The organism is Actinoplanes sp. KI2 (genome assembly GCF_025630775.1).
Taxonomy (GTDB): Bacteria; Actinomycetota; Actinomycetes; order Mycobacteriales; family Micromonosporaceae; genus Actinoplanes.
The window spans coordinates 56803-114473 of the sequence record NZ_JAOSZE010000018.1 but is presented as its reverse complement, the minus strand read 5'-3'; the positions used below and the strand labels follow the sequence as shown (position 1 = coordinate 114473).

General features: G+C 71.2%; 50 protein-coding genes (2 of these 50 only partly in view). 23 read left to right on the top strand and 27 right to left on the bottom strand.

Features of this window, described 5'->3' with window-relative positions:
• Positions 1 to 147: the 3' end of an MFS transporter gene (locus ODJ79_RS20410; protein ID WP_263025096.1), read on the top strand. Its footprint begins 1083 nt before the window's first position; 147 of the gene's 1230 nt are visible here — the last part of the coding sequence; its start codon lies beyond the left edge, outside the window; it ends in the stop codon at positions 145 to 147.
• On the opposite strand, the gene ODJ79_RS20405 is transcribed toward ODJ79_RS20410, so the two are convergent.
• From ODJ79_RS20405 to ODJ79_RS20330, 16 genes are all read right to left on the bottom strand, one after another.
• Positions 128 to 1009, bottom strand: a complete 882-nt coding sequence (locus ODJ79_RS20405; protein WP_263025095.1) for an MBL fold metallo-hydrolase — start codon at positions 1007 to 1009, stop codon at positions 128 to 130. The genes ODJ79_RS20410 and ODJ79_RS20405 overlap by 20 nt on opposite strands.
• 62 nt (positions 1010 to 1071) lie before the next feature.
• A complete protein-coding gene (locus ODJ79_RS20400; protein ID WP_263025094.1) occupies positions 1072 to 1671 on the bottom strand; it encodes an SMI1/KNR4 family protein in 600 nt (199 codons plus the stop codon).
• Between the two features lie 48 nt (positions 1672 to 1719).
• Entirely contained in the window at positions 1720 to 2349 is a 630-nt protein-coding gene (locus ODJ79_RS20395; protein WP_263025093.1) for a response regulator transcription factor, read from the bottom strand.
• Positions 2346 to 3518: a sensor histidine kinase gene (locus ODJ79_RS20390; RefSeq protein ID WP_263025092.1), complete on the bottom strand. Its 1173-nt coding sequence runs from the start codon at positions 3516 to 3518 to the stop codon at positions 2346 to 2348. Before ODJ79_RS20390 ends, ODJ79_RS20395 begins: the two co-directional genes overlap by 4 nt.
• Positions 3519 to 3523: 5 nt before the next feature.
• Positions 3524 to 3937: an ABA4-like family protein gene (locus ODJ79_RS20385; RefSeq protein ID WP_263025091.1), complete on the bottom strand. Its 414-nt coding sequence runs from the start codon at positions 3935 to 3937 to the stop codon at positions 3524 to 3526.
• Positions 3934 to 4833 carry a hypothetical protein gene (locus tag ODJ79_RS20380; RefSeq protein ID WP_263025090.1) on the bottom strand — a complete coding sequence of 300 codons (900 nt, stop codon included), beginning with the start codon at positions 4831 to 4833 and terminating at the stop codon, positions 3934 to 3936. The genes ODJ79_RS20385 and ODJ79_RS20380 overlap by 4 nt, the downstream gene beginning before the upstream one ends.
• Positions 4834 to 4988: 155 nt before the next feature.
• Positions 4989 to 7151, bottom strand: coding sequence for a glycoside hydrolase family 3 N-terminal domain-containing protein (locus ODJ79_RS20375; protein WP_263025089.1), 2163 nt, complete (start codon positions 7149 to 7151; stop codon positions 4989 to 4991).
• A 117-nt stretch (positions 7152 to 7268) separates the two neighbouring features.
• Positions 7269 to 8651 (bottom strand): aspartate aminotransferase family protein, encoded by a 1383-nt coding sequence (locus ODJ79_RS20370; protein WP_263025088.1) that lies wholly within the window; start codon positions 8649 to 8651, stop codon positions 7269 to 7271.
• On the bottom strand, positions 8644 to 9948 hold the full coding sequence (gene gabT / locus ODJ79_RS20365; protein WP_263025087.1) for a 4-aminobutyrate--2-oxoglutarate transaminase: 1305 nt from the start codon (positions 9946 to 9948) through the stop codon (positions 8644 to 8646). The genes ODJ79_RS20370 and gabT overlap by 8 nt, the downstream gene beginning before the upstream one ends.
• Positions 9949 to 10271: 323 nt before the next feature.
• Complete coding sequence (locus ODJ79_RS20360) at positions 10272 to 11126, bottom strand: ABC transporter permease (RefSeq protein ID WP_263025086.1); 855 nt, start codon at positions 11124 to 11126, stop codon at positions 10272 to 10274.
• Positions 11123 to 11986, bottom strand: a complete 864-nt coding sequence (locus ODJ79_RS20355) for an ABC transporter permease (protein ID WP_263025085.1) — start codon at positions 11984 to 11986, stop codon at positions 11123 to 11125. The genes ODJ79_RS20360 and ODJ79_RS20355 overlap by 4 nt, the downstream gene beginning before the upstream one ends.
• A 1-nt stretch (position 11987) precedes the next feature.
• A complete protein-coding gene (locus ODJ79_RS20350; protein ID WP_263025084.1) occupies positions 11988 to 13196 on the bottom strand; it encodes a spermidine/putrescine ABC transporter substrate-binding protein in 1209 nt (402 codons plus the stop codon).
• A 41-nt stretch (positions 13197 to 13237) separates the two neighbouring features.
• Entirely contained in the window at positions 13238 to 14392 is a 1155-nt protein-coding gene (locus ODJ79_RS20345; protein ID WP_263025083.1) for an ABC transporter ATP-binding protein, read from the bottom strand.
• Between the two features lie 49 nt (positions 14393 to 14441).
• Complete coding sequence (locus ODJ79_RS20340; protein WP_263025082.1) at positions 14442 to 15878, bottom strand: gamma-aminobutyraldehyde dehydrogenase; 1437 nt, start codon at positions 15876 to 15878, stop codon at positions 14442 to 14444.
• A gap of 156 nt (positions 15879 to 16034) precedes the next feature.
• Positions 16035 to 17372 (bottom strand): aspartate aminotransferase family protein, encoded by a 1338-nt coding sequence (locus ODJ79_RS20335; protein WP_263025081.1) that lies wholly within the window; start codon positions 17370 to 17372, stop codon positions 16035 to 16037.
• A gap of 7 nt (positions 17373 to 17379) precedes the next feature.
• Positions 17380 to 18867 carry a CoA-acylating methylmalonate-semialdehyde dehydrogenase gene (locus tag ODJ79_RS20330; RefSeq protein ID WP_263025080.1) on the bottom strand — a complete coding sequence of 496 codons (1488 nt, stop codon included), beginning with the start codon at positions 18865 to 18867 and terminating at the stop codon, positions 17380 to 17382.
• A 102-nt stretch (positions 18868 to 18969) separates the two neighbouring features.
• On the opposite strand from ODJ79_RS20330, the gene ODJ79_RS20325 reads away from it, so the two are divergent.
• Positions 18970 to 20298: an aminotransferase class I/II-fold pyridoxal phosphate-dependent enzyme gene (locus ODJ79_RS20325; protein WP_263025079.1), complete on the top strand. Its 1329-nt coding sequence runs from the start codon at positions 18970 to 18972 to the stop codon at positions 20296 to 20298.
• Positions 20299 to 20389: 91 nt separating this feature from the next.
• Positions 20390 to 20959 (top strand): Uma2 family endonuclease, encoded by a 570-nt coding sequence (locus tag ODJ79_RS20320; RefSeq protein WP_263025078.1) that lies wholly within the window; start codon positions 20390 to 20392, stop codon positions 20957 to 20959.
• A 31-nt stretch (positions 20960 to 20990) separates the two neighbouring features.
• Here the strand turns inward: ODJ79_RS20320 and ODJ79_RS20315 are convergent, their stop codons facing one another.
• Positions 20991 to 21314: a nuclear transport factor 2 family protein gene (locus tag ODJ79_RS20315; RefSeq protein WP_263025077.1), complete on the bottom strand. Its 324-nt coding sequence runs from the start codon at positions 21312 to 21314 to the stop codon at positions 20991 to 20993.
• Positions 21315 to 21477: 163 nt separating this feature from the next.
• Here ODJ79_RS20315 and ODJ79_RS20310 point away from each other — a divergent pair, with 163 nt between their 5' ends.
• Positions 21478 to 22515, top strand: a complete 1038-nt coding sequence (locus tag ODJ79_RS20310; protein ID WP_263025076.1) for a LacI family DNA-binding transcriptional regulator — start codon at positions 21478 to 21480, stop codon at positions 22513 to 22515.
• Here the strand turns inward: ODJ79_RS20310 and ODJ79_RS20305 are convergent.
• The 3 genes from ODJ79_RS20305 to ODJ79_RS20295 all read right to left on the bottom strand — a co-directional run bounded on the left by ODJ79_RS20305 (position 22480) and on the right by ODJ79_RS20295 (position 25644).
• Entirely contained in the window at positions 22480 to 23382 is a 903-nt protein-coding gene (locus ODJ79_RS20305; protein ID WP_263025075.1) for a carbohydrate ABC transporter permease, read from the bottom strand. The two genes, ODJ79_RS20310 and ODJ79_RS20305, sit on opposite strands and share 36 nt — an antisense overlap.
• A gap of 1 nt (position 23383) precedes the next feature.
• The gene (locus tag ODJ79_RS20300; protein WP_263025074.1) at positions 23384 to 24226 is read right to left on the bottom strand and encodes a carbohydrate ABC transporter permease; all 843 of its coding nucleotides are present in this window, start codon (positions 24224 to 24226) and stop codon (positions 23384 to 23386) included.
• 77 nt (positions 24227 to 24303) lie between these two features.
• Complete coding sequence (locus ODJ79_RS20295; protein ID WP_263025073.1) at positions 24304 to 25644, bottom strand: extracellular solute-binding protein; 1341 nt, start codon at positions 25642 to 25644, stop codon at positions 24304 to 24306.
• A 285-nt stretch (positions 25645 to 25929) separates the two neighbouring features.
• Here ODJ79_RS20295 and ODJ79_RS20290 point away from each other — a divergent pair, with 285 nt between their 5' ends.
• Positions 25930 to 28290 (top strand): glycoside hydrolase family 3 N-terminal domain-containing protein, encoded by a 2361-nt coding sequence (locus tag ODJ79_RS20290; protein WP_263025072.1) that lies wholly within the window; start codon positions 25930 to 25932, stop codon positions 28288 to 28290.
• Between the two features lie 192 nt (positions 28291 to 28482).
• On the opposite strand, the gene ODJ79_RS20285 is transcribed toward ODJ79_RS20290, so the two are convergent.
• Entirely contained in the window at positions 28483 to 28866 is a 384-nt protein-coding gene (locus tag ODJ79_RS20285) for a hypothetical protein (protein ID WP_263025071.1), read from the bottom strand.
• Positions 28867 to 28875: 9 nt separating this feature from the next.
• Positions 28876 to 29457: a GNAT family N-acetyltransferase gene (locus tag ODJ79_RS20280; RefSeq protein WP_263025070.1), complete on the bottom strand. Its 582-nt coding sequence runs from the start codon at positions 29455 to 29457 to the stop codon at positions 28876 to 28878.
• A 45-nt stretch (positions 29458 to 29502) separates the two neighbouring features.
• On the opposite strand from ODJ79_RS20280, the gene ODJ79_RS20275 reads away from it, so the two are divergent.
• The 16 genes from ODJ79_RS20275 (at position 29503) to ODJ79_RS20200 (ending at position 50104) form a co-directional block, all read left to right on the top strand.
• Positions 29503 to 30513: an asparaginase gene (locus ODJ79_RS20275; protein ID WP_263025069.1), complete on the top strand. Its 1011-nt coding sequence runs from the start codon at positions 29503 to 29505 to the stop codon at positions 30511 to 30513.
• 280 nt (positions 30514 to 30793) lie between these two features.
• The gene (locus tag ODJ79_RS20270; protein ID WP_263025068.1) at positions 30794 to 31381 is read left to right on the top strand and encodes a TetR/AcrR family transcriptional regulator; all 588 of its coding nucleotides are present in this window, start codon (positions 30794 to 30796) and stop codon (positions 31379 to 31381) included.
• A 643-nt stretch (positions 31382 to 32024) separates the two neighbouring features.
• Positions 32025 to 34418: a helix-turn-helix domain-containing protein gene (locus tag ODJ79_RS20265; RefSeq protein WP_263025067.1), complete on the top strand. Its 2394-nt coding sequence runs from the start codon at positions 32025 to 32027 to the stop codon at positions 34416 to 34418.
• A 512-nt stretch (positions 34419 to 34930) separates the two neighbouring features.
• On the top strand, positions 34931 to 36097 hold the full coding sequence (locus tag ODJ79_RS20260; protein WP_263025066.1) for a substrate-binding domain-containing protein: 1167 nt from the start codon (positions 34931 to 34933) through the stop codon (positions 36095 to 36097).
• On the top strand, positions 36097 to 37632 hold the full coding sequence (locus ODJ79_RS20255) for a sugar ABC transporter ATP-binding protein (protein WP_263025065.1): 1536 nt from the start codon (positions 36097 to 36099) through the stop codon (positions 37630 to 37632). The genes ODJ79_RS20260 and ODJ79_RS20255 overlap by 1 nt, the downstream gene beginning before the upstream one ends.
• Positions 37629 to 38597: an ABC transporter permease gene (locus ODJ79_RS20250; RefSeq protein ID WP_263025064.1), complete on the top strand. Its 969-nt coding sequence runs from the start codon at positions 37629 to 37631 to the stop codon at positions 38595 to 38597. Before ODJ79_RS20255 ends, ODJ79_RS20250 begins: the two co-directional genes overlap by 4 nt.
• Complete coding sequence (locus tag ODJ79_RS20245; RefSeq protein ID WP_263025063.1) at positions 38594 to 39634, top strand: ABC transporter permease; 1041 nt, start codon at positions 38594 to 38596, stop codon at positions 39632 to 39634. Before ODJ79_RS20250 ends, ODJ79_RS20245 begins: the two co-directional genes overlap by 4 nt.
• A 32-nt stretch (positions 39635 to 39666) precedes the next feature.
• Positions 39667 to 40671, top strand: coding sequence for a LacI family DNA-binding transcriptional regulator (locus ODJ79_RS20240; protein WP_411267356.1), 1005 nt, complete (start codon positions 39667 to 39669; stop codon positions 40669 to 40671).
• A complete protein-coding gene (gene araB / locus ODJ79_RS20235) occupies positions 40668 to 42320 on the top strand; it encodes a ribulokinase (protein ID WP_263025061.1) in 1653 nt (550 codons plus the stop codon). The genes ODJ79_RS20240 and araB overlap by 4 nt, the downstream gene beginning before the upstream one ends.
• Positions 42317 to 43012, top strand: coding sequence for an L-ribulose-5-phosphate 4-epimerase AraD (gene araD, locus ODJ79_RS20230; protein ID WP_263025060.1), 696 nt, complete (start codon positions 42317 to 42319; stop codon positions 43010 to 43012). Before araB ends, araD begins: the two co-directional genes overlap by 4 nt.
• A 3-nt stretch (positions 43013 to 43015) precedes the next feature.
• Positions 43016 to 44524: an L-arabinose isomerase gene (gene araA, locus ODJ79_RS20225; protein ID WP_263025059.1), complete on the top strand. Its 1509-nt coding sequence runs from the start codon at positions 43016 to 43018 to the stop codon at positions 44522 to 44524.
• 69 nt (positions 44525 to 44593) lie between these two features.
• Positions 44594 to 45580, top strand: coding sequence for a LacI family DNA-binding transcriptional regulator (locus ODJ79_RS20220; RefSeq protein WP_263025164.1), 987 nt, complete (start codon positions 44594 to 44596; stop codon positions 45578 to 45580).
• A gap of 234 nt (positions 45581 to 45814) precedes the next feature.
• Complete coding sequence (locus tag ODJ79_RS20215; protein WP_263025058.1) at positions 45815 to 46825, top strand: 5'-3' exonuclease H3TH domain-containing protein; 1011 nt, start codon at positions 45815 to 45817, stop codon at positions 46823 to 46825.
• A 22-nt stretch (positions 46826 to 46847) separates the two neighbouring features.
• Positions 46848 to 47915 (top strand): DUF2855 family protein, encoded by a 1068-nt coding sequence (locus ODJ79_RS20210; protein WP_263025057.1) that lies wholly within the window; start codon positions 46848 to 46850, stop codon positions 47913 to 47915.
• Positions 47916 to 47959: 44 nt separating this feature from the next.
• A complete protein-coding gene (locus ODJ79_RS20205) occupies positions 47960 to 49525 on the top strand; it encodes a beta-N-acetylhexosaminidase (RefSeq protein WP_263025056.1) in 1566 nt (521 codons plus the stop codon).
• 129 nt (positions 49526 to 49654) lie between these two features.
• Entirely contained in the window at positions 49655 to 50104 is a 450-nt protein-coding gene (locus ODJ79_RS20200; RefSeq protein WP_263025055.1) for a nuclear transport factor 2 family protein, read from the top strand.
• A gap of 140 nt (positions 50105 to 50244) precedes the next feature.
• Here the strand turns inward: ODJ79_RS20200 and ODJ79_RS20195 are convergent, their stop codons facing one another.
• The 3 genes from ODJ79_RS20195 to ODJ79_RS20185 form a co-directional block, all read right to left on the bottom strand.
• A complete protein-coding gene (locus tag ODJ79_RS20195; protein WP_263025054.1) occupies positions 50245 to 50460 on the bottom strand; it encodes a hypothetical protein in 216 nt (71 codons plus the stop codon).
• 110 nt (positions 50461 to 50570) lie between these two features.
• Positions 50571 to 52256: a dynamin family protein gene (locus tag ODJ79_RS20190; RefSeq protein ID WP_263025053.1), complete on the bottom strand. Its 1686-nt coding sequence runs from the start codon at positions 52254 to 52256 to the stop codon at positions 50571 to 50573.
• 390 nt (positions 52257 to 52646) lie between these two features.
• Positions 52647 to 55193 carry a glycoside hydrolase family 2 TIM barrel-domain containing protein gene (locus ODJ79_RS20185; protein WP_263025052.1) on the bottom strand — a complete coding sequence of 849 codons (2547 nt, stop codon included), beginning with the start codon at positions 55191 to 55193 and terminating at the stop codon, positions 52647 to 52649.
• A gap of 87 nt (positions 55194 to 55280) precedes the next feature.
• Here ODJ79_RS20185 and ODJ79_RS20180 point away from each other — a divergent pair, with 87 nt between their 5' ends.
• Together ODJ79_RS20180 and ODJ79_RS20175 are read left to right on the top strand one after the other, a co-directional pair.
• Positions 55281 to 55706, top strand: coding sequence for a PPOX class F420-dependent oxidoreductase (locus ODJ79_RS20180; protein WP_263025051.1), 426 nt, complete (start codon positions 55281 to 55283; stop codon positions 55704 to 55706).
• A 70-nt stretch (positions 55707 to 55776) separates the two neighbouring features.
• Positions 55777 to 56487, top strand: a complete 711-nt coding sequence (locus ODJ79_RS20175; RefSeq protein ID WP_263025050.1) for a VOC family protein — start codon at positions 55777 to 55779, stop codon at positions 56485 to 56487.
• Here ODJ79_RS20175 and ODJ79_RS20170 read toward each other — a convergent pair.
• Complete coding sequence (locus ODJ79_RS20170; protein WP_263025049.1) at positions 56484 to 57260, bottom strand: inositol monophosphatase family protein; 777 nt, start codon at positions 57258 to 57260, stop codon at positions 56484 to 56486. The genes ODJ79_RS20175 and ODJ79_RS20170 overlap by 4 nt on opposite strands.
• Before the next feature lie 10 nt (positions 57261 to 57270).
• On the bottom strand, positions 57271 to 57671 hold the 3' portion of the coding sequence (locus ODJ79_RS20165) for an alkaline phosphatase family protein (RefSeq protein WP_263025048.1). The gene runs 175 nt beyond the window's last position; the window shows 401 of its 576 coding nt (coding positions 176-576); its start codon lies off the right edge, out of view; its stop codon occupies positions 57271 to 57273.

The following is a 57671-nucleotide window of genomic DNA, read 5'->3' as shown; positions in this document are numbered from 1 at the left end:
GCCGGCCTCATGGGTTTCACCGCCCACCTACCGGTCAGCGTGCAGTTGCTGCTCGTGGCCGTCAGTCCCATCGCCGCCGGCGTGGCGGGCGGTGTGCTGCTCACCCGACCGCACTCACGAGGATCCCTCAGAGGCGCCAGAGGATGAAGTCGTCGTGCGGGTAGGTTTCGATTTCTCCGAAGGGTGGAGCGCCGGCATTGTCACCGGCCTTGGTGAGCATGTCCCGCAGCGCACGCAGGTGGCCGACGGTCAGCTGCAGCGGTGGTTCTTCCGGCTGGTAGGTCGACCCGATGAGGTAGTCCTTGCCCGGTGTCGTGGTCATTTCGATGTGGCAACCGAGGACATGGCTGACCGGCCGGGTCGCGCAGAAGTTCAGCAACCGGTCGATGGTGGCGGTGAACGCAGGCCAGTCTTCGACGTAGAGCCGCCCGGGGTACACCGAGTCTCCGGTCAACAGCAACCGGGTGTACCGGTCGTAGAACACGGTGGCCGATCTGTGGTGCCCGGGCCCGGGCAGTACGTCCAGGACCCGTCCGCCGAGATCGACGGTCGCCGCACCGGCGGGCCACGAGTCCAGGCCAAAGAACTCGATCACGTCGTCCACCGACCTGCCGACCACCACGGTGTCCGGTCGATCGGCGAACTGCCCGTCGCCCGCGACATGGTCGTCGTGGCCGTGGGTATGGGCGACGGTCAGGCCGTAGCCGTCGCGGGGATGGTCGGCCAGCCAGGCGGCGATCAGCTCGTCGACCGTCCGGCGCAGCGGGAAGTATGCCGGGTCGGCCGTGGCGCCGGTATCCAGCAGCAGCGCCCGCGCGTTGCCGAACAGCAGGAACATGAACGGGGCCTCGTGGCTGACCGACTTGTTCTGCCGCAGAATCATGGTGTGCGGGTCGTAGGCGTGCACCTGGATTTCGGGTGCGGGATCGTGCTTGGCCGACGGCCAGCCCGCGTGCCAACTCACCGCAAGACTCCCGGCCCCGGCCACGCCATCACTGAAATCGAGCATGCGAGCATGCTAGTGACCAGGTTCGGACAGCGTGGACCAGAAGTTCACCATCAGGGCATCGATCACCGGAAGTGAGTTGCACCGGCCAAAACGGCATCGAGCCAGCGCTCATACCAGCTCAGGAAGCCCGCGTCCCTGGTGAAGACCGGCCCGGCCGGGGTGTCGCCGGTGCCGGCGACGCGGCCACGGGCCGGCCCGCTGACGACCAGGATGGACAGGTAGCCACAACCCTGATCGCTGAGCGCGAGGGTTCCGCAATATGGCTCGTCGTCCTCGTCCGGCGCCACCTCGGACGGCCAATCCGAGAAGACGCGTCCCGGCTCGGCCGGGAAAGGCGTCGCCAGCGTGCTCTGCCCGGGCATACCCCACAGGCTGGTGGCCCAGTCCTGAAGGGAGTGCAGGCCGTAGTACGGACCGGCGCCTCCCCAACGGCCCGGGCCGCCGTTCCCGATCGTGGTGATGAACGCCCGGTAGTCCTCCGGCAGCGAGACGCCGTGCTCACGCTCGAATGCGGTCACCTCGTCGTCGGTCAACGGCGGGCCCAGCTCGAAACGGTGCGCTGAGGCCCCGAACATGACCGGCTCGCCCGGCCGCCTGGCGGCAACCGCGAGTTTCACCGCTACCCGGTCCAGGCGCGCCGACAGGTGGGGATCAACCGTCACACGATCATTGTGACGGGAAACCGGGACCGGGGAGAACGGCCGGCGCGGTCACCCCGGCTGATGGGCGTACAGCGCCAGGCGTACGCGATTGGGGCAGTTGGTCTTGGTCATCAGCGCCGTGATGTGGGTCTTCACGGTGGTGATGCCGATGTGGAGCCGCTCGGCGATCTCCGCGTTGGAGAGGCCCTCGCCGACCAGGTCGAGCACCGCCTGCTCGCGGCCGGTCAGGCCCTCCCGCGGCCGGACCGGATCGGTGCGGCTGGTCACCGCCCGCTCGACCAGCCGGCGCAGCACGTCCCGGCTGAAGGCGCTGTCCCCCGCCGCGGCCCGCCGGATGCCGTCCAGCAGCTCGGCCGGCGGCGCGTCCTTGAGCAGGAAGCCGCACGCCCCGGCCGTCAACGCCGGATAGAGGTGGTCGTCGTCGCCGAACGTGGTGAGCACCAGGATCCGGGCCGTCGGCCGGCTCGCGAGGATGCGGCCGGTCGCGCTGATCCCGTCGACCCCCGGCATCCGCAGGTCCATCACCACCACGTCCGGGGCGACGCGCTCGGCCAGGCGCACCGCTTCCCGGCCGTCGGCGGCCTCCCCCACCACCTCGATGTCGTCCTCGGCGGCGCAGAGCATGCGCAGGCCCGCACGGATCAGCGGCTGGTCGTCGACGAGCAGGACCCGGATCATGCGGCCGCCCGCGGCAGTACCGTCCGCACCAGCCACCCGGTCCCGGCCGGGCCGGCGGTCAACCGGCCGCCGAGCACCTCGACCCGCTCCCGCATCCCGATCAGGCCGTGCCCGGTGCGGCTGCCACCGGCGTCCGGTCCCACCGACGGCAGCTCCGTGGCGGCGCGGCCGTCGTCGGCCACCTCCCAGCTCACGGCGCCGTCGTCGACCGAGATCCGCAGGTACGCCCGCGCGGTGGGCCCGGCGTGCTTGGCCACGTTGGTCAGCGCCTCCTGGGTCAGCCGGAGCACGGCCAGGCCGCGGACCGCATCGATCTCACCCACCGCCTCGTCGATGTCGGCGTCCACGGTGAGCCCGGTCCGGCGGGCCACCTCGACAGCCGCACCCAGCGCGGCCGGCAGCGAGCCCGGCTCGATCGCGGTGATCGCCGCCTCGCCCCGCACCCCGCCCGGGTCGCGCAGCACCTCGACGAGCCGGCGCAGGTCGGCGAGCGCGGTCGTGCCGGTGCCGTGCACGTCGTCGAGCACTTCGGACACCCTCGGGTCGAGCTCCGGGATCACGTGCCGGGCCACGCCGACCCGCAGCACCATCGACGCCACGTGGTGGGCCACCACGTCGTGCAGCTCCCGGGCGATCGCGCCGCGCTCGTCGGCCCGCGCCGCCCGGCTCTCCGAAGCGGCCCGCAGCTCGGCCTGCACGCCCAGCTCGCGGGTGGTGCGGATGACCAGTCCGAGCAGTAGCGGCAGCCCGACCGGCAGCACGATCACCCCGAACAGCTCGCTGCGCAGCGAGCCCGGCGAGTCCGGGATGGACAGCACGCAGTAGAGCGCAAACAGCAGGCCCGCGCACAGCCAGATCGTGCGCGGGCGGCGCGCCCAGACCGCCACCTCGGCGAGCGCCCAGCTCGAGCCGACCTGATTGATCGTCGTGTCGTGCAGCACCCACATCGCGACCCCGAGCAGGGCGGCCTGCGCCAGGAAGCAGATCACCGGCCAGCGGCAGAGCGCCACCGCGGCGACGAACGCGACCACGGCCAGCCACAACTGGGCGGCCGTGGGCTGCCGGCCGTTGTCCAGCCCGAAGACCAGGTAGCTGACGCCGCTCAGGTCGAGCAGCACCATGCGCAACCAGGTGTCCCGCCGGTCGAAGAGGCGCACCACCCAGCCCATGGCGGTCAGCCTAGGCGCTCGCGGGCGATCAGATGGACCCCGAGTCCGAGCGGCCCGAACAGAGTCGTCAGCACCAGCATCGGCGCGACGACGACCGGCCGCATCTTCCGCTCGCCGGCGTCCAGCCAGATCCATCGCCCGACGAAGAGATCGAAGGCGATCAGGTGCGCCCACGCCGCCGCCGCGCCGTTCGTCGTACCCAGGGCCGCCCGCAGACCGCCCAGCGTCGGCCGGATCACCACCGGGAGCAGCTCCGGCAGCGCCGGGATCACCAGGATGGCGTAGATGACCAGCACCGGCAGCACGATCAGCGGGCTGCCGGCGATCCGCTCCGTCCACCGCCACCTGGGGAACAGGATCATCAGCGCCCAGAACGGCGCGGCCACCAGGAACGTCACGCCGAAGAGCGCGCCGGTCATGCCTTCGTCCTCAGGACCGCCGCGGTGGCGGCCGCGGTCGTCGCCGCGAGCGCACCCCACGCGATCAGGGTCGCACCGTCCGGCTGGAGCAGCGGTTGCCCGCGGAGTGCCTGCCAGGTCAGCAGCAGGACGAGTACGCCGTAAGCTCCGCCGGCGACCAGCAGGAGCCGAACCCGCGTCCGCTCGCCGACGCCCCGCCTCGCCAGGAACAGTGCCAGCAACGGAAGCGCCTGCAGGGCGTGCAGCCCCACGAAGTGCCCGATCCGCAGGTCGCCGCCCGTCGTGCTCCACCCGGTGACCGGCAGCCCCGGCCCGCCGTCCGGCACCCCCACGCTGTGCGCGCCGGTGATCCCCTCGATCCCCGGGTGCTGCATCGGCGTCACCATCGGCACCGCCGCGAGCATGCCCACCAGCGAAAGACCAAGACCCAACCTGATCCCGTACGCGTTGCCGCGGTCCGGAATCCGCTGCACCAGCGCCACCACCCCGAGCAGCAGATGCGCGACGAACAGCACCAGGATGGACGCGCCCATCGCCCGCCAGAGCGCCGCGTTGAAGCCGGACGTCTCGTTGTAGTGGCTGGTCGTTCCCCGCCCCGCCTGGACCATGATGATCGCCTGCTCGATCACGCTCACCCCGATGACGGCCGCCGCCGCCCACTCCACGAGGCGACTCCGGCGCGGCAGGACCGACAGCATCCACGCGAGCGTGAGCGCGTAGACGCTGAAGGAGACCGCGAACTTGAACGGCTTGAGCCAGACCGGCGCCCCCGTGACGACGCGCGGATCCACCACTATTCCGACGGCCGTGACGAGGGCGAGCCCCGCCATCACGGCCGTCAGCCCGACCAGCGGCCGGTGCCACCGAACCCGATTCTGTGCGATCGCGATAGTCATGGATGCAGACTGCGCATCCGAACCGGCGGTTTCGTCCGTCCTCGAGCCGCAGCCGCGGCCTCAGGTCGGACCTCGCCTCCTACCCGCGGAGGAGGTCGCTCCCCTAGGGGCCGGCGCCGCCGCTGCGCCCTACCGCAGCGGCGGCGACGACCCGGTCAGGCGGTGACGACGGACGCGTACAGGGTGAACGCCCGCTGGAGGTCGCCCGCGGTCTGCGCCTGGTCGGCGGCGGCGAGCCTGGCCTGCCAGTCCGGCCCGCCGTGCCCGGCAAACACCCGGGCCTGGGCAGCGTCCCGCACCGCGGCGAGGACCGCGCCACGGCCGGCTTCGCTGCCGCCGCGAAGGGCGGCGGCGGCCAGACGCAGCCCGGCCGCGCCGCTGCCCAGCCGGTAGGAGCATCCGCCGGTGCTCAGCCCCCACCCGAACGGGTAGAGCGGGTGATAGTTCCGGTCCCCCACGTTGATCGGCACCTGGTCGACGGACGCCGGCCACGACACCGGCAGCCGCCCGGTGAACGGTCTCTTGCCGAACAGCACGTCCGCCACGCCCGCCCCCTCGCTGCCGGGCAGCCAGGACGCCACCAGCGCGTCGATCGACGACAGCTGGTCGGTGACCACCTGGGGCCGGCCGGAGACCAGCAGCACCACGCACTTGGGCACGGCCGCGCACACCCGGGACACCACGGCCCGGTCGGACGGTTGCAGGGTCAGCGACTTGGGCTCGTTCTGGGCGGGCGTGCACCACGTGCAGATCGGGCCGCCGACGTCGCCGAAGCCCTCCGCGTACGGCGTCTCGCCCACGACGACCACCGCCACGCTCGCGCCGTTCGCCGGCGCGGTGCCGTCGGCGCTGTACGTGACGTGCGGCGCGACTTGCCGGATGCCCTGCAGGATCGTGGTGCCGGGGATCGCGTCGCCGGAGCGGCCCTGCCAGTCGATCGTCCAGCCGCCGGCCTGGTTGCCGATGTTGTCGGCGTTGCGCCCGGCCACGTAGATCGACGCGTCCCGGCGCAGCGGCAGCACGTTGCCCGCGTTCTTGAGCAGCACCTGCGACTCGGCGACGGCCTGCCGGGCCACGGCCCGGTGCGCGGCGCTGCCCACATCGGCGACGTGCGCGTCGGAAGCGTACGGATGCTCGAAGAGCCCGAGCTGGAACTTGGTGGTGAGGATCCGGCGCACGGCGTCGTCGATCCGGGCCGTGCTCACCCGGCCGGCCGTGACCTCGGCCTTGAGCACCTGCTCGAACCGCGGCGAGGTGTTCGGCTCCATGAACATGTCGATGCCCGCGTTCACGCCGGTCCGCACCTGCAGCGGACTGGGCGCCGGGTCGCCGGACGGGTCCGGGATCTGGTGGATGCCCTCCCAGTCACTGATCACGAACCCTTCGAATCCCAGCTTCTTCTTGAGTACGCCGGAGATCAGCTCCTGGTTGGCATGCATCTTGATCGGGTTCCCGACGCCGTCCTCGGTCCAGTCCACGCTGGAGAACGACGGCATGACGCTCTGCAGGTCGTGCGAGCGGATCGCGGCCACATACGGCGCGAGGTCGATCCGCGCGAAGTCGGCCCGGTTGGTGATCGTGATGCCCTGGTCGATCTTGTAGTCGCCGACGCTGGTGCCGTAGGTGGTATCGCCGTCGCCGGCGTAGTGCTTGGCGGTGGCGAGCACGCCGCCCTTGCGCAGCCCGTCGATCGCGGTCTCCATCCGGACCACGAGCTGCGGGTCTTCCGAGAAGCTCTCGTACGCCCGGCCCCAGCGCTCGTCCCGGGAGACGCAGACGCAGGGCGCGAAGTCCCACGGGATGCCGGTGGCCCGCACCTCGGACGCGGTGGCCCGGTAGGCCGCCTCGACCAGCGCGGGGTCACGGGTCGCGCCCATCCCGACGTTGTGCGGGAAGACCGTGGCCCCGTAGACGTTGCCGTGCCCGTGCACCGCGTCGATGCCGTAGATCATCGGGATGTGCAGGGGCGTGCTCAACGCGTACGACTGGAAGGTGTTGACCATGTCGACCCACGCCGAGGGCTCGTTCGGGGTGGGTACCGAACCGCCGCCGGACAGCACGGAGCCCAGCCGCAGCGATGTGATCTGGCTGGGATCGCCGGTCACCGCGCCGCGCTCGGCCTGCGTCATCTGGCCGATCTTGTCGTCCAGGGTCATCCGGCGGATGAGGTCGTCGACGCGCTTCGCGATCGGCAGATGGGAATCCAGATAGGGGGCCTTGGTGACGGCCGGGGCGCCGGAGAAGGCGGTCAGTGGGAGCAATGCGACGGCCAACGCGCCCGCCGCGTACGGTCGGAGGAGTTTTTTCAAAGGTCGCATGAAGTTGATACTCACCCTGATCGATGCGGTTGAGTAACCGTCCCGTTTCAGAGCGTAGGCACCAAACGACATAACGGCGCCGGGCGATGCTCGCCCGGCGCCGTTTCGCGCAGAAAACTACAGCTGGTTCCATGCCTCGGTGAGGACCGAGCGCAGGATCTGCTCCATCTCGGCGAACTGCTCCTCGCCCGCGATCAGCGGCGGCGCCAGCTGGATCACCGGGTCGCCGCGGTCGTCGGCGCGGCAGTAGAGCCCGGCCTCGAACAGCGCGTGCGACAGGAAGCCGCGCAGCAGCCGCTCGGACTCCGCCTCGTTGAACGTCTCCTTGGTGGCCTTGTCCTTCACCAGCTCGATGCCGAAGAAGTAGCCGTCGCCGCGGACGTCGCCGACGATCGGCAGGTCGTAGAGGCGTTCGAGGTACGAGCGGAACAGGTCGCTGTTCTGCCGGACGTGGCCGTTGAGGTCCTCCCGCTCCATGATGTCCATGTTGGCGAGCGCCACCGCCGAGCCGACCGGGTGGCCGCCGTAGGTGATGCCGTGCGCGAACCAGTTGGTGCCGTGCAGGAACGGCTCGGCCAGCCGGTCCGACGCGATCATCGCGCCCAGCGGCACGTAGCCGGAGGTCAGGCCCTTGGCCACGGTGATGATGTCGGGCGTGTAGTTGTACCGCAGGCCGCCGAACCACTCGCCGAGCCGGCCGAAGCCGGAGATCACGTCGTCCGAGACCATCAGCACGTCGTACCGGTCGCAGATCTCGCGGACCCGCTGGAAGTACCCGGGCGGCGGCGGGAAGCAGCCGCCGGCGTTCTGCACCGGCTCGAGGAAGACCGCGGCGACCGTGTCCGGCCCCTCGAACTCGATCGCCTCGGCGATCCGGTCGGCGGCCCAGACGCCGAACTCCTCGAGGCTCATCGACTGGTCGGGGCGGCGGTAGTAGTTGGTGTTCGGCACCCGGAAGGTGGCCGGGACCAGCGGCTCGAAGTCCTGCTTGAGCGCCGGGATGCCGGTGATCGACAGGGCGCCCATCGAGGTGCCGTGGTAGGCGATCTGCCGGGACAACACCTTGGTCTTGAGCGGCTTGCCGACCCGCTTGAAGTACGAGCGGGCGAGCTTCCACGCCGACTCGACCGCCTCGGACCCGCCGGTGGTGAAGAAGACCCGGTTGAGGTCGCCGGGGGTCAGGTCGGCGAGCCGGTCGGCCAGCTCGACGGCCTTCGGGTGCGCGTACGACCAGATCGGGAAGTAGGCGAGCTCGCCGGCCTGCTTGGCGGCCGCCTCGGCGAGCTCCTGCCGCCCGTGCCCGGTCTGCACCACGAACAGCGCGGACAGGCCGTCGAGGTAGCGCCGGCCGGCGGAGTCCCACACGTAGCAACCGTCGCCGCGGACGATCAGCGGGATATCGGTGTGCTGGTACGACGAGAGGCGGGTGAAGTGCAGCCACAGATGGTCTCGCGCGGCGCCCGACAGCTTCTCGAAGTCGGGTGACTGAAGATCAGACAAGGGAGGCTCCAAGGTTGTCAAAGGCCTGTTCCAGCAGGGTGAGTCCACGGTCGAGCTCGTCGTCGGTGATCACCAGCGGCGGCAGCAGCCGGATCACGTTGCCGTAGGTGCCGCAGGTGAGAAGCAGCAGACCCGACTCGTGGGCGGCCTTGGCGACCGCGGCGGTGCCTTGCGGGTCGGGGGCCGGCCCGTTCGGTCCGGACTCCCCCGGCACGATCAGTTCCAGGGCGAGCATCGCCCCGCGGCCACGGACCTCGCCGATCTGCGGGTGCTTGGCGGCCAGGGCCTCGAGCCGGGGCCGGGCCACCGCCTCGATGTGCCGGGCCGCGGCGGCCAGGTCGAGCTCGCGCATGGTCTCGATGCTCGCCAGCGCGGCGGCGCAGGCGATCGGGTTGCCGCCGTACGTGCCGCCCAGGCCGCCCGGGTGCACCGCGTCCATGATCTCCGCGCGGCCGGTGACCGCGGCGAGCGGCAGGCCGCCGGCGATGCCCTTGGCCGTGGTGATCAGGTCGGGCTCGATGCCCTCGTGCTCGCTGGCGAACCAGGCGCCGGTGCGGCAGAACCCGGTCTGGATCTCGTCGGCGATGAACACCGCGCCGGCCTGCCTGGTCCAGGCTGCGAGGGCCGGCAGGAAGCCGGGCGCCGGCACCACGAAACCGCCCTCGCCCTGAACGGGCTCGATCAGCACGGCCGCGACGTTCGCCGCGCCCACGTGCTTCTCGATCTGGCCGATGGCGTACGCCGCGGCGTCCGCGCCGCTGCGCCCGTCCCGCAGCGGGTACGACATCGGGACCCGGTAGATCTCCCCGGCGAACGGCCCGAAGCCCTGTTTGTAGGGCATGACCTTGGCGGTGAGCGCCAGCGTCAGGTTCGTCCGGCCGTGGTAGGCGTGGTCGAACACCACGATCGCCTGGCGGCCGGTGGCGTGCCGGGCGATCTTCACGGCGTTCTCCACCGCCTCGGCGCCCGAGTTGAACAGCGCCGAGCGCTTCGCGAAATCGCCCGGGGTGAGCGCGGCCAGCTCCTCGCAGACCGCGACGTACTGCTCGTACGGCGCGATCATGAAGCAGGTGTGTGCGAAACGCTCGACCTGGTCGCGGACCGCGGCGACGACCCTGGGGGCGGCGTTGCCGACGTTGGTCACCGCGATGCCGGCCGCGAAGTCGATCCACTCGCGCCCGTCCACATCGGTCATGGTGCCGCCGCCCGCGCTGCTGACGTAGGACGGGATCATGCTGCTGACCCCGCGGGCGACGGCCTCGCTCCGGCGCCGATGCAGTTCGGCGGACGATGGCATAGCTCCACTCCTTCGGGCTTCAGACCCCGATCATTCCACTGATTCCGTCGTTCGCAAGAGCCACGACAACTATTTCCGCGTCAGCAACGATTCGGGCGGGCCCACCCGGGTGCGCTGGGCCTGGGCACACAGGTACGCAAACATCATGATATTTCGCCCTCGGAGCCTTGGGTGGGGGTCTTGGGCCGGGGTCTTGGGCCGGGCCCACCCGGCGGCCGGGCGCGGAGCTGCTGGTGCAGCGGGCGGCCCTGGCACGCCGGGGACCAGGCCGACGCTCGTACGGGAAAGGCAGCGGAACGGAAACGCCCACATCGAGCGGCCGGCTAGCCCTTCTTTTGCTTCCGCGTGCGGATGTTGGTGACCACCGCGATCAGCACGCCGACCCCGAAGATCAGCGTGCCCATCACGTTGACCTGCGGGGGCAGGCCGACCCGGGTCGAGCCCCAGATCCACAGCGGGAACGTGAGCGTGCTGCCCGCGGTGAAGTTGGTGACCACGAAGTCGTCGATGGACAGGGCGAACGCCAGCAGGATGCCGGAGAACACGGCCGGCAGGATGATCGGGAAGGTCACCTTCCAGAACGTCACCCACGGCGTGGCGCCCAGGTCGGCGGCGGCCTCCTCGATCGAGCGATCGAGCGTGACCACGCGGGCCCGGACGATCGCGGCGACGAACGAGATCGAGAACATGATGTGCGCGATCACGATCGTGGTGAAGCCCGGGCCCACGCCCAGCGACACGAACAGCGAGAGCAGAGACGCACCCATGATCAGCTCGGGCGAGGAGATCGTGCTGAACATGACGACGTTCAGCGTGCCGGAGCCGCGGAAGCGGTAGCGGCCCAGCGCGTAGCCGATCCCGGTGCCCAGCGCCGCCGAGACGAGACTGGCTATGACCGCGATGACCAGGGACGTCCAGAGCGCGTTGCTGAGATCCTCGATCTCGAAGAGCTTCGCCGGGTGCCACCACTTGAGCGTGAAGCCGTCCCACTGCTGGTTGTACCGGCCGGCCGGGTCGTTGAAGCTGAACGCGATCATCACGGCGATCGGGATGATCAGCCAGATGATGACCAGCCAGGTGTAGAGGTAGAGGACCGTGCTGCCCTTGAGGCGCCGGCGCGGCCGGGCCGCGGGGGTCGCCTCGGTGGCCGCCGTCCGGTCGAGGGTGCTCTGGCTCATCGGGCCGCCACCTTCATCACGTCCTCGGTGCCCAGCGCGCGGGCGTACGCGAAGATGCCGACCAGCAGGATCGCCATCAGGATGAATGAGAGCGCCGCCGCGGCCGGGTAGTCGGAGGTCTGCAGATACTTGTGCTGGATGACCTGGCCGACCATGGTGGTCGACTGGCTGCCCAGCACCTCGGAGTTGACGTAGTCCGAGGCCATCGGCACGAACGACATCAGCACACCGGCGAAGACGCCGGGCAGCGCCAGCGGCAGGACCACCTTGCGGAAGGAGAGCGCCGGGGTCGCGTACAGGTCGCGCGACGCCTCCACCACCCGCGGGTCGATCCGCTCGAGCGCCACGTAGATCGGCAGCACCATGAACGGCAGGAAGTTGTAGACCAGCCCGCCGATCACCGCCTCCGAGGTGCCGAGCAGATGGTACGAGTCGGGCAGCAGGCCGAGCTGTTTGAGCGGATGCAGCACCGGCCCTTCGTCGGTGAGGATCTGCCGCCACGAGATGGTGCGCAGCACGAACGACACGAAGAACGGCAGGAGCAGCAGGAACAGGTACGTGGGCTTGCGCTTGCCGCCGTAGAACGCGATCCAGTACGCCACCGGGAAGGCCAGCGCGATCAGCACGATCGTCCCGATCGCCGCGTAGGTCAGCGACCGGATCAGCTGCTCGTGGTAGTCGGTGATGGCGTCGGTGTAGTTCTGCCAGTGGAAGGTGAAGCGGTACCCGTACACCACGTCGCCCTGCTGCAACGAGAGCGACAGCATGGCGACCATCGGGATCGCGAAGAACAGCAGCAGCCAGAGTCCGCCCGGCAGGACCAGGAAGTACGGGGCGAGCTGTCGTTTGACTCGGTTCATCTCAGCCCAGCGTGATCGGTTCGAAGGTCTTCTGGAAGGACTGCTGGTCGGCGACGTTGTCGAAGGACACGTAGTAGTGCAGCTTCGAGTAGACGTCGTCGGACGGGAACACCAGCTCCGAGTTGGCCACCTCGAGCGCCGCCGTCTTGTCCTTGCCGGTCAGCTTGTTCGCCTCGGTGACCATCACCTGCTGGGCGGACGGGACCGGGCAGACGTAGTTGATGAAACTGGCCAGTGACGCGGCGATCTCGGGCCGGTAGAAGAAGTCGATCAGCGTGATCGCGTCGAGCGGAGCCTTCGCGGTGATCGGGATCGTCATGTTGTCGGTCCAGATCGTCCCGCCCTCCTCCGGGATGACGAACTTGAAGTTCGTACCGTCGGAGACGTTCTTCTGGAAGACGTCGCCGGACCACGCCTGGGTGATCCAGACCTCGCCGCTGCCGAGCGCGTCGATGTAGCTCTGGTCGTAGTACTTGCGCACCAGCGGCTTCTGCGTCTTCAGATCGGCGGCGGCCTTGTCCCAATCGGCCTGCGTCGACTTGTCCGGGTTGATGCCGTTCTTGAGCAGGCCGAAGTTCGCCAGTTCCTGGGAGTCGGAGAACATCCCGATCTTGCCTTTGAACGCCGGGTCCCACAGATCGGCCAGCTTGGTGATCGGCCGCTTCGTCTTGGTCTCGTCGTACGCGATGCCGGTCATCCCGGACGCCCACGGCACGCTGTACACGTTGCCCGGGTCGAACGCCTCCTTGGCGTAGGCCGGGCCGGCGTTCTTCGCGAAGTTCGGCAGCTTGGTGTGGTCGAGCGGGGCCAGGAAGCCGGAGTCGCGGAACTGCGCGAACTGCACGCTGTTGGTGATCACCATGAGGTCGAAACCGATGGGCTTGTTCGCGGCGAGCAGGGGCTGCACCTTGGCGAACCAGGGGCCCATCTCCTGGATGACCTCCTTGTAGTTCACCGTGATGCCGGTTTCCTGGGTGAACTTCTTGAGCTCCGGGTGCTTCGGGTCCATGTACAGCGGCCAGTTCGCGAAGTCGACGTGGCCGACCTTGGTCTTGCCCGTCCAGAACTTCGCCACCGCGTCGGGGGCCACGCTGGCGCCCGCGCCGGGCTTGGCCTTGCCCTGCACGCCGCAGGCCGCGAGGGCCGCGCCGAGGGCGGAGAGACCGGAGATCCGCAGAGCGTCCCGCCGGCCGAGCCGGCGCTGGGTCATACCCCGAAGGAGGGCGCTGTCGGGAAGATTCGAGGCAGACATCAGACTCCGATCAGATATGAATGCTGGGGGGCCCAGGTGAGGTAAACACGATCGCCGCGATCCGCGAGGTCGTCGGCGTTCGAAGCGTTTTGATCGAAGACGGTGAAGTCGGCGCCGGCCGCCGTCGCGACCGTGTAGTTCGTCGAGGTCCCGTGGTAGACGACCTCGTTGACGATGCCGGAGAGCACGCTCCCACCGGTCGCCGACACCGGCGGCACCCCGCGGTGCAGGTCGATCTTCTCGGGCCGGACCGAGACCTCGATCTTGTCGCCGGCCCGCACCGCGCTGCCGCACGGCACCACGACCCGGTCCTGCTGGGTGTACGAGAGCAGGGCCAGCCCGTTCTCGGCCCGCTGGCACCGCCCCTCGACGATGTTCGAGGTGCCGATGAAGCCGGCCACGAACCGGGTCGCCGGCCGCTCGTAGATCTCCCGCGGCGTGCCCAGCTGCTCGATCACGCCCGCGTTCATCACCGCGATCCGGTCCGACATGGTCAGCGCCTCGCCCTGGTCGTGGGTGACGTAGACGAAGGTGATGCCGACCTCGCGCTGGATGCGCTTGAGCTCGACCTGCATCTGCTGGCGCAGCTTGAGGTCGAGGGCGCCGAGCGGCTCGTCGAGCAGCAGCGCCCGCGGCCGGTTGACCAGCGCCCGGGCCAGGGCGACCCGCTGCTGCTGGCCGCCGGACATCTCCCGGGGCGCGCGCTTCTCCATGCCGGTCAGCGAGACGATCTCGAGGATCTCGCCCACCCGGCGCTTGATCTCGTCCTTGGCGACCTTCTTGCGCTCGAGACCGAACGCCACGTTCTGGTACGTGTTCAGGTGCGGGAAGAGGGCGTACGACTGGAAGACCATGTTGATGTCACGCTTGTTCGGCGCGACCCCGGTGACGTCCTTGCCATCCAGGTAGACCTTGCCGGCGGTGGGCTCCTCGAAGCCCGCGATCATCCGCATCGTGGTCGTCTTGCCGCAGCCCGACGGCCCGAGCAGCGAGAAGAACTCCCCCTGCGCGATCGCCAGGTCCGTGCGCTTGACGGCCGCGACCGACTCGCCGTGTGCCAGGTAGTTCTTGTGGACGCCCGCAAATCGGATCGCCGGGGTCCCGTCAACCACCGGCGGTGGCTGCGTTACGGCGCTGTGCTGGGGGGTGGTCATGTCGTTCCTCTTCGCGCGGGGTGGAGACGGCGGGCCGGGGGTGGGGCGGTCAGCCTAGGCTGCTCATCACGTGCTTGATCCGGGTGTACTCCTCGAACCCGTACATCGAAAGATCCTTGCCGTACCCGGAGTGGCCGTAGCCGCCGTGCGGCATCTCCGAGACGAACGGCAGGTGCGTGTTGACCCAGACCGCGCCGAAGTTCAGCCGCCGGGTCACCCGCATGGCACGGGCGTGGTTCTGCGTCCAGACGCTCGCGCTCAGGCCGTAGCGAACGTCGTTCGCCCAGCGGACGGCGTTGTCCTCGTCGTCGAACTGCTGGACGGTGACGACCGGGCCGAAGACCTCGTCCTGGATCATCTCGTCCCGCTGGGCGAGCCCGGCGACGACGGTCGGCTCGAGGAAGTAGCCGCGGTCGCCGATCCGGCGGCCACCGGTGACGATCTCGGCGTGCTCCGGCGTCCGCTCCAGGAAGCCCTGCACCCGGGCCAGCTGGCCGGCGTTGTTGACCGGCCCGAAGTACGCCTCGGTGTCGGCCGGCGGCCCGACGTGCGTGTTCTTCGCCGCGGCCGCGAGCGCGGCGGTGAACTCGTCCGCGATCCCGCGCTGCACCAGCACCCGGGTCGCCGCCGTGCAGTCCTGCCCGGCGTTGAAGAAGCCCGCGCCGGCGATCGCCTCGGCGGCCGACTCGAGGTCGACATCGTCGAAGACGATCACCGGCGCCTTGCCACCGAGCTCCAGGTGAGCCCGCTTCAGGTCGGCCGCCGCCGCCACGGCGACCTCCATGCCGGCCCGGGTGGAGCCGGTGATCGAGACGAGCTGCGGCGCCGGGTGGGCGACCACCGCGCGGCCGGTGTCCCGGTCGCCGCAGACCACGTTGAGCACGCCGGGCGGAAGGAACTCGGCGGCGATCTCGGCGAGCAGCAGGGTGCTCAACGGGGTGGTGTCGGAGGGCTTGAGCACGACCGCGTTGCCGGCCGCGATCGCCGGCGCGAACTTCCAGACGGCCATGACCATCGGGTAGTTCCATGGGGTGATCTGCGCGCACACCCCGATCGGCTCGCGCCGGACGTACGAGGTGTGGTCCGCCAGGTACTCCCCCGCGGACTTGCCCTCGAGGACGCGCGCCGCGCCCGCGAAGAAACGCAGCTCGTCGACCATCGGGCCGATCTCCTCGCGGCGGGTGGCCTCGACCGGCTTGCCGGTGTTGCGGCACTCCGCCTCGATCAGCTCCTCGGCCCGGGCCTCGACCGCGTCGGCGATCCGGAGCAGGGCGCGCTGCCGCTGCGCCGGGGTGGCGTCCCGCCAGACCTCGAAGCCGGCCTCCGCCGCGGTCATCGCCGCGTCGACGTCGGCCGCCGCGGAGACGGGCGCCAGCGCGTACGCCTCCCCGGTGCTCGGGTCGACAACCTCGGAGGTCGCTCCGGAAGCGGCGGCGTTGTACCGGCCACCGACGAAGTTCCGCAGCTCGGGCAGCGCGTTGCTCACGAATACGACCTCCGGGCCGAGCCTGTGACGAGCCCCACTTGACAACTGGAGGGACCTTGTCACACGCAGGTGTTCTAAACAAGGGAATCCGAGGAATTTTCCAAACTTGAAACGGAATCAGGGGTGGACCGGCCCTCGCTGCTACGCAATCCGGCGTCAGCCGACGTAATACTGGTCGGCCACCGTGAGCGCGTCGTCGAGAATCGACAGTCCCTCCCGGACCTCCTCCGCGGAGACCGTGCAGGGCGGCACCACATGCACCCGGTTGAAGTGGGTGAACGGCCAGAGACCTCGCTCTTTGCAGGCCGCGGCCACCTCGTTCATCGGCCCGGCGGCGGCGCCGGCGGCGTTGAACGGCACGAGCGGCTCCCGCGTCTCCCGGTCGCGAACCAGTTCGATCGCCCAGAAAACGCCGAGTCCGCGCACCTCGCCCACGCTCGGATGCTTTTCCGCCAGCTCCGCGAGGCCCGGCGCGATCACGTCGTCGCCGATTGCCCGGGCGTGCTCGACGATCCCCTCCTCCTTGAAGATCTCGATGGAGGCGACGGCCGAGGCGCAGGCGAGCGGGTGCCCTGAGTAGGTGAGCCCGCCGGGGAAGGGCCGGGTCTCATAGGTGGAGGCGATCTCGTCCGAGATGAGCACGCCACCCAACGGCAGATAGCCCGAGTTGACCCCCTTCGCGAAGGTGATCAGGTCGGGCGTGACGCCCCACCGGTCGACCGCGAACCACTCGCCGCACCGGCCGAATCCCGCCATCACCTCGTCGGCGATGAACACGATGCCGAACTCGTCGCAGATCGCCCGCACACCGGCCAGGTAGCCGGGCGGCGGCACCAGGATCCCGTTGGTGCCCACCACGGTCTCCAGCAGGACGGCCGCGACGGTGCCGGCGCCCTCGAAGACGATCGTGTCGCGCAGGTGCCGCAGCGCGCGCTCGGTCTCCTGCTCGGGCGTCTGTGCGTAGAACGGCGACCGGTACGGGTACGGCCCCCAGAAGTGCACCACGCCCACCGCGGCCGGCTCGTTCGCCCAGCGGCGCGGGTCGCCGGTCGCGGTGATCGCGGTGCTGGTCGAGCCGTGGTAGCTGCGGTAGGTGGACAGCACCTTGTGCCGGCCGGTGTGCCCGCGGGCCAGCCGGATCGCGTTCTCGGTCGCCTCGGCGCCGCCGTTGGTGAAGAACACCTTGTTCAGCGGGCCGGGCGCGAGCTCGGCGATCAGGCGGGCGGCCTCGCCGCGCTTGTCGTTGGCGAAGGCCGGCTGGATCGTGCAGAGCTTGGCGGCCTGCTCCTGGATCGCGGCGACCAGCCGGGGGTGCTGGTGGCCGATGTTGATGTTGACCAGCTGAGACGAGAAGTCCAGATATTTCCGGTCTTCGTAGTCCCAGAAGTAGCTCCCCAGCGCGCCCTTCACCGGGAGCGGGTTGATCAGGCCCTGGGCCGACCAGCTGTGGAAGACGTGGGCACGGTCGTCGGCCCGCACGATCGAGTCAGACATTTCTTCCTTATCGGGTTTGCGGGAAGCCGAGGTCGACGGACGACGTGCCCGGGTCGGGCCAGCGCGAGGTGACGACCTTGGTGCGGGTGAAGAAGTGGATGCCGTCCGGCCCGTACATGTGGGTGTCGCCGAACAGCGAGGCCTTCCAGCCACCGAACGAGTAGTAGGCGACCGGCACCGGGATCGGCACATTGACCCCGACCATGCCGGCGTTCACGTCGAACTGGAACTGCCGTGCGGCCCCACCGTCCCGGGTGAAGATGGCGGTTCCGTTCCCGTACTCGTTCTCATTGATCAAGGACACGGCTTCCGCGTACGTCCGGACGCGCACCACACACAGCACCGGCCCGAAGATCTCATCGGTGTAGACCGCCATCTCCGGAGTGACGTTGTCGAGCAGCGTGACGCCGAGGAAGTAGCCGTCGTCCGGAAGCTCGGCCGCACGCCCGTCGGCCACCACGGTCGCGCCGGTCTCGGCACCCGACGCGATGTAGCCGGCCACCTTCTCCCGGTGCTGGGCGGTGATCAGCGGCCCCATCTGCGCCTCCGGGTCGGTGCCCGCGCCGATCTTCAGCTTCGGCAGCCGGGCCGCGATCGCGTCGACCAGCGGGTCGGCCACGTCGCCGACCGCCACGACCACCGAGACGGCCATGCAACGCTCGCCGGCCGAGCCGTAGGCGGCGCTGACCGCCGCGTCGGCGGCCGCGTCCAGCTCGGCGTCCGGCAGGACGATCATGTGGTTCTTGGCGCCGCCCAGGGCCTGCACCCGCTTGCCGTTCGCGGTGCCGGTCTCGTAGATGTGCTTGGCGATCGGGGTGGAACCGACGAAGCTGACCGCCGCGATGTCCGGGTGGGTCAGGATCGCGTCGACCGCCTCGGCGTCGCCGTTGACGACGGTGAAGACGCCGTCCGGCAGGCCCGCCTCCTGCCACAGCCGGGCCAGGAAGAGCGCGGCCGACGGGTCCTTCTCGCTCGGCTTGAGCACGAACGCGTTGCCGGCCGCGATCGCCGTGGTGCACATCCACAGCGGCACCATGGCCGGGAAGTTGAACGGGGTGATGCCGGCGACCACGCCGAGCGGCTGGCGGATCGAGTACACGTCCACGCCGGTCGACGCCTGCTCGCTGTAGGCGCCCTTCATCAGGTGCGGGATGCCGGTCGCGAACTCGGCGTTCTCCAGGCCGCGGGCGACCTCGCCGGCCGCGTCGGAGAGCACCTTGCCGTGCTCGCTGGTGATCACCGCGGCCAGGTCACCGGCCCGGTCGGCCAGCAGCTCGCGGAACTTGAACAGCACCGCGGACCGCCGCGACAGCGACGACTCGCGCCACGCCTTGGCGGCCTCCTTCGCCACCGCAACCGCGTGGCCGACCTCGGCGGCCGACGCGAGGTCGACCTCGCCGGTCTGCTCGCCGGTGGCCGGGTTGAAGACGGGGCCGGTGCGGCCCGAGGTACCGGCGCGCTCGGCGCCGCCGATCCAGTGCGCGATACGAGTCATTGCCCGAGATTACGTAACACCTATGGACGGAACAATGCTCGAAACGTACTGTCACAAAACAATCCAACCGCCCCGCCCGCCTCCCGAGAACGGACTGAAGGCTTGCTTGATGCGGTTCGTGACCTGCTGGAAGAGCCGACCGCCCGGGGCCTGGCCGAGGCCGTGGGCCGGGCCGTCGGCCAGGGCGCCCTCGCGCCGGGCGCCAAACTGCCGCCGGTTCGCACGGTCGCGCGCGAGCTGCGGCTGTCGCCCACCACCGTCAGTGCAGCCTGGCAGCTGCTGCGCCGGGCCGGCGCCATCCAGACCGACGGACGTCGCGGCACGGTCGTCGCCACCGGCCGGACGAGCGGCCCCGGCCGGTACCGCGCCGCTCTGCGCGGACGGTCCGGTTTCGCGCTGGACCTGTCCACCGGCGTGCCCGACCCGAGCCTGCTGCCCGTGCTGCCGTCGCCGGCCGGCCTCTCCCCGGCCCCGAGCAGCTACCTGGACGAGCCCGTCCTGCCCGCGCTGGCGGACCTGCTGCGCGCCACCTGGCCCTTCCCGCCCGACCGCCTGGCGATCTTCGACGGCGCCATGGACGCCATCGACCACGTCTGCACCGCCCTGTTGCGCCTGGGCGACCGCGCGATCGTGGAGAACCCCTGCTTTCCCCCGCTGCTCGACCTGCTGGACGCGCTGGGCGTGGAGGCGGTCGGGGTGGACACCGACGCCGACGGCATGGTTCCCGCCGCCCTGGCGTCCGCAATGCCGTGCCGCCCGGCGGCCGTCTTCCTGCAACCGCGCGCCCTCAACCCCACCGGCGCGTCGTGGTCACCCAGCCGGCAGATGTCGCTCGCCGCGGTGCTCGCGCAACACCAGCACGTGTACGCCGTGGAGGACGACTCGGCCGGCGACGTCGCCACCAGCCCGCTGCACTCGCTGGGCGCCCTGCTGCCCCGGCAGACCGTCCACGTCCGCAGCTTCTCCAAGTCCCACGGGCCGGACCTGCGGCTGGCCGCGGTGGGCGCCCCCGCGACGGTCCTCGACCCGATCCTCGAGCGGCGCCTGCTCGGCCAGGGCTGGACGAGCCGGCTGCTCCAGCAGCTGCTGCTGGCCCTGCTGACCGACCCGTCGTCGGTCGCCGCCGTGAGCCATGCCCGGGCCGAGTACGCCCGCCGCCGCCACCTGGTCATCGACGCGCTGACCGCGGCCGGCCTCACCCTGCCCCCGGGCGACGGCCTGAACATCTGGCTTCCGGTGGCCGACGAGCAGTCGGCGCTGATCTCCCTGGCCAGCGCCGGCATCGCGGCGGCGGCCGGCAACGCCTTCACCCCGTCCCGCGGCACCCCGCACCTGCGCGTGACGGTCGGCCTGATCGCCACCGACCACGCCAGGGTCGCGGCTCACCTGGCCGAGGCGGCCCGCTCCCCCGCCCAGTCCGTCCCCCGCTGACAGTTGACGCGAGCCTAGTGGTCGCAGGACAATGTACTCATGACCACTCGATGAAGGGACAGTCCGGATGACCCTGTGGGACACTCGGCCCATGAGCGACCAGCCGCTTGACCTGTCCAGGACCTGGACCGAGGCCGAGTATCTGGCGCTGGGCGAACTCGACATCAGGACCGAGCTCGTGGACGGAAAAATTCTGGTGAGCCCCTCACCCAGCTTTGCCCACCAAAACATTTCTCGTTACCTGGCCAACGCCCTCGAGCCAGCCGCTTGGACGGTTGGCCTCGTCGTGGCCGAAGCAGTGGACGTCCGGATTGGGGAAGGCACCATCGTGTGCCCGGATGTCATCGTCGGCAAGTTCTCTTGGGAGCGCGGCGCCAACGACGCGGCGGACACGGTTCTCGTCGTCGAGGTGACGTCACCGAGCAATGCCGGCTGGGACCGATCAGGGAAGATGGAGCGTTACGCAGCTGCGCGGATACCGTGGTATCTGCTGGCTGAGCCGGGCAAGCCGGATCTGCGGACGGTCTCACTGCGCCTCCTTCGCCTGGACGGAACGCATTACCGCACGCACGCCTTCGCCGGGCCGGACGAGGTGCTGACGTCGGACGAACCCTTCCCGATCAATATCCATGCCAGGAAGCTGATCAGACCGTCCGCCTGACCGCCGATGGCACACCGGAAGCCAACCGCTGTCAGGCGCGGATCGTCATGCGGGTGACGTGGGTGCCCTCGACCTGGAAGGTGAAGTGGGACGGCCCGTTGAAGCCGTCCCCGCCCACCTGAGCGGTGACCACGACGGCCAGGTCCTCGATCGCGACCTGGACGATCGAAAGATTGACCTTGACACCGATGAACTCGCGGTCGGACCATCCTCTGATCTCCGTATGGCCGGCGAACTCGCGACCCCAGTCGTCGACGACGCCGTCCGGCGGGAAGCAGGCCAGGAAGGCGTCGGTATCGTTCGCGTTGGCAGCGTCGATCACGGCGCGGACCGGGGCCGGCAGGGTGATCGTCATCGGTGGATCCTCCGTACTGGGCGGACGGTGGCGCGGACCGCGGAACATCATTCTCGCGGTCTCTACCGCTGTCTAAGGCCGGACGTGTCCCGGATGTGCAATACTTCCGGCACCGCGGTCGAAAGTTTCAGTCGAGAGCCCCGCGGCAGGCGAGGAGAGTCGGATGGCCGCGGGCGGGCGACGAGTGACTATCGCGACCATCGCGGAGGCGGCAGGAGTGTCCGTCCCCACGGTGTCGCGAGTGCTCAACGGTCGTACGGACGTGTCTCCCGAGACGCGTGACCGGATCGAACATCTTCTTCGGGAGCACGACTACCGCCCTCGTAACTCTCGGCAACCGCTGCGAGCCGGATTGATAGACCTCGTTTTCCAGGATCTGGACAGCCCGTGGGCGGTCGAGCTGATCCGCGGCGTGGAGGAGGTCACGCACGCCGCCGGGGTCGGCACCGTGGTCTCGGCCATCCACCGGCGTACCGCATCGACCCGGCAGTGGCTGCAGAACCTGCGGGCGCGGCAGTCCGACGGGGTGATCCTGGTGATCTCCGACGGGGCCGGCCCGATCAGCACCGAGCTGCACCGCCTCAACGTGCCGATGGTGATCATCGATCCGGCCGGCGGCGTCGCCGCGGACGTGCCGACGATCGGCGCCACGAACTGGTCCGGCGGGCGCAGCGCCACCGAGCACCTGATCTCGCTCGGCCACACCCGGATCGGCCTGGTCGAGGGCCCGAAGAACCTGCTCTGCTCCCGCGCCCGGCTGGACGGCTACCGCGCCGCCCTGGAGGAGGCCGGCCTGCGCGTCGACCGGCGGCTCGTCGAGCCCGGCGCCTTCAACCACGAGTCCGGCTTTCTGGCCGGCGAGCACCTGCTCGACCTGGACGAGCCGCCGACGGCGATCTTCGCCTCCAGCGACCAGATGGCCCTCGGCCTGTACGAGGCGGCCCGCCTGCGCGGCATCCGGATCCCCGACGAACTGAGCGTCATCGGCTTCGACGACCTGCCCGAGGCCCGCTGGTCGTCGCCGCCGCTGACCACCGTGCGTCAGCCCCTCGCCGACATGGGCGGGCTCGCCGCACGGACAGTCTTGCGACTGTCGCGCGGCGAGCCCATCGAAACTCCCCGGGTGGAGCTGGCGACAGAGCTCGTGATCCGGGAGAGTACGGCCCTACTTGCCGATGCCGGCGGTAAGGCCGCTCACTAGTTGGCGGCGGCCGATCGCGTAAAGCAGGACGATCGGGATGGTGGTGAGCGTGACCGACGCGGCGATCGCCGGGACGTTCACGCCGAACTGACCCTGGAAGTTGACCAGCGCCAAGGGCATTGTCCGCTTGTCCGGGCTCTGGGTCAGCACCAGCGGCAGCAGGAACCCGTTCCAGATGCCCAGCGCGTTGTAGATGGTCACGGTGACCAGCGCGGGGCGGGTGAGCGGGAACGCGAGCCGCCACAGGGTGCCCCACTCGGTGGCGCCGTCCATCCGCATCGACTCGAACAGCTCCTTCGGCACGTCCCGGATGAAATTGCTCAGCACCAGGACGGACAGCGGGATGGCGAAGGCGATCGAGGGCAGGACGATGGCGAGCAGGGTGTCGTACAGCTTGAGCCGGATGATGATCAGGTAGACCGGAATGATCACCGCTTGCAGCGGGATCGCCAGGCCGGCCAGGAACATCGTGTTGGTGAGGCGCAGGATGAACCGGCCGCTGCCACGCACGATCGCGTACGCGGCCATGAAGCTGATCGCCACGGCGGGGACGATCGCGCCGATCGTGACCAGGACGCTGTTGAAGAAGTACAAGGCGATGTCGTTGTCGATGACCGTCTTGTAGTTGTCGAACGTCGGGTCGCTCGGCGGGGCGAACGTGTTCGTGATGAAGTAGTTCGCCTGGGTCTTGAAGCTGGTGATCACGATCCAGTAGATCGGGATCATCACGATGAACAGCCAGACCCAGCCGAGCCCGCCGCCGACCCAGTTCATCTTGGCCAGCTTGTGGCCCGTCCGGCGGTTACGCCGCGGTGGTTCGTGATGTGCCGGCGCCTGCGTGCCGGTGACGTTGACCGTCGTCGTCACGTCAGACCCCTTCCATCATGCTCTCGTCGCCGCGGCCGCCGAGGCGGCGAAGCAGCTGGGCGAGAACCACGCCGAGAAGGACCAGGATGACCGCGATGCAGCTGGCCGGGCCCATGAGGTTCGCCATGAAACCCTTCTGGTACATCTCCAGCGCCAGCGCCCGGGTCGAGTCACCCGGACCACCACCGGTGAGCACATAGATCAGGTCGAAGAAGGTCAGCGAACCCACGACCATCAGCGTCGAGGACGTGATGATCGTGTACTTGATCTGCGGCAGGGTGATCGAGAAGAACTGCCGCATCCGGCCCGCACCGTCGATCTGTGAGGCCTCGTACAGCGACCCCGGGATCTGCCGCACCGCACCCTGGTAGATCAGGGAGTGGAACGGGATCCACTGCCACGACACCACGAAGATCAGCGTGGCCATGGCCAGTCTCGGCTGGCCGAGCCAGTCCTGCTTGAGCGCGTCGATCCCGAAGCCCGCGCCGATGCCGAAGTTCGGGTCGAGCAGCGCCTTGAACGTGATCGAGATGGCCACGCCGGACAGCAGCAAGGGGATGAAGTACAGCACCGCGAGGAGCGCGCGGTACCGCTTGAACGAGGCGGTGAAGACGCCGAGCAGAATGCTGATCGGCGTCTGTACCAGCCACGACAGGATCATGATCTCGAACGTCACCCACAGCGAGTGGGGCAGCCCGGGGTCGGTGAGCTCCGACTTCCAGCTGGTCAGCCCGGTGAACTTGATGTCACCGATGCCGTCCCACGTGGTGAAGCTGAGGAAGAGCACGCCGAGCAGCGGGATGACCCCGAACGCGAAGAAATACACGGCTGCGGGCGCTGCCATCCACATGACGGAGCCGCCCCGCCCGCCTTTGGCGGTCTTTGACTCCTGCCCGCGTACGGCGGGCGGAGCGAGCGTCGTCATTTGCCGATGACCCCGTTCATGTTGTCGACCCACTGCTGCGGGGTGACCTGCAGCTGGAACAGCTTGGCGATGTTGTCGAGCAGCGTCTCCGCCGCGGTCGGGCTCAGCGCCTGGTCCCACGACTGGGCGAAGGTCTTGGCGCCGGACGCGATCGCGGACATGTCCTTGAGGAACTGTGCATCGTCCCCGGTGAACAGGCTATCGCTGTTCGTGAGGACCGGCACGCCACCGGACTTGACCCAGCCGGCCTTCTCGTCGTCGTCGACCAGTGTGGTCGAGAAGAACTTCTTGGCGACGTCCTGCTCGGCCGCGGAAGCCTTGGACGAGATCGAGAGGTACTGGCCGGGGTTGCCGACCGTGTTGCTCGGGTCGCCCTTGCCGCCGTCGATCGGCGGGAAGTTCATCCAGCCCAGGCCGCCGTCCTTGACGAAGCTGCCGCCGTTGGCCTTCTGGATGCCGTACGACCAGGAGCCGTGCACCATCATCGCGGCCTTGCCCGTGTACAGCAGGGCCTGGTCGGCGTTGGAGTCGGCGGTGATCGAGGAGAAGCCCTTGATGAAGGCGTTGCCCTTCACCAGGTCCTGGACCTTGGTCAGCATCTCCAGCACGGCCGGGTCGGACCAGGAGCCCGGCTTGCCGGCGAACACGTTGTTGAACACGTCCGAGCCGGCCTGGCGGTCGAGCATGAACTCGAGCCACATCATGTTCGTCCACCGGGACTGGCCGGCGAGCGAGAACGGCGCGATGCCCTTGGCGTTGAACTTCGGGATCAGGTCGAGGATGTCCTGGTAGGACTTCGGCGGCTGCACGCCGACCTTGTCGAAGACCTTCTTGTTGTAGAACAGCACGATCGGCTGGACCGTCTCGATCGGCAGGGCGTAGACCTTGCCGTTGACCGTGCCGGCGCCGAACGACGACGGCAGGATCTTCTCCTTGACCGCGGCGTTCTGGCCGAGCCAGTCGGTCAGGTCGACGACCTGATTGGCGTCGACGTACGACTTGAGACCGCCGCCGCCCCAGCCCCAGATCATGGTCGGGGCCTGGCCGGCACCGATCGCCGTCTTGATCTTCTGCTTGTACGCGTCGTTCTGGAAGAACGTCGGCGTGATCTTGGTGTTCGGGTTCGCCTTGTTGAACCGGTCGACCGCGGCCTGACGGATCGGCTGGCCCGGCTCGCCCGAAAGCGACCAGTACGATGCGCCGCCCGTGCTGCCACCACCGTTGCTGCCGCCCTTGTCGGACGGCCCTGAGCTGCCACATGCCGCGAGGGCCGCAGCACCGGCGGCCCCCGCGGCTAGCCCGAGAAAGTTCCGCCGGGAGAAGTTGCTATTGGTCACGCTGATCTCCGTACTCGAGTGCCGCGTCCTGCCGCGGCGAGTGGATCGTCGTGGGGATGGGTTGTCGCCGTCACAAAAGCCTGCAACTTTCGCGAGTCTGCCGCAAGTTAACGTGAGGTTTCGTTAACGTAGGGTTTCGGCTTGATCATGTCAAGGGTCTTGCCCTGGTCGCGCTCCCACGGAGAGAGTGGACCCCAGCGTGAGCCCCCGGGTCAAGGGCCGAAGGACCGATAACTCATGCTGTAAATCTACTGAAAGTTTCGGAACTTGTTGAGGAGTTGCGCCGTGACCGCAGTGCAGGCGAGCCAGCCATGGCAGGACCCGGCGCTATCCGTGACGGAACGCGTCGAGCTCTTGCTCGCCGAGATGACCACCGAGGAGAAAATAGCCCAACTCGGCAGCCGGTGGGTGGGCAACGACATGCGCGACACGGAGTCTGAGGAACTTTCTACAGATCCTGAAGAAACGCTGAACGTGGCACCGATGCAGGACGTCTTCGCGGCCTCCGGCACGATCCCGCTGGCCGACGCGAGCCGGCACGGGCTGGGTCAGCTGACCCGCGTCTACGGCAGTGTGCCGCTCACCGCCGCCGAGGGTGCCGCCGAGGTGATCCGGCAGCAGCGCGTGGTGCTGGCGAACTCGCGGCTGCGCGTGCCCGCGATCGTGCACGAGGAGTGCCTGACCGGACTGACCTCGTTCGGCGCCACGGTCTACCCGGCCGCGATCGCCTGGGGCGCCACCTTCGACCCCGAGCTGGTCGAGCGGATGGCCGCCGCGATCGGCCGGGACATGGCCGCCCTCGGCATCCACCAGGGCCTGTCCCCCGTGCTCGACGTGGTGCGCGACTACCGCTGGGGCCGGGTCGAGGAGACCATCGGCGAGGACCCGTACCTGGTCGCCCTGCTCGGCGCCGGTTACGTACGCGGCCTGCAGAGCGCCGGCGTGATCGCCACCCTCAAGCACTTCGCCGGGTACTCGGCGTCCCGCGGGGCGCGCAACCACGGCCCGGTGCCGATGGGCCGGCGCGAGCTGATGGACGTCATCCTGCCGACCTTCGAGACCGCCGTCCGCGCGGCCGGCGCCCGCTCGGTGATGAACTCGTACTCGGACGTCGACGGTGTGCCGGCCGGCGCCGACCCGTGGCTGCTCACCGAGGTGCTGCGGGAGCAGTGGGGCTTCACCGGCACGGTGGTCAGCGACTACTGGGCGGTGCCGTTCCTGGCCACCATGCACCGGATCGCCGCCGACATGGACGACGCCGGGGTGCAGGCCCTCGAGGCCGGCATCGACGTGGAGCTGCCCGACACGCTCGGCTTCGGCCCGGGGCTGATCGGCAAGGCGCCGGCGGAGCTGATCGACCGGGCGGTGCGCCGTCACCTCGTACACAAGGCCGAACTTGGTTTGCTTGATGCGGACTGGACGCCCGAGCGATCGGTCGCCGGGGCCGCCGAGGTCGACCTGGACTCACCGGCCAACCGTGCGCTCGCCCGGGAGATGGCGGAGAAGTCGGTCGTCCTGCTCGATCCCGGATCGTCGCTGCCGCTCGATCCGGCGCTGCGGAAGGTTGCGGTCGTCGGTCCGTGCGCCGACGACCCGCGTACGTTCATGGGCTGCTACGCGTTCCCCAACCACGTCCTGCCCCGCCATCCCGGGTACGGCCTGGGCGTCGAGGTACCCACCGCGGTCGAGGCCCTGCGCGCGGAGTTGCCCGGCGCCGAGGTGGTGCACGAGCTGGGCTGTGCGGTGCGGGGCGACGACCGGTCCGGCTTCGCCGCCGCGGTGGCCGCCGCCCGGGACGCCGACGTCTGCGTGGCGATGGTCGGCGACCTGGCCGGCCTGTTCGGCCACGGCACCTCGGGCGAGGGCTGCGACGCCGACGAGCTGCGGCTGCCCGGCCTGCAGGGTGCGCTGCTGGAAGAACTGCTGGCGACGGGTACGCCGGTGGTGGTCGTGGTGGTCTCCGGCCGCCCGTACGCGCTGGGCGAGGTGGCCGGCCGGGCGGCCGCGCTGGTCCAGGCCTTCATGCCGGGCGAGGAGGGCGGCCCGGCGATCGCCGGCGTGCTCTCCGGCCGGGTGCAGCCCGGCGCCAAGCTGCCGGTGCAGATCCCGCGGACGCCCGGCGGCCAGCCCGGCACCTACCTGCAGCCGCCACTCGGTGCGGAGAACAGCGGCGTGAGCAACCTCGACCCGACCCCGCTGTTCGCGTTCGGCCACGGCCGCTCGTACACCAGCTTCGCGGTCGACGACCTGCGGATCAGCCACCCGTCGGTGCCCACCGACGGCGAGTTCACGGTCACCGTGCGGGTGCGCAACACCGGTTCGCGGGCGGGCGACGAGGTGGTCCAGCTGTACCTGCACGACGTGCTCGCGCAGGTCACCCGGCCGGTCAAGCAGCTCACCGGCTTCGCTCGCGTGCCGCTCGAGCCGGGCGAGGCCAAGGACGTACGTTTCCGGGTGCACACCGACCGCACGGCCTTCACCGGCCGCGACTACCGCCGCATCGTCGAGCCCGGCGAGCTGGAGATCATGGTCGGCACCTCGGCCGCGGACCTCCCCTGCCGCGGCACGATCGTGCTCACCGGCGCGGTGCGCGAGACCGGTACCGACCGGGTGCTGATCACCCCGGTCGAGGTGGAGAAGATCTGAGACCCGGGCTTCCCGGCGCCGTCCGCCGGGAAGCCCGAACTCTGCCCGTTCGGACGGCACATCTGCCCGATTTCCCCCATCGGGCGGCATTGCCGGCCCGGACGGCGCGAGCACGCCATTCATCGACGGCCGTCTCCGTAGTCGTCGTCGGGCGAATTCTTCGGTGTCCGTTTCCGATCAGGGCCTCGGCGTCTACTCCGGCGGCGACCCGTCCGACCTGATGCGGTCCGCTTCGGCGCGTGCGTCCGCCAGGATCCGGTCGGCTTCGACCTTCGCCTGGGCAAGGTGGGCGGCGGCCTGCTCCTCGGAGAGCCGCAGGATCTGCTCGACCCGCCGGCCGAGACCGGGGAGCTTGGGCCGGTCGGCGGGCGCCGTGGCCTCTCCGCCGTCGGCTCGGGCCTCCATCGCGTCCCCCACCAGGTCGCCCCCGGGATCGCCGGAACGGGCGCCGAGACCGAGCAGGAGCAAGCCCGCCACGGCGACGACGAGCCCGCCGAGGGCGGCCGCCTCGCCGACCTGCACGCCGAGCCACCCGCCGATGCCGAGCCCGAGCAGGAACACGCCCCACCGCTTCATGCCGGCATGTTAACGGTGGTTCGCGAGCGGCTTCGTGCACACGACGTCGGGGACCGGGAGATAGCCGAGGCTCTGCCAGAAACGGAGACCGTCCAGGTTGTCCGGCAGGACCATCAGGTTGACGCGCGGGCAGCCCAGCTTGCGGAATCTGGACTCCAACTCGGCGACCAGCGCGGTGGCGATGCCGGCGCGGCGGTGAGCCGGGTGGACGGCCAGGCGCAGGATCCCTCCGCGACGGCCGTCGTAGGTGCCCAGCACGACCGCGACCACCGCTCCAGCCTGCTCGGCCACCGCTCCAGCCTGCTCGGCCACCGCCCCCTGCTCGGCCACCGCCCCCTGCTCGGCCACCGCCCCCTGCTCGGCCACCGCCCCCTGCTCGGCCACCGCCCCCTGCTCGGCCACCGCCCCCTGCTCGGCCACCGCCCCCTGCTCGGCCACCGCTCCGGGCGCCTCGGCCACCAGGAACAGCTCGGGGTCGCGGGTCAGTTTCGCCTCGAGCTCGGCCCGCGGGACGACGTCGCGGCCGGCCGCGCCCCACACCGCCAGCACGGCGTCGTAGTCGGACCAGGCGAACTCACGGATGACGATCACCCGGTGCAGGGTAGCGGCGCGGCGGCCGATGCGAGACTGAGTTCCATGAGCGTGCTGGTCGTGGGGACGGGCGGCACGATCGCCATGTCCGGCGCGAGCGGCGTCACGCCCACCCTCACCGCGCGGCAGCTGGTCGACGCCGTGCCCGGCCTCGGCGATCTGCCGCTCACCGTGCGCACGCTGTGCAACCGCCCCGGCGCCTCGCTCACGCTCGCCGACCTCGGCGAGCTGCTTCGCCTCATTGAGGCGGAGGGCCGGGCGGGTGCGGTGGTCATGCAGGGCACGGACACCATCGAGGAGACCGCGTACGCCGTGGACCTGCTCCACCGCGGCCCGCAGCCGATCGTCGTCACCGGCGCGATGCGCAACCCGACGCTGGCCGGCGCGGACGGCCCGGCGAACATCCTGGCGGCGGTCCGGGTGGCGTCGTCCCCGGCGGCCCGCGACCGAGGATGTCTGGTGGTGCTGGCGGACGAGATCCACGCCGGCGCGCGGGTGCGCAAGACGCACACCAGCAGCGTATCGGCGTTCACTTCGCCGCTCGGCGGACCGCTCGGATACCTGGCCGAAGGACGGGTCCACTTTGTGCAGCGGCCCGAAACCCGGTTCACCTTGCCGCCGCTCCCGAGCTCCACGGCGGCGCCCCGGGTCGGGTTGTACACGGCGACGTTCGGGGACGACGGCGCTCTCCTCGAGAGTCTGGCGGCCGCGGTCGACGGTCTCGTCATCGCCGGCTTCGGGGTGGGGCACGTGCCGGAGGGCTGGCCACCCGTGCTGGCGGCGATCGCGGGTCGGATTCCCGTCGTGCTCGCCTCCCGGGTCGGTGCGGGCTTCGTCGCCACCGGCACCTACGGCTTTCCCGGCTCGGAGCGCGACCTGGGCGAACGCGGATTGATAGCGGCCGGGGCACTCGACCCCTACAAGGCGCGCCTGCTCCTGCAACTGGCCCTGCTGCACGGCGCGACCCGCGCGCAGATCGAGGCGGCATTCGGCGCGGCCGGCGGCCTCGGCGCGGCTGCCGCCTGGCCCTGGTCCGCGCGGCGAGCGGCAGCCTGACGCGACAGCGCACGCGGACCGACTAGCCTGTCGCTTGCCGGGCAACGGGCGTTGTTGCCGGGAAAAGGGCGAGTTGGCCGGGCAGCGGGGCGAGCTTGTCTGCAGCGAGGCGAGTTGGCCGGGCAACGGGGCGAGCTTGCCGACAGCGAGGCGAGTTGGCCGGGCAACGGGGCGAGCTTGCCGACAGCGAGGCGAGCTTGCCGGCAACGCGGCGAGCTCGTCCGGACAGGGGTGGGCTTGGCGGGCACCGGAACGGCTTGGCCGGGCGGCGGGAGGGGTAGTGGCGGCACGGAGCGACGGAGTGGACAGCCGGCGCACGGATACCCGGGATCGGACGCTGGGCATCGCGCTGGAGTTGTTCGCCCGGCACGGGTACACGGCCACCTCCTTGCGGGAGATCGCCGAGCAGCTCGGGGTGACCAAGGCGGCGCTGTACTTCCACTTCCGTACCAAGGAGGAGATCCTCACCGCGATCTTGCGGGGGTATCTCGACGGGATCGCCGAGCTGGCCGACGAGGCCGACGCCAAGCGGCCGCTCAGCGACGACGGCCGGGCCGAGTTGATCCGGCGGTTCGCGGCGCATCAGCAGCAATGGGGCATCGACCTGATCCTGGTGGTGCGGCAGAACTACACCGAGATCCAGAGCCTGCCGATCGGGGCGGAGGTCAAGGAGGTCATGCGCTCGCTGGTGACCGCGCTGGCCCCGGCCGGGGCCACACCGGAGCAACGGCTGCGCGTGCGGACGGCGCTGGCCACGTTCCAGATCGCCGCGGTCACGGCCCTGCAGGACCAGGAGGGCGACGGGGCGGACCTGCACCGGGCGGCGCTGACGCTGAGCCTGGAGATCCTCGCCGGCGAGCGGGACTAGCCAGTTCCGCCGGCGCAATGCGACCGGGTTGTTAACACGGCGGAAATCGCACGTTCCGAAATGCTCTTCCCCGCTCGCGCCCGGTTCCACGAGACTCTCGGGCATGGTTATTGCACCGATAGTGCACGAATATCTGGTGACAGCCATCGATGAGCTGCTGCGCTGCGGCGGCGGATTGCTCGTGACCGGGGAACCCGGTTCGGGGCGGTCGACGCTGCTGCGGTGGGCGGCCGCCCGGGCGGCGGGGCGAACCGCGATTCACGTCGTGGACGATGTGGATCGGCTTGACCCGGCATCCTGGGAACGGCTCACGCGGGCCGCCGCGGCGGGTGTAGCGGTGCTGGCGTCCGGGCCACCAGGGTTTTGCGCGCTGCCGGCACCGACCTTCGGGCTGCCGGCGCCGACCTCCGGACCGCCTGCGCCGAGCTCCGGGCCGTCTGCGCCGACCTCCAGGCCGCCGGCAGCGACCTCCGGGCCGCTGGCGCTGACCTCCGGACCGCCGGCAGCGACCTCCGGGCCGCTGGCGCCGAGCTCCGGGCCGTCTGCGCCGACCTCCAGGCCGCCGGCAGCGACCTCCGGGCCGCTGGCGCCGACATTGGGGGCGCCCGCGTGCGGGGCGCGCTGGCTTTGCGGGCTGCCGGTGTTGCCGCTGCGCCCGCTCGACGAGCATCAGGCGCATCGGCTGCTGCTCGCGCTCGCGCCGGATCTGGCGGATCCGGTGGCGACCGGGATCATGGCGACGGCCGCGGGGAATCCCGGGGTTCTGACGGAGCTCGGCGAGGCGCTTTCGCTGGCGCAGCGACGGGGCTTCGCGCCGTTGCCGGCCGGGCTGCCGCCGCACGGCCCGCTCGCGGCGCGGCTGCGGGCCGCGGTGGCCGCTCTGCCGGCGGCCACCCGGGATGCGCTGCTCCTGCTGGCCGTCGAGCCGACGCACATAACAGATCTGTCGGCTCTGTCGGCTGCGGAGGCCACGGGCCTGGTGACCATCTCACCGGACGGCTGTGCCCACTTTGTACCTCGAATCCTGCGTGCCGGGATTTATCGCGAGGCACCCGCCGGTGCCCGCCGGGCGGCTCATCTGGTCGCAGCGGAGCGGCTCGACGGCCTGGCCGCGCTGACCCACCGCGCCGCCGCGGCCCTGGGCCGGCCCGATTCCGGTCTCGCCCACCGGCTCGCCACGGCCGCGGCGGGTGCCGCGCCCGCGCCGGCCGCGATTGCTTTCCGGTACGCCGCAGCCCTGGCCGACGACCCGTCGCGCCTGCTCCTGAACGCCGCCCGCTCCTTCTGGCTGGCCGGCCGCCCGGACGAGGCCCTCCCCCTGCTGCACCGCGCCGCAAGCCACGGCGGCACCACCCGGCCCACCGGACCCGGCGACACCACCAGGCCTGGCGACACCACCTCGCCGCTCCCCCGGCCCGCCGGGAACGCCATTGTCCGCGCCCGCGCCCGCGGCCTGATCGCCGAGATCGGCCTGCGCGGCGACCCTCTCCCGGCCCGCGACGCCCTGCTCGACGTGGCCGGCGAGCTGCTGCCGTACGACCGGCCCGGCGCGTTGTCGGCCCTGCTGCTCGCCGGCGAGGCCTGCTGCCGGGCCGGCGACCCCGGCCGGTTCGTCGCCCTCGCCGCCGCCCTCGATTTCCCGTCGACGTCTGCCGGACTCGACCTCGCAACGCCGTCCGCCGGCGTCGGCCCGCCGTCGACGTCCGCCGGACTCGGCCCACCGTCGATGTCCGCCGAACTCGGCCTCCCGTCGGCGTCCGCCGGGCTCGGCCTCCCGCGGGCGTCCGCCGGACTCGGCCCGTCATCGCCGTCCGCGGGCCTCGGCGTGCCGTGGACTTCCGTCGGGGAAGCCCTCGCCGTCCGGCAGGTTCGGGGGCTCGCGTCGCTCCTGCAAGGGCAGGACGAATCCGCGTTCACCGAGTTCCGGGCGGTTCTCGACCTGGCCGCCCGGGTCGGCGACCCCTCGCTGCTGGTCGGCGCCGCGATGGCCGGGATCGTGGTCGGGCAGGACCGGCGCGCCGCCGCCCTCGCCCGCCGGGCCGCCGCCGCGGCGTCGGCTTCCGGTGCGTACGCGCTGGTCCCGGCCGCGCTCGAGGCCGTCGCGTACGCGGAGCTGGCGGCCGGACGCCACGACGCGGCCACCGCCGCCGCCCTCGACGGGGCGGCCGCGGCGAGCCGGTACGGGCGGCTCGACCTCGCCGACAGCCTCCTCGCGCTGCTCGCCGTTCTGGCCGCGCTGGTCGGCGACCGCGCCACCGGGGAGCACCGCTGCCGGGCCGCGACCGCACGCCACGAGGAGGCCCGCGACCTGGCCGATTGGGCGTACGCGCTGCTCGATCTGGTGGAGGGCCACCCGGCGCCGGCCGCGGAACGCCTCGGGGCGATTGTCGCGGCGCCGCCCGGCCGGGGCTCCACTGTGCTGCGGGTGGCGGTGATCCCGCACCTGATCGAGGCGGCCGGCGCCGCGCCCGGCCTGGACGCGCCGGCCCTCCAGTTCGACCGGTGGGCGCGGCGCACCGGCGAGGCGGCCTGGCTGGCGATGAGCGCCCGCTGCCGCGCGCTGCGGGCACGTGACGCGGGCGCCGCCGACGACCACTTCCGGGAGGCGCTGCGCCGGCACGACGCCGGCTTCGCCTTGGCGCACACCGAGCTGCTGTACGGGCGGCACCTGCGCCGCCGGCGGCGGTCGCTGGAGGCGCGAGGTCATCTGCGGCACGCGGCGGAGACGTTCCAGCGTCTCGACGCGGGCCCGTGGGCCGCCCAGGCCGCCCGTGAGCTGCGCGCGGCCGGTGAGCGAGCGCCGGCTCCGGTGAGCCCGGGGATCCCCGCCCGGCCCGCCCCGGCCGGCTCGCCGGGCCCGCCGCTGACCGCCCAGCAGGAACGGATCGCCGGCCTGGTCGCCGACGGCGCGACCAACCGGGAGGTGGCCCAGCAACTGCACCTGAGCCCGCGCACCGTCGACCATCATCTGCGCAACGTCTTCGCCCGGCTGGGCGTGCGGTCCCGCACCGAATTGGCGCGCGTCCTCAACGACTGACCAACCCCGGTCAGCGTGGCGACGCTGACCGACCCGGTCCGGGGTGATCTCCGGACGCAGGGGTGGCGCCCGCGGGTCATCCAGCGTTGGCGCCCGCGGATCATCCAGCAGTGGCGCCCGCGGATCATCCAGCGTTGGTGCCCGCGGGAAATCCAGCAGTGGCGCCCGCAGGTCGTCCAGCGATGACGGCCGATCGGCCACCATGCCTGAGATCGTTCACAATCCTGATCTAGGGACCGGGCGGAGGATCACCCCACCGGAAACCTGGTAGATACACCATGGACACCATCCTCCACCTCCGGGAACGCTGTCAAGCAGTGCTAAATGCCGCCGGGACCAGCATCGCTTCAATGTCACGAACACGTAACGGCGATGTAGCGGGCCCTTGACAGCCCGTGCATGTCGCGTGGATGTTTGCGTTCACAATTTCGCCCCGCCAAGCGCACCTACGCGGCGGTTCAACCGCCCGCTCCCCCGGGTTCCTCTCACCCCAGCGCAAAGGACGATTTCGCATGAAGGCACGTCGCAGGATCGCCGTCGCGGCCTCCGCCGCCACCGCGGCCGCTCTTCTCTCCGCTTGCAGCACCGGCAGCAACAACAGCTCGGGCTCCGGCTCCGACGCCTCCGCCGCCCCGGTCTCCACCACGCTCGGCGCCGCCACCAACGGCGTGCCCGCGGCGATCACCGCGGCCGGCGGCACCGAGCTGCTCACCACCGCCAAGCCGCAGGGCGTCTCGGCCCAGTACGGCCCGCTGTGCAAGGGCTCCGACCTGGGCATCGGCAAGATCGATTTTGCCAAGGACACGATCGGCTGGGCGCAGTCGGAGAAGGAGGCCAACCCGTTCCGGATCGCCTCCACCAAGTCCCAGGTCGAGACGGCCAAGGCCAAGGGCTGGCACCTGCTCACCACGAACGCGCAGTCGAACGTGCAGCAGGAGAACAGCGACATCAAGGGCATGATCGACAAGGGCGCGAAGGCGATCATCTTCTCGCCGATCAACTCGACCGGCCTGGGCGACGCGATCGCGTACGCCAAGTCCAAGAAGGTCGCGATGATCCCGGTCGACCGGAACATCACCGGCGTGCAGGGCTGCAAGGAGGTCGGCCCGCAGCTCGGCTCGGACTTCGTCGAGCAGGGCCGCCGCGCCGCGGACGCGATGATCAAGGCGACCGGCGGCAACGCCAAGCTGGCCATCCTGCTCGGCGCGTCCGGCGTGAACGTCACCGACGACCGCACCGCCGGCTTCCTCGACCAGCTCAAGGCCAAGAACGCGACCGGCATCCAGGTCATCTTCCAGCAGACCGCCGACTTCACCCGGGAGAAGGGCAAGAGCGTCACCGAGACGATGCTGCAGGCCCACCCGGACGTCAACGCGATCTACGCCGAGAACGACGAGATGGGCCTGGGCGCGCTCGCCGCGCTCGACGACGCCGGCAAGTCCGGCATCGACAAGGTGCACATCGTCTCGATCGACGGCACCAAGGGCGCCGTGCAGGCCATCGTGGACGGCAACTTCGACGCCGTGATCGAGTCCAACCCGGCGTTCGGCCCGGCCTCGCAGGCCGCGCTCGAGGCGTACGTGAACGGCGACGGCGCACCGGCGGTGACCATCACCACCGACAACCAGTACGACAAGTCCAACGCCGCTGAGGCCCTCAGCTCCGGCAAGGCCTACTGATGTCCACGCCGGTGTTGGCTGTCACGTCGGCCAGTAAACGGTTCGCCGGGGTACGTGCCCTCGAGGATGTCTCGATCGAGCTGCACGCGGGCTCGGTGCACGCACTGGTCGGCGAGAACGGGGCCGGGAAGTCGACGCTGATCAAGCTGATCACCGGCGTGTATCAGCTGGACAGCGGATCGGTGCAGCTGCGGGGCGAGAACGTGGCCTTCGACTCGCCCCGCAGCGCGCAGCATGCCGGGATCGCCACCATCTACCAGGAGGTGCACCTGGCGCCGCAGCTGAGCGTCGCCCGGAACTTCTTCCTGGGCCGCGAGCCGACCCGGTTCGGCTCGCTCGACCTCAAGCGGATGAACCTGGAGTCCGGCGAGGCGCTCAAGCGGTACGGGATCGTCGCGGACGTCAAGCGCCCGCTCGGCGAGCTCGGCCTGGGCATCCAGCAGATGGTGGCGATCGCGCGGGCGGTCGAGACCGACGCCAGCGTCGTCATCATGGACGAGCCGACGTCGTCGCTCGAGCCGCGCGAGGTCGACCTGCTGCTCGACCTGGTCGCCCAGCTCAAGGCGAAGGGCGTGGCGATCGTGTACGTGTCGCACAAGCTGGACGAGGTGTTCCGGGCCTGCGACACGATCACCGTCCTGCGCGACGGCAAGCTGGTCTCGACCGGCCCCACCAAGGAGCTGACCCGGCGTCAGCTCATCTCCCGGATGCTCGGCCGGGACGCCGCCGAGCTGGAGAAGGACGGCCGCACCAAGCTCGCCGGGCACACCAAGACCATCGAGGGCGACCCGGTGCTGCGCGCCGAGCACCTCAACCGGCGGCTGATCCTCGAGGACGTGTCGGTGGTCGTCCGGCCGGGCGAGGTGGTCGGCCTGGCCGGTCTGCTCGGCTCGGGCCGCAGCGAGACGGCGAAGGCGATCTTCGGGGCGCTGCCGCTGGACTCCGGCGACATCGAGGTGGACGGCAAGGCGCTGACCCATCAGACCCCCGCCTCCCGGATCCGGCAGGGCCTCGCGATGCTGCCCGAGGACCGCAAGGCCGAGGGGATCATCCCGGACATGTCGATCCGGGACAACATCGGCCTGGCCGCGCTGCCCCAGCTCACCAAGGCCGGCCTGGTCTCCCGCAAGCGGGTCGACGACATCGTCAAGACCTTCATGGACCGGCTGCGGATCAAGGCGTCGAGCCCCCACCAGAAGGTTTCCGAGCTGTCCGGCGGCAACCAGCAGAAGGTGCTGCTGGCCCGGCTGCTCTGCCTGAACCCGCGGGTGCTGCTGCTGGACGAGCCGACCCGGGGCATCGACGTCGGCGCGAAGGCCGAGGTGCAGGCCCTGGTCGCGGAGCTGGCCGAGAAGGGGATGGCCGTGGTGCTCATCTCCAGCGAGCTCGAGGAGGTCGTCGAGGGCTCGGACGCGGTCGTGGTGCTGCGCGACGGCGCCCAGCTCGGCCGCCTCGTCGGCGAGGACATCAGTGAGGACAAGATCATGGACCTGATCGCGGATGCCGCGTCGGAGCAGATAGAGGCCGAGGCATGACCACCCTGACCGCGACGTGGAAGGACCGGACGGCGGTCGCCGCCTGGACCCGCGAGCACGGCGTCTACATCGCCCTGGTCCTGCTCATCGTCTACAACGTGATCGCCACGCCGAACTTCGTCGCGGTGGACACCGCGCAGCTGCTGTTCGCGCAGGTGCCTCCGGTGATCATCGTGTCGCTCGGGATGGCGCTGGTGATCGGCACCGGCGGCGTCGACCTGTCGGTCGGCTCGATCATGGCGATCGCCAGCGCGGTGCTGGCCAAGTTCGTCACCGGCGGCGCGCCGATCGGGGTCGCGATGCTCGCCGCGGCCGCCGCTGGCCTGATCGTCGGCGTCTTCAACGGCCTGGTCGTGGCGATCGCCCGGGTGCAGCCGATCGTCGCCACGCTCGGCGTGCTGGTGGCCGGCCGCGGCATCGCCCTGGTCATCACCGGCGGCGCGCTGGTCGAGCTGTTCGTGCCGTTCTTCAAGACGGTGCGGCTCGGCAAGTTCCTCGGCATCCCGTACGTGATGATCGTCGCCGCCCTGCTCGCGGTGGCGGTCGCGTTCCTGGTCCGCCGCACCGCGTTCGGCTACCGGCTGCTCGCCATCGGCGGCAACCGGCGGGCCAGCGTGCTGGCCGGTCTCCCGGTGCGCCGCACGCTGATCGTGGTCTACGCGATCTCCGGCACGCTCGCCGCGGTGGCCGGCGTGATCGCCACCGCCCGGCTTCGGGCCAGCGACCCGTCCTACATCGGCCTGCTGATGGAGCTGAGCGCCATCACCGCCGTGGTCGTCGGCGGCACCTCGCTGAACGGCGGCCGGGTCCGCGTCCTCGGCACGGTCACCGGCGCGATCCTCCTGCAGCTGCTGGAGACCACGCTCGTCTCGCACAACGCGCCCGACTCGGTCGCCCGCATGGTCGAGGCAGTGATCATCATCGCCGCCGTCTACGTCCAGCGCCCGTCAAGGAGCTCCCGATGACCGCCCCCGCGACCAAGCAGCAGAAGACGGTGGCGGTGGCCGCCGACCACGGTGGCCGGGAGGCCGCCCGCGCCCGGGCCCGGGCACTCACCTCGCTGATCTCCCGCAACGGCGCGGTGGCCGTGCTGATCCTGGTGGTCGTCCTCGGCACGCTGCTGGTGCCGACCTTCGGCACCGCCGACAACCTGCGCAACGTGGCCCTCTCGGCCTCGTTCATCGGGATCATCGCGGCCGGCATGACCTTCGTGATCATCTGCGGCGGCATCGACCTGTCGGTCGGCTCGACCTACGCCCTCGCCACCATCATCAGCGCCATGTACGCCCCGCGCGGCTCGTTCATCGCGGTCCTCTACGCGATGCTCGCGGCCGGCCTGGTCGGCCTGATCCAGGGGCTGATCATCGCCCGGTGGCGGCTGCCCGCCTTCATCGTCACCCTGGCCGGCCTCACCGGCGTACGAGGGCTGGTCTTCTACATCACCCACGAGGGCAACGACCACCCGAAGATCCAGGGCCGCCTGGCCTTCGAGGCCCTCGGCACCGGCTCCCTCGCCACCATCGGGACCCCGGTCTGGATCATGCTGCTGGTCTTCGCGATCGGCTGGTGGGCGCTCAACCGCACCCCGTTCGGACAGTCCGTTCAGGCAGTGGGTGGCAACCAGGGCGCGGCGGAGCTGATGGGCTTGCCCGTCAAGCGCACACAGACCATTGTGTACGTCGTGAGCGGCCTGTGTGCCGGCCTCTCCGGCGTCCTCACGACGGCGCTCTCCGGCGGCGGCCAGGAGGCGCGCATCGGTGACGCTTACGAACTCTCCGCGATCGCCGCCGTGGTGATCGGCGGGACCCTGCTCTCCGGCGGCGTCGGCTCGATGGTCGGCACCCTGGCCGGCGTGCTGCTGCTGTTCGTGATTCAAAACCTGATCGTGCAGGGCGCCAACCTCAACTCGTACGTGCAGCAGGTCGTCTCCGGCGCATTCCTGCTGGTGGTGGTCATCCTGCAGGCGGTGCTCAGCCGGCGGACGGGCACGAGCGAGACATGACGCCCTCCTCCCCGCCCCAGCGCGGGCCGGTGATGTCCGATGTCGCGGCCCGCGCCGGCGTCTCGCACCAAACCGTCTCCCGGGTGCTCAACGGGCACCCGCACGTGTCGGCCACCACCCGCACCCGGGTCCTCGCCGCGATCGCCGAGCTCGGCTACCGGCGCAACCTGTCGGCGCGGGTGCTGGCGACCGGCCGGTCCAACGTGATCGGCGTGGTGGCCCAGAACACCACGCTGTACGGGCCGTCCAGCATGGTGCAGGCCATCGGCGAGGCGGCGCTCGGCGCCGACCTGTCGCTCACCGTCGGGCACGTCGCGGGGTACGACGCCACCGCCGCGTCCCGGCGGATCGTCGAGCGGCTGGTCCAGCAGGGCGCGGCGGGGCTGGTCTTCATCGCCCCGGTCGACGCGGCCGCGGAGGCGATGCGGCTGGTGCCGGACGGGGTTCCGATCGTGACCGTGGACGGCGTTCCCGAGTGGGAGTGTGCGAACGTCGCCGTCGACCAGTACGCCGGCGGCATGCTCGCCACCCGGCACCTGCTCGAGGCGGGCCACCGCACGGTGTGGCACGTGGCCGGCCCCGAGCCGTGGCACGGCAGCCGCGCCCGCGAGGAGGGCTGGCGGGCCGCGCTGGCCGAGGCGGGGGCGGTGGCGCCGCCGATGACCCGGGCCGGCTGGTCGGCGGCGTCGGGCTATCAGTGCGGGCGGATGCTCGCCCGGATCCCGGACTGCACGGCGATCTTCGCGGCCAACGACCACGTCGCGCTCGGCATCATGCGGGCGATGGCCGAGCACGGGCGGCGCATCCCCGAGGACATCAGCCTGGTCGGCTTCGACGACGTGCCCGAGGCCGGGTACTTCCACCCCGGGCTGACCACCGTGCGGCAGGAGTTCGCCGAGGTCGGCCGGGAAGCCGTCCGCCTGCTGCTCGACCAGCTCGCGACCGGCGCCGGCTCCACCGAGAACGCCCTGGTCGAGCCCGTGCTCATCCCCCGCGCGACGGTCGGTCCGCCGGCCACTGAGGAGAAGAGTCCATGACCGAAACCCCCCTGGTGATCGGGGTCGACTTCGGGACGCTGTCCGGGCGGGCGGTGGTCGTCCGGGTGGCCGACGGCGCCGAACTGGGTTCCGCGGTCCACGCGTACACACACGGTGTTGTTGATCTTGAACTGCACGGCCGGAGGCTGCCGCCGGACTGGGCCCTCCAGGTGCCCTCGGACTACGTCGACGTGCTCAAGAACGCGGTGCCGGCCGCGATCCGGGCCGCCGGTGTCGATCCGGCCGACGTCATCGGGCTGGCGACCGACTTCACCGCCTGCACCGTGCTGCCCACACTCGAGGACGGCACCCCGCTGTGCGAGCTGGAGACCTTCGAGACCGATCCGCACGCGTACGTGAAATTGTGGAAGCACCACGCGGCCCAGCCGCAGGCCGACCGGATCACTGAACTGGCCGCCAAACGCGGCGAGCCGTGGCTGCGCCGCTTCGGCGGGCTGATCAGCTCGGAGTGGGAGCTGGCCAAGGCGCTGCAGGTGGTCGAGGAGGCGCCGCGGGTGTGGGCGGCCACCCGGTACTGGGTCGAGGCGGCCGACTGGATCGTCTGGCGGATGACCGGCACCTACCTGCGCAACGCCTGCACGGCCGGCTACAAGGGACAGTACGTCGACGGGCACTACCCCTCCCCCGCGTACCTGCGCGAGCTGAACCCGGCGTTCGGGGACTTCGCCGAGACCCGCCTCGACGTGCCGATCGGCGAGCTCGGGCAGGCGGCCGGCACGCTGACCGCCGAGGCCGCGGAATGGACCGGTCTGCACACCGGGGTCGCGGTGGCGGTCGGCAACGTCGACGCGCACGTCTCAGCGCCGGCCGCGCAGGCAGTTTCGCCCGGCACGCTGGTCATGATCATGGGCACCTCCACCTGCCATGTGCTCAGCTCCGACGTGCTGCGCGAGGTGCCCGGCATGTGCGGGGTCGTCGAGGGCGGCATCGTGCCGGGCCTGTGGGGGTACGAGGCCGGCCAGTCTGGGGTCGGCGACATCTTCGGCTGGTTCGTCGAGAACGGCGTCCCGCCCGCCTATCACGCCGAAGCGGAAGCCCGCGGCATCTCCGTGCACGAGCTGCTCAGCGAGAAGGCCGCCGCCCAGCCGGTCGGCGGGCACGGGTTGATCGCGCTCGACTGGCACTCCGGCAACCGGTCGCCGCTGGTCGACCATGAGCTGTCCGGCACGATCGTCGGGCAGACCCTGGCAACCCGGGCCGAGGACATCTACCGGGCGCTGGTCGAGGCCACCGCGTACGGCACCCGGCTGATCATCGAGGCGTTCCGCGACTCCGGGGTGCCGGTCACCGAGCTGATCGCCACCGGCGGGCTGCAGAAGAACCCGCTCGTCATGCAGATCTACGCGGACGTGCTGCGGCTGCCGATCGGGCTGCTCGACTCCGACCAGGGCTCGGCGCTCGGCTCGGCCCTGCACGCCGCGGTCGCGGCCGGCGCCTACCCGGACATCCGGGCGGCCGCCGCGGCGATGGGCCGGGTCACCCGCGACGCCTGGTTGCCGGACGAGGCGGACGCCGACCGGTACGACGCGCTCTACGCCGAGTACCGCACCCTCGTCGACTACTTCGGCCGGCACGGCAACGACGTGATGCGGCGGCTGCGGAAGCTGCGCCGGGAGGCCGTCACATGAGGGACCTGCTGCAGGAGGTGCTGGAGGCCAACCGCCGGATCCCGGAGGCCGGTCTGGCCACGCTGACCTGGGGAAACGTCTCCGGAGTCGACCGCGGCGCCGGGGTGTACGTGATCAAGCCGTCCGGCGTCCCGTACCACGAGCTGACCGTGGACAGCCTGGTCACCGTCGAGATCGAGAGCGGGCGGGTGGTCGGCGGCACGCTCAAGCCGTCCGTCGACAGCGAGACCCACCGGCTGCTCTACCAGGCCTTCCCGGCGATCGGCGGGATCACCCACACGCACTCCACCAGCGCGGTCGCGTTCGCCCAGGCCCGGCGGGACATCCCGGTGCTGGGCACCACGCACGCCGACAGCTTCGACGGGCCGATCCGGTGCACCCGCGACCTGACCGCCCAGGAGTGCGCGCGGGACTACGAGCGCAACACCGGGCTGGCCATCCTCGACGCGCTGGACGGCGACTGCGAGGCGGTGCCGGCCGTGCTGTCCGCCAGCCACGGCCCGTTCACCTGGGGGCCCACCGCGACGAAGTCCCTCGAGACGGCGATCGTCTGCGAGGCGGTCGCCGAGATCGCGATCCGCACGCTCGGGCTCAACTCCGCCGCGAAGCCGCCCGAGCATCTGGTCCGCCGGCACTACACCCGCAAGCACGGGCCCGACGCGTACTACGGCAATCTCACCGAACGGGGATAGGCGATGAATCCATTCGCAGGCCGGGAGATCTGGTTCCTGACCGGCAGCCAGGGCCTCTACGGCGAACAGACCCTCGCCCAGGTCGCGGCCCAGTCGCAGGAGGTCGTCGCGCAGCTGGACGGCGCCGCCGGCATCCCGCTGCCGATCGTGTGGCGGCCGGTGCTCACCGACTCGGCCGGCATCAAGGCCGTGATGACCGCCGCGAACGCCGACGAGCGCTGCGTCGGGGTGATCGCCTGGATGCACACCTTCTCCCCGGCCAAGATGTGGATCAGCGGGTTGGAGGCGCTGCGCAAGCCGCTGCTGCACCTGCACACCCAGGCGCACCGGGAACTGCCGTGGGCGACCATCGACATGGACTTCATGAACCTCAACCAGGCCGCGCACGGCGACCGCGAGTTCGGGTACGTGCAGACCCGGCTCGGGGTGGCCCGCACGACCGTGGCCGGGCACGCGTCCGAGCCGCGGACCGCCGAACGGGTCGGCGAGTGGGTGCGCGCCTCGGTCGCGGTCGCCACCATGCGCTCGCTGCGGCTGGCCCGCTTCGGGGACAACATGCGCGACGTCGCGGTCACCGAGGGCGACAAGGTCGAGGCCGAGCGGCACTTCGGCGTGTCGGTCAACACGTACGGCGTCAATGATCTTGTCGAGGTCGTCAACGACGTGCCCTCGTCGGAGGTGGACGCGCTGGTCGCGGAGTACTCGGATATTTACGATTTGTCAGCGGAACTGCGCAAGGACGGCGACCGGCACGAGTCGCTCCGGTATGGAGCGCAGATCGAAGCGGGGCTCCGGCGTTTCCTGCGCGATGGCGGCTTCGGGGCTTTTACGACGAATTTCGAGGACCTGGGCGGGCTCCGGCAGCTGCCGGGACTTGCGGTGCAGCGGCTGATGGCCGACGGGTACGGCTTCGGCGGCGAGGGCGACTGGAAGACGTCCATGCTGCTCGCGACCCTCAAGGCGGCCGCTGGCGGCCTGCCGGGCGGCACCTCGTTCATGGAGGACTACACCTACCACCTCGGGCCGGGGCCGCAGCGCATCCTCGGTGCGCACATGCTCGAGGTCTGCCCGTCGATCGCCGCCGCGCGGCCGTCGCTGGAGATCCATCCGCTGTCGATCGGCGGCCGCGAGGACCCGGTACGCCTGAAGTTCTCGGCCGCGCCGGGCCCGGGCGTGGTCGTCGGAATCTGTGACATGGGCGACCGGTTCCGGCTGGTCGGCAACGTGATCACCGTGGTGCCGCCGGATGCCGAGCTGACCGCCCTGCCGGTCGCCTCGGCGGTCTGGGAACCGGCCCCCGACCTGCCCACCTCGGCCGAGTGCTGGCTGATGGCGGGCGGTCCGCACCACACCGTGCTGAGCACCGCGCTGGACGCCGGGGTGGTCGAGCAGTTCGCCGAGCTGACCCGCACCGAATTGGTTCTCATCGATGGCGCGAGCACGCCTTCGTCGATCCGCCGGGAGCTTCGCTGGAACGCGGCGTATCAGCTGCTGGCGGGCGGGCTGCGGTGAGGGGATATTCTGCCCGCAACAGCGGGATGCGGGGTGTCGGTGAGCGTGAAGCGCGGACGGCCGCCGGGCATGATGGACGTCGCCCGGCTGGCGGGGGTGTCACATCAGACCGTTTCGCGGGTGCTGAACGAGCACAAGAACGTGAGCGAGCAGACCCGGCTCAAGGTGCGGGCGGCGATCGCCGAGCTGGGGTACCGGCCCGACCGGGCGGCTCGTGCCCTGGTCACGGGCACGTCCCAGGTGATCGGGGTGGTCGCGCAGAACTCGTCGCTGTTCGGCCCGGCGTCGATGCTGACCGCGTTCGAGGAGGCGGCCCAGGCGGTCGGCTTCGCGGTGAACGTGAGCAGCGTGCGCAGCCTGGACCAGCTGTCCATCACCGAGGCCGTCGAGCGTCACCTGGACCAGCGGGTGGCCGGGCTCGTCGTGATCGCGCCGGTGGAGAGCGCGGGGCCGGCCCTCGAGCACCTGCCGGCCGACGTGCCGCTGGTGACCATCGACGGCGACCCCGAGCGGTCGAGCACCCTGGTGACCGTCGACCAGGAGGCCGGGGCCCGCGCCGCGACCCAGCGCCTGCTCGACGCGGGGCACCGCACGGTGTGGCACATCGCCGGGCCGTCCGACTGGTTCGACGCGGCCGGGCGGGTGCGTGGCTGGGAGCAGACGCTGACCGACGCCGGGGTGGAGATCCCGCCGCTGCTGACCGGGGACTGGAGCGCCGGGTCGGGCTACCGCAACGGCCAGCTGCTGGCCCGGCTGCCCGACGTCACCGCGGTCTTCACGGCGAACGACCACATCGCGCTGGGGCTGCTGCGGGCGCTCAACGAGCACGGCCGCCGGGTGCCGGACGACGTGAGCATCGTCGGCTTCGACGACGTGCCCGAGGCGGCGTACTTCACGCCGCCGCTGACCACCATCCGGCCCGACTTCGCGGCGGTGGCCACGGCGTCGCTGGAGCTGCTGATGGAGCAGGTGTCCGGGGCGGCCGAGGTCGGCGAGCGGCGGACCATCGCGCCGGAGCTCATCGAGCGGGACAGCGTGGCCCCGCCGGCCTTCTGACCCGCCGCGCCTTCCACATTGACATCTTTCGATTACTTGACGTCCGGATTGTCCGTTGAAACGCGGTGGGAGCGCGTCTTGACAGCGCGTCTGTGATCGTTAACATTTCTTGAAGCAGCGTTGTAATCGGGCAGCAATGTTATTTGTTGTTAACGTGAACAACGACGTCCGTGAACCCCCGGCGGGGCCATCAGGGGAGTGATGGTCCCGCCGGGTCACGCGTAGGCTGTTGCGGTGCCGCTGCTATTGGTCCTGGACGGGAACAGCCTGCTGCACCGCGCCTATCATGCCGGGTCCTTCGAGGGCATGCAGGCGCCGGACGGCTCCCCGATCTGGGCGCTGCGCGGACTGGTCGGCTATCTCGCGCGCGCGGCCGCGCACCTCTCGCCCGACGCGGTGATCGTCGGCTTCGACTGCCCCGAGTCGTCGGCCCGCCGCACCTCCTACCCGCAGTACAAGGCCCACCGCCCCGACAAGTCCGACCACCTGGTCGCCCAGTTGGCCGCCGCGCCCCGACTGCTGGCCGACTGCGGGGTGTGCACCGTGGTGCCGCCGGCCTACGAGGCCGACGACGTGCTGGCCAGCGCGGCCGCGGCGGCCCGGGCGGCCGGCTGGGAGTCGGTGCTGATGACCAGCGACCGGGACGCGTTCGCGCTGATCGACGAGACCACCTCGGTGCTGCGGGTGCGCAACGGCGGCTTCGACGAGGCGGTGCTGATCGACGCGGCCGGGCTGCCCGCGCTGTACGGCGTGACCGCTGCGCAGTACCGGGACTTCGCGGCGCTGCGCGGCGATCCGTCCGACAACCTGCATGGCGTACGCCGGTTCGGCGCCACGACCGCGAAGAAGCTGCTGGCCGCCTTCGGGAGCGTGGAGGCGGCCTGGCAGGCGGCGCCCGCGCTGGTGGCCGGGGCGGTCGGGGCGCAGGCGGCCGCGGCCTTCACCGGCCCCGGCGCGCGGGAGACCGTCGCGCGCAACCGGGAACTGATGACCATGCGGCACGACCTGACCCTGCCGCCCCTGACCTCGGCCCGGCTGCCGCTGGACTACCTGGTGATGCGGCAGGCGCTGCGCGGCCGGGGGATCAATCTCGGGCCGTCGCTGTGGGCACTCGTGGGCGGGGCTCCCCCGCCGCCCGCCTCGGCCGAGACGGCGGAGGAGACGCCGGAGCTGCGGCCGTGGGTCTTCCGGGGCGGGCTGACGGCTCGGCGCGATCCGACGCCGGGGCAGATGGCGCTGTTCTGAGTTCGTCCTCTACGGTCGGTTCATGACGTCGTCTTCTTGGACATTCGCGGTCTCGCGCGACAATCTGGAGAAATCCATTTTGTCGGACGGCGACACGCCGTCGCCGGGATCCGGTGAGGTAGTGCTCCGGGTCGATCGGGTCGGCCTGACCGCCAACAACGTGACGTACGCGGTGCTCGGCTCGTCCATGCGGTACTGGGACTTCTTTCCGCCGGCGGCGCGGGGGCTCGGGCCCGAGTGGGGGCTGCCGCCGCTGTGGGGGTTCGCCGACGTGGTGGCCTCCCGGGTGCCCGGCGTTCTCGAGGGCCGGCGGTTCTACGGGTTCCTGCCGCCGGCGTCCGACCTGATCGTGCGGGCCGACCGCATCGACGAGACCGGGTTCCACGACGCCTCGCCGCATCGGGCGGACCTGCCGTCGCCGTACAACTCGTACCGGCTGACCACCGGGGACCCGGCCTACCGGCACGACCAGGAGGATCTGATGATCCTGCTGCGGCCGCTGTTCTTCACCTCCTTCATGCTCGCCGACTACCTGGTCGACAACGCCTTCTTCGGGGCGTCCACGCTGGTGGTGTCCTCGGCGTCGAGCAAGACGGCGTACGGGGCCGCGCTTTCTCTCCGCGGCAGCGGGCCGCGCCTGATCGGGCTCACCTCGCCGGGGAACGTCGCCTTCACGCGATCGCTGGGTTGCTACGACGAGGTGCTCCCCTACGGCGCCGATCTCGGCGACCCGGGGCCGACCGCCTACCTCGACCTCTCCGGCACGCCGGCCACCCGTGCCGAGCTGCGGGCGAAGCTCGGGTCGTCGCTGGTCCGCGACGTCGCGGTCGGCCTGACCAACCAGGTCCCGGACATCGACGCGGCCGACGAACTGTTCTTCGCCCCGGTCCAGATGGGCAAGCGCCGCCGCGACTGGGGTCGCGACGAACTGGACCGGCGCTTCGCCGAAGCGTGGCACCGCTTCACCGGCGCCGTCGGCGGGTGGCTGTCGACGGAGGTCGGCCACGGCCCGGACGGGTTGCGGTCGGCCTGGTCGGACGTGCTCGCCGGCCGGGTCCGACCGAACGTGGGCCGGATCGTCCAACTCTGATAGGACTCTTCACAGATCGACGCGGCTTTATGTAGCGTCGGGGTATGCGCGTACCTCTCGCCGCACTGCTCGTCCTCGCCCTGCCGTTGACCGCCGCCCCCGCCGCGGCCTCGGCGGTCACCGCGCCGCCCCCGGTGACCCTCGGCAGCGTCATCCCGGCGCCGGTCGAGGTGCATCCCGGCGGGCCGGATTTCCGGCTCACCTCCGGGACGGTGATCGCGGCGCCGGCGTCCGCGCTCGACGTCGCCCGCCGGCTGGCCGAGGCGCTGCGGCCGGCCACCGGTTACGCGTTGCCGATCGTGGCGCACGCGCCGGGCGGCACGCCGGTGATCTCGCTGGCCACCGGGCCGGTGGGCGCCCGGCTGGGCACCGAGGGCTATCGGCTCGGCGTACGCAGATCGGAAATTTCGCTGCGGGCCAACGGGAACGCCGGGCTCTTCGCGGGCGTGCAGACGCTGCGGCAGCTGCTGCCGGCGGCGATCGACGCGAGCACACCGCGGCACCAGCGGTGGACGGTGCCGGGTGGGGACATCGTGGACTACCCCCGGTTCGCCTATCGCGGGGCGATGCTCGACGAGGCCCGGCATTTCCACTCGCCGGACGAGATCAAGCGGTACCTCGACGAGATCAGCCGGTTCAAGGTGAACTACCTGCACCTGCACCTCGCGGACGACCAGGGCTGGCGGATCCAGATCGACTCGTGGCCGCGGCTGGCCCAGGTCGGCGGCGCGCCCGGGACCGGGGTGGACGGGGTCGGCGGCGGGTACCTGACCAAGGCGCAGTACCGGGACCTGGTCCGCTACGCGGCCGACCGGTACATCACCATCGTGCCGGAGATCGACATGCCGGGGCACGTGAACGCGGCCCAGGTGGCGTACCCGGAACTGACCTGCGACGGGGTGGCGCCGCCGCCGCGGACCGACACCGACGTGGGCTACAGCTCGCTGTGCATCGGCAAGGAGATCACGTACAGGTTCGTCGACGACGTGCTCCGGGAACTGGCGGCGATGACGCCCGGGCCGTACATCCACATCGGCGGGGACGAGGCGCAGGCGACCTCGCCGGCCGACTATCTGACCTTCGAGCGACGGGTGCTGCCGCTGGTGGCCAAGTACGGCAAGACCGCGTACGGCTGGCACGACATCGCGGCGGCGCCGGCCGCCTCGGCCGCGATCGCGCAGTACTGGGGGCTGGACACGTCGAACGCGACGCTGGCCGCCGCCGTCCGGCGGGGCACCAGGGTGGTCATGTCGCCGGCGAATCTCGCCTACCTCGACCAGAAGTACAACCCGGAAACCCCGATCGGGCTGGACTGGGCGGGCTACATCGAGGTGCAGACCGCGTACGACTGGGACCCGGGCACGCTGCTCAGCGACGTACCGGCGAAGGCGGTGCTGGGCGTGGAGGCGCCGCTGTGGTCGGAGACCCTGCGGAAGATGGCCGACATCGAGTTCCTGGCGTTCCCGCGGCTGGCCGCGATCGCCGAACTGGGGTGGTCGAGCTCGCACGACTGGGCCTCGTTCCGGTCGCGGCTCGGGGCCTACGGACCGCGCTGGGCCGAGCAGGGCGTGAACTTCTACCGGTCAACCCAGATCGACTGGGCGCGCTAACGCCTCGATGGCGTCGAACTGCATCCGCAGTCCGATGTCGAACTGCTCGTCCCAGTCGCGGGCGGCCTGGAAGGCGTCGAGCGATCGTCACGGCGACCGTCGTGGCCGATCAGTGATGAGGAGCTTCGCGTGCGACCACCGGTACCGCCGTTCACCCGCGACACCGCGGCCGCCAAGGTGCAGGCCGCCGAGGACGCCTGGAACACCCGTGACCCCGGGCGGGTCGCCCTCGCGTACACCGAGGACTCGGTCTGGCGCAATCGGGACGTCTTCGTCACCGGGCGCGCCGGGATCGTCGCCTTCCTGACCGCCAAGTGGGAGCGCGAGCTGGACTACGCGCTGCGCAAGTCGCTGTGGGCGTTCGACGAGGACCGGATCGCCGTACGGTTCCAGTACGAGTGCCACGACGCGAGCGGGCAGTGGTGGCGCAGCTACGGCAACGAACTGTGGGAGTTCGACGACCAGGGGCTGATGCGACGCCGCGAGGCCAGCATCAACGACCTGCGCATCGACGAGTCGGAGCGGCGCCTGTTCGGGCCCCGCCCGGCCGGCGACCGCACCGAGATCCCACTGCGCTGAGTCCGCTTGCCCCGGTGCCCGATCATGGACCGGTGCTGAGCCCTGGCCAATCTGTCGTTCTCCGAGCTCGAGCTGGTCGGCCGCGAGTCCTGGGTGGCCGAGCACGTCGTCGCGGTGACGCCGCAGTCGGCCAGCCCGGACTAGTACTTCCCCCGAGAACGGGCTCGCTCCGCCGCGGCGTGCCACCAGCCGGGCGGGCTGGGCGCGGTCACCACCGAGGTCGGCTGGTCGGGGTGGAGGCCGAGACGCCGCAGCGCGGCCGCCCGGATCCGGATGTCGATCCAGGCGCGCGGATGTCCGTCCGCGTCTCTGCCGCACGCCTGCGAATATCGGACCTCATCGACCGCGAACGGCATCCAGTCGATGCCGCGGTCGCGCAGTCAACGCCGCACAGCACCCGTCGGCGAGGGGCATCCCCGCGTGTGCTCGTACGCCAGCACGCGGATCCAGTTCGGGTCCGGTCGAGTCATGCCGCGGTGCGGCGGGACAGCTCGTCGAGCGCGCGCTCGAGCGTGGCTCGGGACTCCTCCCCTGTCGGGCGGTCCGGCTGATCGGCGCGCAGGCGCAGGAGCCGTTCCCGCCGCGCCTCCAGCAGGCGGGGCAGGGCCTCGGCGATGTAGTGCCGGGCGGCGCTCACCCGGCGCCGCAGCTCGTTCTCGAAGGCCGTCTTCGCCTCGGCGACCGCGGCCTCCACCCAGGTCGACAGGCGGGTGCGGTGCTGCGTGCCGGCCTCGCCGCGCAGACCCCACCAGCCGGCGCAGGCGGCCAGCGCGAGGTCCGCGCCGACCGCGCCCGAGCCGGTCAGCACGGTCAGCGCCATCGCCGAGCCGGTGAGCAGGCCGGTCAGCGTGGGCAGCAGGTCGCGGGCCCGGACGCCGTCCTCGCCCGCCGGCGCCGCGGATCGCGGTGCGGGCGGTTCGGGCGAGCGCAGGCGCAGGCTCAGCTCCGCGGCGGGCGGTATCAGCACGTCGTCACGGAGGCAGTCGCGCACCGAGTCGAGGATCGCGTCCTGGGTCTGGTCCAGCGCGGACCAGCCGGCGACGGCGAGGCCGACGGTGAGCCGGGGCGGCACCATCTCCAGCTCGTCGCCGGGTCCGGAGTCGGCGGCGCCGCGATGCCAGGTGCCGAGCGCGTCGGCGTGGGCGACGAACCGCTGGGTGGCGGCGCGCCGGGCCTCCTCGAAGCGGGCGCCGAGCAGGCCGCCGCCGTCCAGCAGCATGGTCACCGTGGCGATCTCGGCGTCCAGCTGGTCCTCGGGGGCGGCCAGCCGGTCGAGGTGGGCGAGCAGCTCGCGGACGACCGCGGTGGTCACATGAGCCTGCACCGTCGCGCGCCGGCGGCGCATCGAGGCGGTGGCCGCGTAGGTCAGCAGGTCGACCAGCTGGCGGGTGCCGGCCAGCTCGGTCAGCCGCACGGCCACGTGCCGCGGGGTGCCCGGGCGGGCGGCCTGCTCGGCGAGCCGGGCCGAGATGCCGAAGACCGGGAGGGCGGCCAGGTCGGGATGGGCGGCCAGGCGGCTGCGGGTCTCGGCGAGGGCGCGGTCGTGGCCGGCCGTGTCGCTCTTGTTGACCGCCACCACGATCGTGTCGATGTGCTGGGTCGCGGCCGCCAGGAAGGCGATCTCGTGCTCGGTGACCGGGCCGGTCGCGTCGCTGACGAACAGCAGCGCGTCGGCGTTCCAGGCCGCGTGCGGGCCGCCCAGCCCCGGCGTGTCGACCAGGACCAGGTCGCGCAGCACCGGGGCGTCGAGGCGGGCGTCGACGCCGAGCACGGGAGCGGAGATCTGGGCGAGGGTGGCGTACGCGGAAAGCTCGGTCAGCCCGATCGGCACTCGCCGCGGCGTTCCCGGATCGCCGGGGTCGCTGAGCACGGCGGTGAGGATGTCGTCGGGCCCGTAGCGGAACTCGATCCACCCGCCGGTCGTCGGCCGGCTGCCCACCGGTGCCAGTCCGGGCCGGCCGAGCAGGCTGTTGACCAGTCGCGACTTGCCACGGCCCGGTCCGCCGCAGACCACGATCCGGGGCCGGAGCAGGTTGTCGCGCGGTCCGGGCGGGGCGGGCAGCAGCGCGGCGAGGTCGTCCCGGCCCAGCTTGACGGCTTCGGCGCGCACGCTCGCGATCAGGCCGGCGAGGCCGGCGTGCGGTTCGGTCACCCGACGCCTCCGCAGGGATCGGCGACGCGTGGACGGCTCGTCCGCACGCTCATCACCCGGCCTTCCACCCGCGCGTCTCGGCCCGTGTCGGCACGACGAACCGGGCTTCCGGAAGGTATGAAATCCGCCGCAAGAACCGGACGGGGATTGCAGACCCTACCGCAAGCAGATTTTCCATCGTGGACCACTCCCGCAAGAGCCACACGGTTGATGATCTGGCCCCGACCGGGCGAGCTCGGGTTGGCGGGCCGGATTCCCGTGCGTTGTGGGCATCAAACGCCCGTCACCGTAATGGACGTCGCGGTGTTTTTCGCGTACCGAGAACGATCGCCCAAACGAGTGTGATCACCGCTTTTCGCGTACCGAGAACGACCGCCCGAACGAGCGTGATCACCGCTGTTCGCGTACCGGAAGGGAGATCCTCGCCGGGCGCAGGCCCGGCGCGGACGCAGTGAGGGTGACCAGCCCGGGGGTTTTCGCCGGTCGCACGATCGCGAGGGCACGGCCGTGCCAGGTGTGGTGGCGCGGGCGGCGGAAGCTGTCGGCGTTGTGCGGGTTGCCGCTGCCCGCGGCCGCGAGGGTGCCCGCGCCGCGGACCTCGAACGCGACCCGGTGCACGGCGTCCGGGACGAGGCGTCCGTCCCGGTCCACGATGGTGACCAGGACGTGGGCCAGGTCGTCCCGGCCCGTGGTGAGCGCCCGGACGTCCGGCGCCAGCGCGATCGCGGCGGCCGTTCCGGCGGTACGCAGCGTGCGGCGGCCGATCTCGCGCCCGGCCCGGCCGGCGATCGCGGTCAGCTCGCCCGGCCGGTAGGGCACGGTCAGCGCCACGGCACCACGCGCGGGGACGCCCTCGGCGACCGGTTCGCCGTTGCGCAGCAGGTGGACGTGGTCGCCGGGGGTGTAGACGCGCACGACCATGGGGTGGTCGGCGGGCACGTCCCAGGTCCAGCTCTCCAGCTCGTCGTAGTAGCCCCACCAGACCGCGACCTGCTCGGTGCCGGGCTCGACCGGGCGCTCGACCAGCAGCTCGACCGGGCTGCCGCCGGTGACCGCGGTCCGCCAGTGGTTCTGCGGCTTGCGCTGCCCGATCAGGTCCAGGTCGCCGCAGTTGCCCTCGAAGTACGGGTACGGGTAGCCGAAACCGCCCCAGCCGTGGTGCAGCAGCCGCGCGATCGACCAGCCCGGCAGCACGCTCTGGTCGCCGATCGTCGCGGCGGTCCCGGCCGGTGCCATCAGCGTCTTGCCGATGCCCGACTCGCCGAGGTAGTCCATCGCGGCCCAGATCCAGGTGCCGACCGCCCACGGGTTCTGCTCGACGAACACCGCGTCCTGGTGGATCGTCGCCGGGAAGCCCTCGCTGTGCGTCATCGGCTTGTCCGGGTGGGCCGCGTGCATCTGCGCGTAGCCCTTGCCGTTCGCGTTGTAGTGCACGTCGCCGATGTCGACGTAGGACCACGAGGGGTCGTCGGCGGTGAACGTGGAGCCGCCACCGAGCGTGATCGGCCGGCTGGTGTCGAGGCTGCGCAGGAGCGTTGCCAGCTGCGCACCGCGTACGCCGTGGGTGTTGTCGGTGATCTCGTTGCCGAGCGACCAGATCACCACGCTCGGGTGGTTCCGGTCCCGCCGGATCATGCTGGTCAGGTCCCGCTCCCACCACTGCGCGAAGTGCACCGAGTAGTCCTGCGGTGTCTTGCCGGTGTCCCAGACGTCCACGAACTCGTCCATGACCAGCATGCCGAGCCGGTCGCAGGCGTCCAGCAGAGCCGGCGAGGGCGGGTTGTGCGCGGTGCGCAGTGCGGTGAAGCCGGCGTCCCGCAGCAGCCGCACCCGGCGCTCCTCCGAGCTGCCGAGCGCGACCGCGCCCATCGGGCCGTTGTCGTGGTGGATGCAGCCGCCGACGACCTGGATCGGGCGGCCGTTCAGGCGCAGCTGCCCGTCCCAGGTCAGCTCGCGGATCCCGAACGTGGTCGCGGTGGCGTCGATCGTCCGCCGGCCGGTGAGGAGCTCGGCCTCGGCGGTGTACAGGTGCGGATGCTCCGGGTCCCAGAGCGCCGGGCGGGCGACCTCGAACTCGCACGCCGTGCCGGGCGCCGCCGTACGGCGTGCCACGGCCTGGTTCCAGGGGTCGCGCAGGGTGACTCGGACCCGGTCCGGGGTGGGTCCATCGTGGTCGACCTGTACGCGGACGGTGGCGCGCCCCGGCGTCACGAGCGGTGTCGTCGCCGCGATGCCCCACAGCGGGATGCGGGTCGCACCGGTGACGGTCAGCCACGTGTGCCGGTAGATGCCGGAGCCCGAGTACCACCGGCTGGTCTGCCCGCTGTTGTCGACACGGACCGCGAGCAGGTTGGCGCCACCCCGCTGCAGGTGCGGCGTCAGGTCGTAGGCGAAGGCGGTGTAGCCGAACGGGTGGAAGCCGAGGTGGACGCCGTTGAGCCAGACGTCCGCGTTCTGGTGGACCCCGTCGAAGCGCAGCTCCACCCGATGCCCCGGGTCGTCGAAATGCTTGCGGTACCAGCCGATCCCGCCGACGGTGTAGCCGGTCGAGCCGCCGCCGGCGCTGCTCGCCGGGTCGAACGGCCCGATCACCGCGGGCGGGACGGGTTCGGCCGGCGGGACCTGGGTGGTCAGCACGGAGGCGTTCGCGGTGGCTGCGCCGTCGTCGGAGATCGCGTACGGGAGGTCCTCGATGCCCCAGTCGTGCGGCAGATCGAGTCGCCGCCACCCGGAGTCGTCCAGTCCCGGCTGCTGTCCGCCGTCGATGTCGCCCCGGCGGAACAGCCAGTCCTCGTCGAAGCTCAGCTCCCGCCGCGCCACCGGCCCGGCCGGCCGCCCGGCCACCGCGACCGGGCCGGCCGGAAGCTTGGCCACCACGACCGCGCCGGCCGCCACCTGAAGCGCCCGTCGCCGGCTGAGCTCCGGAGATTCATCCACGACAATGAATATGCTCTGGTCAACTGAACCGGTCAAGCGATGGCTTGCGGGGCCGCGGCGGCGAAACTCCGGCGATAGGGTGGCGCGGTGAACACGCCGTTGCCGAAGGAACTGCGCGACCTCGTCGAGTCCGGGCCGCTGGCCCATCTGAGCACGGTCAACCCCGACGGAAGCCCGCAGGTGAGCGTCATCTGGATCGGGCTGGCCGGCAACGACCTCGTCAGTGGACACCTGAGCTGGAACCAGAAACTGCGCAACATCGGCCGGGACCCGCGGGTCGTGCTGTCCTTCGAGGCGCCGCGAGATCCGGCCGTGTTCCTCAGCGAGCACGCGGTGCTGCGCGCCCACGCCACGATCGAGCCGTCCGACGAGGCATGGGACCTGCTCGACCGGCTGACCAGGGTCTACATGACGCCGGACAAGCAGTTCCCGGCGCCCCGCGCCTCCGGCTACCTCGTGCGGTACTCGATCGAGCGGATCGGCGGCGTCGGCCCCTGGACCCGTCCGGCCTGATCCTCCGGCCCGGAGCGTGCGCGGGTGGCCGGGCGCGGGCAGGATGGGCGGAGACCCGGGAGGGAGTCCGATGATCGGGACCTTGCGTGCGGTGGCGCTCGACGCGCCCGACGCCCGGCGGCTCGCGGCGTTTTACGCGGCACTCGCCGGGTGGACCGAGGCGTACGGGGACGACGAGTGGGTGGCGCTGACCACCGGGGACGGGTGGCGGGTCGCGACGCAGCGCAGCCCCGATCACGTGCCGCCGCGGTGGCCGGACCCGGCCTTCCCGCAGCAGGCGCACCTCGACCTGCGGGTGCCGGACCTCGAGGCGGGGTCGGCGCGGGCCGTCGAGCTCGGGGCGCAGCTGCTGCGCCGGAACGAGAACTGGTACACGCTGGCCGACCCGGCGGGGCACCCGTTCGATCTGTGCCGCTACCCGGAGGGGCCGGGGACCACGCTGATGGGTGTGATGCTCGACTGCCCGGACGCCGAGGAGCTGAGCGCGTTCTACGCCGAGCTGCTCGGCAAGCCCGTCACGTACCAGGACGCGGGGATCGCGATGATCGGCGAGGACGGTGCGCAGCCGGTGATGTTCCAGCAGATCGCCGACTATCGGGCGCCGCGCTGGCCCGACCCGGCGTATCCGCAGCAGCTGCACCTGGACGTCACGGTCGCCGACGTCGACACGGCCGAGGCGGCGGCGCTGAAGCTCGGTGCCACCTCGCTGAACGCCGCCGGGGAGAACTGGCGGGTGTACGCGGACCCGGCCGGCAAGCCGTTCTGCCTCTGCTGGGACTAACTGGCTGCGCGGACCAATGACGACAGCTCGGGCCACAGCCCGGGGGCGGCGCCGATGGTGAGCTCGGTGGTGAAGTCCGGGCCGCGGCCGCCGAGCGTCACGCCGGCCTCGCGGGCGATCAGCGCGCCGGCGGCGATGTCCCACAGCTTGGTGTCCAGGGCCAGGCCGCCGTCCAACCGGCCGGCCGCCTGGTAGGCCAGGTTCAGCGCGGCCGGGAGCCGGCGGATGTCGCCGACCACCGGGAGCAGCTCGCGGATCACCCGCCCGGCCCGTGCCTTGGTCTCCGGCCCGGGCTGGAAGCTCACGCCGACCAGGGCCTCGCCCATCGGCGGGCCGCTCGACGCGGTGATCGGGTGGTCGTTCAGGAACGCGCCGCCGCCGTCGACGGCGCTGAACGTCTCGCCCGCGGCGGGGTCGTGCACGACCGCGACCAGCGGCCGGTCGCCGTCGTAGAGCGCGATGCAGACCGACCACGGGCCGGTGCGGCTGATGTAGTTGCGGGTGCCGTCCAGCGGGTCGACGATCCACGTCCGGCCGCTGGTGCCGGGGCGGCCGTGGCCCTCCTCGGCCTGCACGGCGTCGCCGGGGCGGTCGGCGACGATGGCGTCCACGATCAGCCGCTCGCTGGCGATGTCGACGTCGGAGACGACGTCGTTGGCGTGTGCCTTGGGCGCCCCGACCACGAGCGTGTCGCGCCGCTCGACCTGCAACCGGCCGGCCCGGACGGCCAGGGCGGTGGCGAGGTCGCGGGCCGCCTGAAGATCCCGATCCATCACCGCCACGCTAGTCGACGAAGTCGGCGACCACCGCGTCGACCACCTGGCTGGCCTCCGACCCGGGCGTCAGCACCCCGGCCCGGGCGGCGGCGAGCGTGCTGGCCTCGGGCCGGAACTCCGGCATCTCCGGCCGGGCCGCCACCGCGGGCGAGGCCGTACGGGCGTTGTGCACCCCGCCGGCCAGTTCGACCAGGCTGCTCTGAAAATCGTTCATCCGGTGCGGGCCGGTCGCCGCGGCCGCCCGCGGCACGGGCACCGGGACCGGCCGGATGTCCGTGCGCGGCGACGGCAACAACGGCAACCGGTCGAGCAGGTCGGCCGAGGCGGCATCCCGCCGGGTGAGTGGCCGGGAGCCGGGGACGAACTGCCGCAGCACCGTGTGCGGGATCGCCGCATGCTCGTAGAAGG

Excerpts from the sequence above, each read along its gene's own strand:
- ODJ79_RS20405 (WP_263025095.1), bottom strand. The coding sequence starts at position 1,009 with ATGCTCGATTTCAGTGATGGCGTGGCCGGGGCCGGGAGTCTTGCGGTG.
- ODJ79_RS20395 (WP_263025093.1), bottom strand. The coding sequence starts at position 2,349 with ATGATCCGGGTCCTGCTCGTCGACGACCAGCCGCTGATCCGTGCGGGC.
- ODJ79_RS20390 (WP_263025092.1), bottom strand. The coding sequence starts at position 3,518 with ATGGGCTGGGTGGTGCGCCTCTTCGACCGGCGGGACACCTGGTTGCGC.
- ODJ79_RS20385 (WP_263025091.1), bottom strand. The coding sequence starts at position 3,937 with ATGACCGGCGCGCTCTTCGGCGTGACGTTCCTGGTGGCCGCGCCGTTC.
- ODJ79_RS20380 (WP_263025090.1), bottom strand. The coding sequence starts at position 4,833 with ATGACTATCGCGATCGCACAGAATCGGGTTCGGTGGCACCGGCCGCTG.
- ODJ79_RS20375 (WP_263025089.1), bottom strand. The coding sequence starts at position 7,151 with ATGCGACCTTTGAAAAAACTCCTCCGACCGTACGCGGCGGGCGCGTTG.
- gabT (WP_263025087.1), bottom strand. The coding sequence starts at position 9,948 with ATGCCATCGTCCGCCGAACTGCATCGGCGCCGGAGCGAGGCCGTCGCC.
- ODJ79_RS20360 (WP_263025086.1), bottom strand. The coding sequence starts at position 11,126 with ATGAGCCAGAGCACCCTCGACCGGACGGCGGCCACCGAGGCGACCCCC.
- ODJ79_RS20355 (WP_263025085.1), bottom strand. The coding sequence starts at position 11,986 with ATGAACCGAGTCAAACGACAGCTCGCCCCGTACTTCCTGGTCCTGCCG.
- ODJ79_RS20350 (WP_263025084.1), bottom strand. The coding sequence starts at position 13,196 with ATGACCCAGCGCCGGCTCGGCCGGCGGGACGCTCTGCGGATCTCCGGT.
- ODJ79_RS20345 (WP_263025083.1), bottom strand. The coding sequence starts at position 14,392 with ATGACCACCCCCCAGCACAGCGCCGTAACGCAGCCACCGCCGGTGGTT.
- ODJ79_RS20335 (WP_263025081.1), bottom strand. The coding sequence starts at position 17,372 with ATGTCTGACTCGATCGTGCGGGCCGACGACCGTGCCCACGTCTTCCAC.
- ODJ79_RS20330 (WP_263025080.1), bottom strand. The coding sequence starts at position 18,867 with ATGACTCGTATCGCGCACTGGATCGGCGGCGCCGAGCGCGCCGGTACC.
- ODJ79_RS20320 (WP_263025078.1), top strand. The coding sequence starts at position 20,390 with ATGAGCGACCAGCCGCTTGACCTGTCCAGGACCTGGACCGAGGCCGAG.
- ODJ79_RS20315 (WP_263025077.1), bottom strand. The coding sequence starts at position 21,314 with ATGACGATCACCCTGCCGGCCCCGGTCCGCGCCGTGATCGACGCTGCC.
- ODJ79_RS20310 (WP_263025076.1), top strand. The coding sequence starts at position 21,478 with ATGGCCGCGGGCGGGCGACGAGTGACTATCGCGACCATCGCGGAGGCG.
- ODJ79_RS20300 (WP_263025074.1), bottom strand. The coding sequence starts at position 24,226 with ATGGCAGCGCCCGCAGCCGTGTATTTCTTCGCGTTCGGGGTCATCCCG.
- ODJ79_RS20285 (WP_263025071.1), bottom strand. The coding sequence starts at position 28,866 with ATGAAGCGGTGGGGCGTGTTCCTGCTCGGGCTCGGCATCGGCGGGTGG.
- ODJ79_RS20275 (WP_263025069.1), top strand. The coding sequence starts at position 29,503 with ATGAGCGTGCTGGTCGTGGGGACGGGCGGCACGATCGCCATGTCCGGC.
- ODJ79_RS20260 (WP_263025066.1), top strand. The coding sequence starts at position 34,931 with ATGAAGGCACGTCGCAGGATCGCCGTCGCGGCCTCCGCCGCCACCGCG.
- ODJ79_RS20255 (WP_263025065.1), top strand. The coding sequence starts at position 36,097 with ATGTCCACGCCGGTGTTGGCTGTCACGTCGGCCAGTAAACGGTTCGCC.
- ODJ79_RS20250 (WP_263025064.1), top strand. The coding sequence starts at position 37,629 with ATGACCACCCTGACCGCGACGTGGAAGGACCGGACGGCGGTCGCCGCC.
- ODJ79_RS20245 (WP_263025063.1), top strand. The coding sequence starts at position 38,594 with ATGACCGCCCCCGCGACCAAGCAGCAGAAGACGGTGGCGGTGGCCGCC.
- ODJ79_RS20240 (WP_411267356.1), top strand. The coding sequence starts at position 39,667 with ATGTCCGATGTCGCGGCCCGCGCCGGCGTCTCGCACCAAACCGTCTCC.
- araB (WP_263025061.1), top strand. The coding sequence starts at position 40,668 with ATGACCGAAACCCCCCTGGTGATCGGGGTCGACTTCGGGACGCTGTCC.
- araD (WP_263025060.1), top strand. The coding sequence starts at position 42,317 with ATGAGGGACCTGCTGCAGGAGGTGCTGGAGGCCAACCGCCGGATCCCG.
- araA (WP_263025059.1), top strand. The coding sequence starts at position 43,016 with ATGAATCCATTCGCAGGCCGGGAGATCTGGTTCCTGACCGGCAGCCAG.
- ODJ79_RS20220 (WP_263025164.1), top strand. The coding sequence starts at position 44,594 with ATGATGGACGTCGCCCGGCTGGCGGGGGTGTCACATCAGACCGTTTCG.
- ODJ79_RS20210 (WP_263025057.1), top strand. The coding sequence starts at position 46,848 with ATGACGTCGTCTTCTTGGACATTCGCGGTCTCGCGCGACAATCTGGAG.
- ODJ79_RS20205 (WP_263025056.1), top strand. The coding sequence starts at position 47,960 with ATGCGCGTACCTCTCGCCGCACTGCTCGTCCTCGCCCTGCCGTTGACC.
- ODJ79_RS20195 (WP_263025054.1), bottom strand. The coding sequence starts at position 50,460 with ATGCCGTTCGCGGTCGATGAGGTCCGATATTCGCAGGCGTGCGGCAGA.
- ODJ79_RS20175 (WP_263025050.1), top strand. The coding sequence starts at position 55,777 with ATGATCGGGACCTTGCGTGCGGTGGCGCTCGACGCGCCCGACGCCCGG.
- ODJ79_RS20170 (WP_263025049.1), bottom strand. The coding sequence starts at position 57,260 with ATGGATCGGGATCTTCAGGCGGCCCGCGACCTCGCCACCGCCCTGGCC.